A 55,638-nucleotide genomic window follows, 5' to 3' on the forward strand; every position below is an offset into this window, starting at 1 on the left:
GCACCCACCGGGTCCGACGCGGCTCCTCTCGCCGCCGTCGGCGCGGTGGTCCTCCTCCTCGGCGTACTGCTGCTGCGCAGGGCACGGCGGTCGACACCCGCACGGCACGACAGCTGAGCCCGGCCACCACTCCACCTTGAGCAACGCCTCGCCGAGCAGATCGCCCGACTCCCCGTCGGCGGCACCGACCCCCTTGACGTCGACCGCTGCCCTGACCAAGGTGGGTCTGCCTGCCGACACCGCGGTGTAGCGGCGCCCTGGGTGCAGGGACTGCGGCGTCGACCGCTTGAATACCGTCATGGACTCCCCCTTCTGGGCCGAACTGCCGGCCGCTGACCGTTCCGCTGTCGATGACCTGGTTCGCTCGGATCATCGACTCGCGGCGGTCAAGCGCCTGCGCGAGGCGTTCCCGGACGACTCCAGGCCGGGCCTGTACGAAGCGCTCGACGTGGTCGTGGAGCGCTACCGGGAGCTGGGACAGCGTTTCGAGCGCTACCCGACCCCGCCGCTGAGCCTGCAGACCCTGACGCAGAAAGTGGAAGCCCTGCCCGGTCGGCCGGCGGCCATCGAGGCACTCTGGGACGGCGACACCGACGGGTGGTACGTGTACCTGATGGCGCTGACGGACGACCCGGCTGCCGAACACCCGCTCGCGAGCATCCGGCACGGCAGCGACATGCGGCTGTTCAACGGCACGGTCCCTCCATGGCCCGAAGCACAGGAGGCAACGACGGTCGGCCGCGCCCTGGCCGAACACTTCACCGTACCGTTCCACTTCACCAGCCCTGACGAACCCGACCTCGACGCACCCCGCTGGAGGACCACTCTGTGATCACTCCGCCCCGCTCGACACCACGACGGCCGCACACGCGGCCCCCGCCCGGCCGGCGGCGCGGAATCCGGCGGCGCACGCGGGGCGGTTCGTGGGCCGCCGCCAGGCAGCGGCAGCCCACGAACCGTTTCTGCTCCGGAGTCAGGACGGCAGCGTCCAGTGCTGGTTCACGCCGCCGTCGCAGTCCCAGATGTCGACCTTCGTGCCGTTGGTGGTGCTGAATCCCGGGTCGTCGAGGCAGCGACCGCTGCTCGGATTGACCAGCCCGCCGTTCTGCACCTGCCACTGCTGGTTGGCCTGGCCGTTGCAGGTCCAGAGGCCGACCAGGGTGCCGTTGGCCGTCCCGGCGCCGGTCACGTCCAGGCAGAGGCCGTTGACCTGCAGCGTTCCATTCACGGGGGTCCACTGCGAGCCGGAGCTGCTGCAGTCCCAGATGACAGCCGCGGCACCCGCGGTGGAGGAGCCGGTGTAGTCGTCCAGGCACTTGCCGGCGATACCGGAAGTGATCTGGCCCTTGACGGGGGGCGGGGTCCCGGTGCCGGCGACGATCGACAGGTTGTCGAACTGGTCGGTCCGGTAGCCCTGGATGCCCAGGCCGGCCTGACCGGTCGCGAAGGACGTGTCGGTCACCGTACCGACGGTGTTGCCGTCCACCGAAGCGCTGATCTGCGAATCCTGGAACTTGAAGGACAGGTTGTGCCACTTGTTGGTACCCAGCGCCGTGGTGGTGCCGGTCGCCAGCGTGTGGTTGGACCCGTCGGTGAGCATCTTCTCGATCCACCACTGCCCGGTGTCCCTGATCCGGAAGTAGTAGGCGTTCATGTGCGACTGCGGACGCTGCTGGGTGTTGGCCCGGCCGATCAGCTCGGTGGTACCCGGGGCACTCAGCATGGCGTCCGCGCTGACGGTGTAGTTGAACCAGCTCGGGTCGCCCACCAGCGAGTAGGAGTCGGAGTCGTCCTGCCACTCGATGGGCTTGACCGGCGCCATCTGCTGCAGGCACTGGCCGGACCGGCCGGCCGTGCAGGGCTGGACCTCGTAGGAACCCTGCATGTCGGCGAAGTACTTCGCCTCCGTCCCGCTGGCGTCGTTGTCGAAGTTGTCGCTGTAGGGCAGTGCGAGCGAGTGCGCGGCCGGTGCGGTCGCGGTGCCCTTGCCCTGGCCGGTCGTGGTGGTGACCGTGTAGACGTAGCCCGGCTGCATGGTCAGCGAGTACGAGCCGTTGTTCGGGGTGATGTCCTGGCTGTGGACGAAGCTGGTCGCCACGCTCGGGTTGTTGACGTTGGTCGACCACACGTGCACGGTGCCCGTGGAGAGACCGCCCCTGACGGTGAAGTTGGCGGTCTGGGCCGCGCCGGCTGTGGTGGTCTCCAGGATCGTGGAGTAGTCGGAGCCGGTGTTCGACTTCACCGTGACATAGCTGCCGTTGGACTCGGATCCGCCGAGATAGCCGGAGGCGGAGTCGATGAACTTCCAGCCGGGCTGGGTGAACTGGGTGACCTGCGCGGTGGCCCAGGTGCTGGCACCGATGCTGTAGTTCCCGGACCAGGGAGAGCCGGCCGTGGCCAGACCCACCGTGGAGTACGGCAGGTTCGGGTAGATCGCGGCGATCAGCGGCCAGTTGAAGTAACTGGTCATCTTCGCGTCGATGTAGCCCCGGGTGATGGCCCGGATCAGGGCGGGAGCCCCGGTGTTCATGTCCTGCGAGCCGTTCTCGCTGTCCCACAGCGGCTTGCCGTTGGCCTGCGCGACGGCCGTACTGGAGCAGGAGTCCGCGTTGCCTCCGTCACCGCCGTTGCAGGAGTAGTGCGCCCCGATGATCGAGACTGCGTTGTTGAACGCGGAGTTCGACTTCATGTCGTCCGCCGTGCTCCAGCCGCTGTCGTCGGCCACGATCTGCACGCCGGAGTAGCCGGCCGCGTTCAGTGCGGAGCGCAGCTGGATGTACCAGTTGACGTCGTGGCCGCGCTCGTTCCAGCCACCCAGGTACTTGATGTTCAGGTTGTGCGACTTGGCGCAGCCGAGCCACGAGATCAGGTAGTTGATCGTGTCGGTGGACCAGAAGCCGTTGTTGATCCACCCAGGAGCGGCCCAGGCCAGGCCGTAGAACCCGATGTTGGGGTTGCGCTGCTGCGCCTGCTGGGCCAACCAGAACTCGTAGCCCGCATTGCAGTTGATCACACCGCGACTGTGCTCGATGGACGGTTCGGAGCCGTCCGTGGAGTTGGCGTCGCCGCCGATCTCCAGTTTCAGCAACTGCAGGTTCGCCCCGTAGCCGGGCTTGAACATGTAGTCCAGGATCTGGGACTGCTGGGCCGCCGGGTAGTCGGTCAGCAGACGGGAGTTGCCCCCGCCGCCGCTGATCGCCCCGATGCCGTCGAAGGTACGACCGCCCTGGCTGCCGTCCACGGAGATCGTGGTGGTGGAGGCTGCCTGGGCCGGGCTCACGCTCACCGCGAGCAGCGCGGCGAGCAGGGCGAGTATCCACAGGGGTACAAGCCTTTTGGTTTGGTGCATGGTTGACGCCTTCCGGGTGGGAGGTGGGTGACAGTGCGGTCTTCGGGTCGGGTCAGGTGTGGAGGGTCCATTGTTGGTTGGTGCCGTTGTTGCAGTCCCAGATCTCGAGTTGGGTGCCGTCGGTGGTGGAGGCGTTGGGGATGTCGAGGCAGCGTCCGGAGTTGGGGTTGACCAGGGCTTTGGTCGTGGTGTTGTAGGTCCATTTCTGGTTGGCGCCGCCGTTGCAGTCCCACAGGCCGATCAGGGTGCCGTTGGCGGTGCTGTTGGGGATGTCCAGGCATTTGCCGAGGATCTGCAGGCTGCCGTCGGCGGCCACCGTCACCTGCTGCGCTGCCGAGCCGTTGCACGACCAGGACTGGATCCTGTTGCCGTTGGTGGTGGAGGCGGTGTTGTCGTCGATGCACTTGCCCGCGATGCCCGACAGCACCGGACCCGTCGAACCCGAGGCCGGGCCGGGCGGCTTGGCGCCGCCGTCGCCGTTGTAGGACGGCGGCGCGGAGCTGGCCCCGGTTGCCCAGTTGGTGTCGGCGGCGGTGCCCAGGGTCAGGTTGAGTGTGCCGCCGTTGGTGGCGAAGGTCGCCGGCAGATAGGCGTTGTTCCAGGCGGCGCCGTTGAGCGTGGCGCTCTGGATGTAGGGGGCGTTGTCCGCGGCCTGAGGGGCGTTGACACTGATGGTGCTGCCGTTGCCCAGCGTGACTGTCACATTGGTGAACAGCGGGCTGCCCAGGGCCAGGTCGGAGGTGCCGGGGGTCTCCGGGTAGACGCCCATGGCCGACCAGACGTACCAGGCGCTCATCGTGCCGAGGTCGTCGTTGCCCACGCTCCAGTTGGCCGCGTTGTCCGGCCAGAGCTGGTCCTGGACCTGGCGGACGATCTTCTGGGTCTTCCAGGGCTGGCCGACGTAGTCGTACTCCCAGGGCAGTTCGATGGAAGGCTCGTTGCCGAGGTCGGCGTGCGAGCCGCCGGAGCCGTGGAAGTCGGACAGCACGCTGTCCAGATAGGCCGCCATCTTGGCGTTGCCGCCCATGGCGTCGGCGAGTCCGCGGATGTTGTGCGGGACCGCGCCGGTGTACTGCCAGGAGGTGCCCTCGACGAACTGGTCACTGCTGGTCGGATCGAATCCGGTGCGCCAGCTGCCGTTCGCCAGCTTGGGCTGCATGAACCCGGAGGAGGTGTTGAAGACGTTCTTCCAGTCCTGCGCGCGGTTGGCGAACTGCGACTGGGTGGTGGTGTCGCCCAGGGCGCCGGCGAAGGCGGAGGTGGCGAAGTCCTGCGCGCTGTACTCGAGCAGGGTGGCCACCGAGCCGTAGAAGTCCTTGGGGTAGGTGCCGTCGGACGGCAGGAACCCGTACTTCGTCTGCAGGTCCAAGCCCATGCGGATGGGGTTGGTGGTGGTGCCCTCCTTGATCATGTCCGCTTTGGCCGTGGCGGTGTCGAAGGCACGCGCGCCGAAGGCGTAGTAGTCGGCGAGGATCGCTGGACCCGGGTCGCCGTTCATCACCTGGGTCTCGGCGGAGTTGAGCGACCACTTGGGGAAGAAGCCGGCCTGCGCGTAGTCGTTGACCAGCGACTGCGCGCTGTCACTGGCCTGCTGCGGAGCTACCAGCGCCTCCAGTTGCGCCTGGGTGCGGTAGATGTCCCAGCCGGAGTACGTGCCGTACTGGGCCTTCTGCGCCCCGGAAACGGTATGCACCTGCTTGTCGAATCCGATGTACCTGCCGTCGGAGTCGCTGAGCAGGTTCGGGTGCAGCAGCGCGTGGTAGAGCGAGGTGTAGAACACCTTCTGCTGGTCGCTGGTGCCTCCGGTGACCGCGACCTTGCCCAGCACGCTGTTCCAGGCGTTGTGGGCCGCGGTGCGGGTGCCGTTGAAGTCCCAACCGGCGTTCTCGGCAACCCGGTTGGCCGTGGCCCCGGCGATCGAGACGTACGAAAGGCCCACCTTGGCCTGCACCACCTGGTTGGCGGTGGTGTTGAAGGTGATCGAGTCGCCGCCGGTGAAGCTGCCGGTGCCGGTGATGGGCTGGTCGAAGACCATGTCGAAGTACGCGGTGTAGGACGGTGCGGCCGCGCAGAACAGTCCGGCGTCCACCGATCCGCTCACCTCGGTGCTGCTGACTTTGGTGAAGTGGAGGTTGGTGGCCTTGTCGGCGTTCAGCTTGAACAGCAGGTTCGCCTGCGTGGTGGCAGGGAAGGTGAAGCGCGCCATCCCGGACCGGGCGGTGGTGGTCAGCTCGGTGGTGACGCCGTTGCCGAGCTTGACCGCGTACGAGCCCGCGCTGACGGTCTCATTGCTGTGCGAGAAGCTGTCGGTCGCGTTGCCGTCGATACCGCCAGTGGTGGGCAGCACCGGGATGTCGCCCATCGCTCCGCAGCCCGGTCCGGACAGGTGGTTGAGGCTGAAACCGGTGACAACGTTGTCAGAGTAGGCGTAGTCGCCCCCCGGTGGTCGGGACGGGGTGTCGGGGCTCCAGGACACCATCCCGAACGGCATGTCGGCGCCGGGAAAGGTGTTGCCCTGGTTCGAGGTCCCCAGCAGGGGGTTGACCAGGGAGGCCGGATCGGACACCGCGGCGGCGGTTGCCGCATGGGCGGATGTGGTGGATACGGCGGGTACGGCGAGTCCGAGGACCAGCAGACAGACCGTCAGGGGGAGGCGCCATCGGTTCATTTGCTCCAGCTCCAGGGTGCGGACGGCAGTGCCGTCGGGCCGAGGGGGATCCCGCACAGTGAAGAGGACGTGTGCAACAGCTGTCAACGAAACCGACCAGAATAGCCAACATGGGTGCACAGACATCAAACAATGCGCGTCGCAGATTCGCGGAAAGGGGGGCAATGAGGCGGTATGGTCAGTCAGTTGACGGCCCAGTGGTCCGACCATGTGCGCGGAGCATTGACGTGCAGGTTACCTCTGGCTAGCTTCGGAGAGCGCTCTCGCCCTCCGGCGATGAAGCACATCCAACATGTTCGAACATGCGAAGAGGGCTGACATGCGATCCCTCTGACAACGTTGCCATACCCCAATCACGCACCGCCGGCCGCGGGGTGACCGCGAACCACCGGAAACGGAGCAGATCATGAACATAGGCATCCTGAGGAAATGGGCCGCACGGGTGTCGGTCGCCGTGCTGGGGCTGGCACTGCTGGCCCCGAACGTCGGCAGCGCCCAGGCTGCCCAGACCCCGGCGGCCAGTAGCATCGCCGTCCTGATGCAGTCGTACAACGCGAACAGCGGCCGGATCGACGCCGGCGGCTGGTGGACCTCCGCAGTGTCGCTGAGCACGGTGATGACCTACCACCAGGCCACCGGCGACTCGCAGTACGACTACGCCATCTCCGGTGCGTACGCCAAGAACAGCAGCTTCACCAACGACTACATCGACGACACCGGCTGGTGGGCCCTGGTCTGGATCCAGGCCTACGACATCACCGGCAACACCGACTACCTGAACATGGCCAGGACGACCACCAACTACATGCACAACTACTGGGACTCCACCTGTGGCGGCGGCGTCTACTGGAGCACCGCCAAGCAGTACAAGGCCTCGATCGCCAACGAGCTCTTCCTTGCCGCGACCGCCGGCCTGCACAACCGCATCCCCGGCGACACCACCTACGGCGGCTGGGCGACCGCCGAATGGAACTGGTTCAAGAACTCGGGCCTCATCAGCGGCAACCTGGTCCGCGACGGTCTCAACGTTCCCACCTGCACATTCAGCACGGCGAACTACTCCTACAACCAGGGAGTGATCCTCCAAGGCCTGATCGAGCAGTCCCGGGCCACCGGCGACACCTCACTGCTGACCACCGCGAACTCCATCGCCGCCGCAGCGGTCGCCCGCTTCAACCACAACGGCGTGCTCTACGACGGCTGCGAGCCCAACTGCACGGGTGACGGATCGGCGTTCAAGGGCATCTTCGCCCGCTACCTGCGGGCCCTGGCCACCGCCACGGGGACCGCCCAGTACGACACGTTCCTCGCCACGACGGCCAACTCGATCCTGGCCACCGATACCAACAGCTCCGGACAGCAGGGCAACTCCTTCGTCGGTCCGTTCTCGCTGTGGACACCCACCACCCAGGCGAGCGCGGCCGAGGCCCTGGTCGCCGCCCTCGGCAGCACTACTGTGCCCAGCTCCACCGGTGTCCTGCGCGGACAGGAGTCATCGCGGTGCGTGGACGTCCCCAATGCGACCCAGACCAACGGCACCCAGGTCGCACTGTGGGACTGCAACGGCGGCGCCAACCAGTCCTGGACGTCCGACGCGTCCGGGCGCCTGACCGTCTACGGCAACAAGTGCCTGGACGTCCGCTCGGCGGGGACCGCGGACGGCACCCCGGTGCAGATCTACGACTGCAACGGCACCGGCGCACAGCTGTGGACTCTTCGTTCTGACGGTACCGTCGTCAACACCGGCTCCGGGAAGTGCCTGGATGCCACGGGCCACGGCACCGCCAACGGCACCCTGCTGGAGATCTGGACCTGCAACGGGGGAACCAACCAGAAATGGGGCAGGTCTTGAGCCGCATCGTCCGCGGACAGGGCAGCCCGAGGATGCCTCAGGGGCGGGGCGGGGTGGCGGTGTCGAGGAAGAACGCGTCGATGCTCTGGACGGCCTGGATGAAGTCGTCCAGGTTGACGGGCTTGGTCACGTAGGCGTTGGCGTGCTCCTGGTAGGCGCGGGTGACGTCGTCGGGGGCGGCGGAGGTGGTCAGGACGACGACCGGGACGGTGGACAGGGCCTCGTCGTTCTTCAGGACGGTGAGCAGTTCGCGGCCGTTCATCCGGGGCATGTTCAGGTCCAGCACCATCAGGTCGGGCCGGGTGTTGGCCGGGTCGCGCAGATGGGCGAGGGCGGCGATGCCGTCGCCCGCCCGCTGAATGGTGCGCGCCACACCGTGGTCGAGCAGTGCCTCCTCGATGAGCATGGCGTCGGCGTCGTCGTCCTCGACCAGCAGAACGGTGTAGGAGCGCAGGGGGGTGCTCATTTCGGGGTCTCCTGGTGTGGGGGTGGGTCGGGGACGGGCGAAGACCAGGCCCGGCCAGCGCTTGCGGGCTCCCTGGCGGGTGATGTTCCAGGCTTCCCCGAGCTGGGCGTAGTTGGCCCCGGCGGCGGCGGCCTCCTGGGCGGCCAGGCGAATCTGGACGTCCAGCGCGGCTTGGACCTGCCGCAGCGAGGCCAGGCGCGCCAACGGCCCGTCTGCCGGTGTACCGGTGTGCTCGGGCAGAGCCAGCAGCAGATCGCGCACCAGGGCCTCCAGACCGGGGAGGGTGCGCTCGAGCAGTCCCGCCCCGGCGTCGGGACGCTGATGCGTGCTGGGAGTGGCCATGTACACACCCTACCCCTGCGACAACCATGGTTGTCGCACTCGGGTAGGCTTTCGCCGCCCCGGACACGGAACCGGGCACCCCCGACTCGTGGCGCGCGCCACAGGACGCCCTGGAGGACGCCGTGCCCGTACCCGAGCAGGCCGCCGAGCCGCGACCAACCGCAGGCGAGGCCGCGTACTCCACCGGGCCGGCCCGCTCGGGGCCGCTGGGCCAGGGCCGGTGGAGCACGCGGCAGTGGCTGACCGCCGGGGTCTCCGCGGCCCTGGTGGTCCTGGTCGTGCTGTCGGGCCTGGCGGTGGCGTTCTTCCGGCACTCGGCCGCGGTCAGCAACCAGCTCGTGGACCGCAGCAGTCCGGCGCTGATCCAGGCCGTGCGCCTGGAGGCGGCCCTGGTCAACCAGGAGACCGGAACCCGCGGCTACGCCCTGACCGGGCAGGCCGAATTCCTGGAGCCCTACACCCAGGGGCTGTCCCAGCAGGCCGCCGCCACCACCGCCCTGCACGCCCTGACCACGGGAGACCGCACCGACGCGGCAGACCTGGACCTGGTGCTGGCCCGCGCCGCCCGCTGGCAGCGCGACACCGCCCGCCCCATCGCCGCCCGACCCCCCGGCACCCCCGTGCCTTCCGGGCTGGCCGGAGCCGAGCAGGGCAAAGCGGAATTCGACTCCCTGCGCGCCGCGCTGACCACCCAGCAGACCCACCTCCAACAGGCCCGCAACGCCTCCCGCGCCGACCTGACGACGGCACGCCGTTTGCGGAACTGGCTCTTCTCCACCATCGCCGCCGTCATCATCGCCCTGGCGGTGCTGGTCTTCGTCGGCCTGCGCCGCGGCGTCAACGCACCCCTGGAACGCCTCACCGCCCAGGTACGGACCGTGGCCGGCGGCGACTTCACCCACCCCATCACCGCCAGCGGACCGGCCGACCTGCGCCGCCTGGCCCAGGACGTGGAGGCCATGCGCGAACGCCTGGCCCACGAACTCGCCACCTCGCAGACCGCCCGCGACGCCGTGGACGCCTACGCCGCCGACCTCGCCCGCTCCAACGCCGAACTCGAGCAGTTCGCCTACGTCGCCTCCCACGACCTGCAGGAGCCCCTGCGCAAAGTCGCCTCCTTCTGCCAACTGCTGCAGCGCCGCTACGCCGCCCAACTGGACGAGCGCGCCGACCAGTACATCTCCTACGCCGTCGACGGCGCCAACCGCATGCAGACCCTGATCAACGACCTCCTCGCCTTCTCACGGGTCGGCCGCGTCCACGACCAGTACGCCCCGGTCGACCTGGAACAGGTCTGGGACCAGACCCTCGACGCCCTGAGCGTGAGCACCACCGAGACCGGCACCGAACTCCGGCACGACCCACTCCCCCAGGTCTCCGGCGACCGAACCCAGCTCGGGCTGCTCCTGCAGAACCTCATCAGCAACGCCGTCAAATTCCGCGCCCCCGACCGGGCACCGCGCATCCGCCTGACGGTCGAACCCGACGGGGCGATGTGGCGGTTCGCGTTCACCGACAACGGCATCGGCATCGACCCCGAATTCGCCGACCGCGTCTTCATCATCTTCCAACGCCTGCACACCCGCGACGCCTACCCCGGCAACGGCATCGGCCTGGCCATGTGCAAGAAGATCGTCGAATTCCACGGCGGCACCATCACCGTCGACCCCCACCACACCGACGGCACCCGCATCCTGTTCACCCTCCCCCAGACCCCGCCCCCACCTCACACCCCGGCCCAGGCAGAGGAGTCATGATCCGGGCCGCGCGGGACCGGCCGCGAGCGTGCCGCAGGTCATCACTTGTTACGGTACGTGCGCGTAGCGTCTACGATCCGTAGTCCAGCTGGAGCGCTACTCACGAGGTCAGGGTCGCGGGGTGTCGTCGCGTTCGACGATCACCTCCTGGTGGAAGGCGTGGTGGACGCTCTCGCGTTCGATCAGCCCCGGCAGTGTCGCGAAGCGGCGGGCCGCCTCGTTCCGGAAGTGGGCGAGGGGGTCGCCGCCGGTGAGTGTGCTGAGGTTGGTGTCGGCCATGAGGTCTTCGGAGGCGTCCAGGTACTCGCCCCAGATCTTGTTGTATGCCCAAAGAATGCAGCGGTGCTCGAACACCCGCATGACTTCCGGGCTGAGTTCGGCCTCGCGCTCGTCATAGGCCCGCTGGGCGTCCGCCTGAAGGCGCGTGAGGAGACCGTCGTACCGCAGGTCGTCCAGTTCCGTGGGAGTGAGGCTGATCGGGTAGATGTCGGCCAGCGCGCGGTGCAGCCGCAGGGAGTCCCCACCGGCTGCCGGGTACGCGGCGGTCTCCCGGGCCACGACCCCGTCGACAGCGGCTCGCATCCATGCGGAGTGATCACGTACGTCGAAGACCGCCTTGCGCTGACGGTAGATCTGGTCGCACTGCTCTCCGAGGACATCGTCATAACGCACCTTCGAGCACAGTCTCTCCACGTCCTGCTCGGTGCGACCGTTGAGCGCACGCTCGAACGCATAGGCCACCGCGCGCGTGGTGTCGCTCGGGTCAAGGGCGAACTTCGCCAGCGCCCACTGGTTCTTGTGGCCGAACAACCGGTCCAGCGATTCGTCCTCCAGCGAGGTGAAGACGGCGGATCCGCCCGGATCGCCCCTGCGCCCCGCCCTGCCACGCATCTGCAGCTCATCGCGCCTGGCCCCGAAGACGTCCAGGGCGAGGACATGGAGGCCGCCACTGCGGACGACCGCCTCGCGCTCGGCCGGGTCCCCGCCGCCGAGCGGGATGTCGACGCCGCGTCCGACCATCCGCGTCACCACGGTGACCGCTCCGGCCCGTCCGGCCTTCGCGATGACGTCCGCCTCCTCGGCGTGGTTCTTCGCGCTCAGGGACCGGTGCGCGACGCCCTTGGCGGTCAGCGCCGCCGAGACCTCCTCGGTCTGCGCGATCGACACGGTCCCGAGCAGCACGGGCTGCCCCGCCGCGCTGCGCACGGCCGTCTCGTCGATTGCGGCGCTGAGCCTGGCCGATGCCGTCGGGTAGACACGCGGTGGCTGGTCGACCCGCCGCAGCGGACGCCCGAGCGGTATGCGCACCACTTCCAGCCCGTAGATGTCCTGGTAGGCCCGTGTCTCGGTGGCGACGCCGCCGATCGCGCTGAGCCGCTGGTAGCCGCGCAGGAAGCGGTGCATGGTGACCTCGCCGAGGTAATGGCCGTCGGCAGGCACGACCACCCCCTCCTTCGCCGCGATCGCCTGCGTCAGTCCGCCCGGGAAGGAGCCACGGGTCATCGGGCGGCCGGTGCGCCTGGTGATGACCTCGATCGCGCCGGTGTCGGTGACCAGGTAGTCACGGTCACGCCGGTAGACCTCTTTGGCCTTCAGCACGGCGTCGAGCACCCGCAGCAGCTGGGCGTCAGCCGTCCGGTAGAGGTCGCCCACACCGAGCAGATCCTCGACCCGCTCGGTGCCGGCGTCGGTCAGCACCACGGTGCGGCGGTCCGTGTCCACGGTGTAGTGCCGACCGGAGCGGAGGCGCCCGACCAGCGTCGTCAGGCTTCCGTACAGCGGATCGGGCTTGCGGCCGCTCCGGCGGATCATCGGATTCTCGCGGGCCTCATCGATCAGGATCAGATCGCCCTCATCGACGATCGCCAGACGGCGGCCTCGCTGCACGACCCCGTCAGGGTCCCAGGCGCGATTGTCGCGCAGGTAGTCGTAGGCCATCTCCGACGGCGTCCCGTAGGTGACGTCAGCGGCGTAGGCAGCGCGCCTGGACCGCGGGGTTGATTCCTTCGCACCACCGCTCACGATCAGCCCGCAGGCCAACCCCAGCGCGCGATAGAGCGGCCCCATCGCGGTCGCGTCCCGCTCGGCGAGGTAGTCGTTGGCGGTCATCACGTGCACGCCCTCACCGGTCAGCGCTCCCAGGTAGGCCGACAGCACGACAGCAAGGGTCTTCCCCTCGCCGGTACGCATCTCCACCATCGCGCCGAACTGCAGCGCCGCACCACCGAGGACCTGTGCGTCGTCCAGGCGCTGCCCGAGGACGCGACGGGCACCCTCACGCACCAGGGCCGCCGCCTCGGGCAGCAGCACCGACAGGTCGGTCCCGGCCGTGTGACGTCGTCGCAGCTCGTCCGAGAAATCCCGCAGCCCCTCGTCCGAGCGGGCCTGCATGGCGTCCTCCAGCGCGTTCGCCGCGTGCAACACCTCCGAGCAGCGCTTGAACGTCCGACCCTCACGGCTCCCGCCGCCCCGACGCCACCAGCCCTCTGCAGCCATCATTCCCCCCTCACCCAGAACCCTGACCGTCAAGGTAGTAGGTCAAGCCCAGCGCCGTGCACTCATCCCTACCCTCGTCCGGCTCCCCCGCATCCGGCCCGGGCGAGGGTGAATCGGCGAACGGCGGGTACGGGCGCATGCATCAGCGCGAGGAGGGTGTCATAGGATTTCTCGGATGTCTGACCACCTGGGTGAAGGATGTGCGTGCTGTGGCGGTTGTGGGAACGACTGACCGTCTCGTGCGGTTGCTGTCGGTCAGCGAGGAGGAGCTGGCCTCGGCCTGGGTGGCCGAGGTCTCGTCCACCCTGGGCGGCCGGGTCAGCAGGGTGGAGGTCGAGCGCGACCTGCGAGAGCTCTACGCCGCCCTCCTCGCGGCTCTCGGCCAGGACGGCCCGGACGCGCACGGTGAAGGGTTCAGTGAGGTCCGGGCGCTGCTGACGGAGCTCTCCCGCGCCCGGGCGCGGCAGGGCTTCAGCCCCACCGAGACCGCGATCAGTGTGTTCGCACTCAAGAAGGTCCTGGAGCCGGCGCTGGCCGGCGGCGAGGCCCAGGACCTGCGGGCCTACCTGGAACTGTCCGGGCTGCTGGACGCGCTCGGCCTGTTCACCGTCGAGGTCTACACCCGCACCCGCGAAGAGCTGATCGGCGCCCAGGCCGAGCAACTGCTGGAGCTGTCCACCCCGGTGGTCAAGCTCTGGGACGGGATCGTCGGGGTTCCGCTGGTCGGCACCCTGGACTCGGCGCGCACCATGGTGGTGATGGAGAAGCTGCTGCAGACGCTGGTCGAAACCGGTTCCGAGCAGGCCGTCATCGACATCACCGGCGTGCCCGCCGTGGACACCGAGGTCGCCCAGCACCTGCTGAAGACCGTGGTCGCAGCGCGCCTGATGGGTGCCGAATGCACCATTTCCGGCATCCGCCCGCAGATCGCGCAGACCATCGTGGCGCTGGGCATCGACTTCGGCGAGATCGTCACCAAGGCGACCCTGGCCGACGCCCTGCGCCACGCCCTGCGCCGTTCGGGCACCACCTTGACCACCGCCCCGGTCGCGGGGCAGAACTGATGAGCGAGCGAGTACCGGTCCTGCGGATCGGCCAGGTCCTGCTGGTCTCGATCCAGACCGACCTGGACGACCAGGCCGTGCTGAACCTGCAGGACGACCTCGCCGCCCAGGTGGTCGAGACCGGAGCGCACGGGGTGGTCATCGACATCACCGCGGTCGAGATCGTGGACTCCTTCGTCGGCCGGATGCTGGCCACCATCGCCTCCATCACCCGCATGCTCGACGCGAACACCGTCGTGGTGGGCATGCGCCCCGCGGTCGCCATCACCCTGGTCGAGCTGGGCCTGTCCTTGGGCGGCGTGCGCACCGCCCTGACCCTGGAGAAGGGCCTGCACATGCTGAGCCGCGACGTTCACGCGCCCCGGTCCGCGCTCTCGTGAGCGACCCCGCGGCGGTGGTGGAGATCACCGCGAACGACGGCGTGGTCCAGGCCCGCCAGAAGGTGCGCGCCCTGGCCCAGGAGTGCCGGCTCTCCCTGGTGGATCAGACGAAACTGATCACCGCCGCCAGCGAACTGGCCCGCAACACCCTGGTCTACGGCGGCGGCGGGACGATGACCGCCACCGTGGTGACGCAGGGTGCCCGACGCGGAGTACGCGCGGTCTTCGCCGACCAGGGCCCCGGGATCCCCGACATCGACCTGGCCCTGACCGACGGCTGGACCTCGGGCACCGGGATGGGACTGGGCCTGTCGGGCTCCCGCCGCCTGGTCGACGACTTCGTCCTGGACAGCGCCCCCGGCCGGGGCACCACCGTCACCATCACCAAGTGGACCAGATGACCCCCACCACGGACCCGAGCCGCGACGCCGAGGACGGACGACCGCAGCCCCCGAATCACAGCGAGTCGCTGCTGGCCCTGGACATCCGCTCCGAACGGGACGTCTTCGCCCTGCGCAGCCAGGCCAAGGCCGCCGCCGCGGCCGCCGGGCTGGACGCGCGGGACCAGGTACGCCTGGCTGCCGCACTCAGCGAACTGGGCCGCGACCTGCTGCGACCGGCCCCGATGACCACCACCTTCGCCCTGGACCGCGACAGCGCCCCCGCCCTGCGGGTCGACATCACCTGGAACGACGAACGGGTCCCTGAACCGGAGTCCCTGGCCGCTGTCACCCGCCTGCTTCCCGGCACCCGCTACCAGCCGGCCCCGATCGGCCGGGCCGGCGCCCAGCTGAAGATCAGCTGCCGGCTGCCCGGCTGGCCGAGCGGCGGCGCGGACGCGATCCGCACCGCCCTGCTGGCCGAGGATTCCGGCACCAGCGCGATCCAGGACCTGCAGGCCCAGACCCGGGACCTGATCGCGGCCCTGGAGGAGTCCCACGCCCAACGCGACCAGCTCGAAGCCCTCAACCGGGAGCTGCAGGAGACCAACGAGGGCGTCATCGCCATGTACACCGAGCTCAGCGCCGAACTCGAGGAGACCAACCGCGGCGTGGTGGCCCTCTACGGCGAGGAGCACACACTCGCCCTGACCCTGCAGCGCACCTTCCTGCCCGCGAGCCTGCCCTCCACCCCGGGCGTGGAACTGGCCGTCAGATACCTGGCCTCCACCTCCCAGGCGGAGATCGGCGGTGACTTCTACGAAGCCGTCCACACCGCCGGCGGCCTGCTCCTGGCGGTCGGCGACGTCGTCGGCCACTCCCTGCAGGCCGCCGTCGTCATGGGCGAACTGCGCCACGCCCTGCGCGCCTACGCGGCCGAGGACAGCCCCCCGCACGTGCTGCTGGAGAAGCTGGACCGCCTCCTGGCCCAGCACCAACCGGGCTGGACGGCCACCGTCTGCATCGTCCTGGTCGACCAGGGCACCGGAACGATTCAGGTCGCCAACGCGGGACACCTGCCGCCCCTGCTCATCGACGCGGACGGCCACGCCACCTACCTGCGCGAGCACGGCCCCCTGCTGGGCATGACCCTGCCGCAGCGCCCGGCGACCACCTATCCCCTGATCCCCGGCAGCCGCCTGCTGATGGTCACCGACGGCCTCATCGAGACCCGCACCAGCGACCTCTCCGAGCGCCTCGACGCCCTGCGCCGCAGTGCCGCCGCCGGCCCCGGCGAACCCGAAGCCCTCTGCGACTCGCTGCTGGAGACCTTCGGCAGCCCGCAGGACGACGACATCATCGTCTTCGCCGCCAGGTTCGACCCGCAGCCGTAGAAGCACGTCGTGGTCGACATCGCCGACATCCGCCGGGCTCAGGCCGGCGGAGCATCCAGCGCGGCAGCGACGGATGGGTGGGTGGGGATGACCGCGTCGACCCCGGTCATCTCCAGCACTCCCTGGACCCGGGGCGTGACGGCGGCAAGGACCAGCGAGCCCTGCTGCTCACGCACCCGAGCCAGGGTGCGGATGAGGGCGTTGATGCCGGAGGAGTCGCAGAAGCCGACTGCGGCCATGTCCAGGACCAGGTGGCGCGCTCCGTCCTGGACCAGATCGGCCAGGGCCTGCTCAAGCAGACCCGTGGTGTCGTAGTCCATCGCGCCACTGACCTGGGCCACAGCCCGCGCGCCGTCGCGCTGAACAGTGAGGGACAGTTCTGCAGTCATCGGGGGAGCGCTCCCACAGGTCAGTTCAAACGGGGCTGGTCGGCGTCGGCCGCATCCGGTCGGCACGCTGCCCCAAGGATTCCGGATGACCGGCCCGGGAGCCAGTGGGCTGACCGGCCAGTAGGGACGCGTTCCGGCCACCATAGTCGCTCCCGTGTTCGAGAATCGAAGCGGGTTCACAGGGCAGACGAACGAACCGGCAACCATACGACGGCGACTGATCAACGGGGCACCAGCAATGGACCAGCATCCCCCACCTGTCCACACCACCCTCCGCCTGGACGGCACAGCGGGCAGTACCACCGCGGCGCGCCTGCACACCGAGGAGTTCCTGGCCCGACTGCGTCCCTCCCTGCCTCCGCTCACCACCCAGGACGCCGTCCTGGCCGTCAGCGAACTGGTGGCCAACGCGGTCCGCCACGCACCGGGCCCCTGCGCCCTGGACCTGCTGCACCACGGCCACCTCCTGGTGATCGCCGTCACCGACACCAGCGCCGTCGTACCCGCCACCCGGGAACCCGACCTGGTCAATGGGACCGGCGGCTTCGGGATGCACCTGCTGGCACGTCTGGCCGCCGAAACAACGGTGCGCGCACAGAGCGACGGCAAGACCATCACCGTCACCCTCCACATCCCCGCCTGACGGGGCGGGGCGGGCCGCCGACCGGACAGCTTGTAAGGTCACAAGCCTGGTTCCCCTCCACGAACGGGAACCGGATCCGCGGTGCTGCTGTCCCCATCCGGGGGTGTACCGCCCCGCCCCGGACACCAGAGCCCGGGGCCCACACCCCGGCACCGACAGGGAGCCCATGAGCGGCACCACGGCAGACCACTCCCACGGCGACCGCCTGGACCTCACAGCCGCCGCCGGCGCCGTAGGACGGGGGCGTGACTTCGCCGAGCAGATCCTGCTGCGCCTCGGCTGGCTGCCGACCGGTGAACCCACCGCCCGAAGGACCGCCGACGACGTCCTGCTGCTGGTCTCGGAGCTGGTGACCAACGCCTGCCGCCACGGCGCCGCCCCCTACCGCCTGCTCCTGCGCGCCACTGGGGACGGACTGCGGATCGAGATGACCGACGCAGGCAGCCACCTGCCCGTCGTGGGCCCGGACCAGCCGGCGGTCCCCGGCGGGTTCGGCATGCGCCTGATCGCCGCCCTCGCCGACACCTGGGGCGTCATCGAACACCCGCACGGCAAAACCGTCTGGCTCGAAGTCACCCGCTGAAACCGGGAAAGACGGTGGCCTCACACGGCCAATTCCGGGCAGTTATTGGCACAAATAGGAAAGTGAACGAACGATTCAATTCAACGCCCCTCGCCTTTCGCCCGCACCAGTGACGAGCGGTTCCTTTCTCCCTACCGTGTTCTGCGGGGAGGGCACTCCACGGTGCCCGCTTCCCTCCCGACGAAGGTGGGGACACACATGCACCGACGCTTACGATTTCCTTCCTCCGCCGTACCGCGACGGCCGCTCGCCCGAAGAGCGGCCGTCGCCGCGTCCGCGGCACTGTTCGTGATAGCCGCCGGATCGCTGCAACCCGTCCTGGCCGCCGGCGCTCCCGCCGGCACGACGACGTCCGCCGCCGGCTCCACGCTGCTGAAGACCGCGCAGAACGCCACCAGCCCCGGCCAGTTCCCGGTCCAGCACGGCGATACCGTCAACTGGGCGGTCGGCTACCACAATTCGTCCACCGCCGATCCGACCCCGGTGACCGTCACCGACCCGATCACCGGCGCGGGAGCCGCGCAGACCTACGTGCCCGGTTCGCTGCGCGTGCCGCCCGGTTGGACGCCCGCCTGGTCCACCGACGGCAGCAGCTTCACCGGTGCCGACCAGGGCGCCGCGACCACCGCCGTCCGGGCCACCGGGCCGGCCACGACCGGGGCCGGCACCGCCGTGAGCAGCGACCTGCTGCCGCCGGTGCAGGCCGCCACCCGCGCCACCGGCGGCGACGGCTTCACCCCGATCCTCTACCGGACCGCGTCCGGTGACGTCGAGGCCTGGAACATCTACCACCACACCGGCCCCGCGAACCCGATCGTGGTCTGCAACGACCTGTCCTCGGGCCAGCCGTGCCCCGGCGGCCCCTGGCCGCGCCCGCTCAACACCGCGCCGGGCCCGCTCGGCACCGGCAACACCGGGAACATCTACACGCCGCTGTCCCCGCAGTACGTCCTGGACCCGGGCCGACCCGGCGTCGTCTACTACCCGGCGACGACCGCCACCGCCGTCGGCGCGGGCTGCCTGGACATGGGCACCCGCGCCAACTGCGGCTTCGTCCCCCTGGAAACCAGCGGGGCCGGCCCCTCCAGCGCCAACGGCCTCGCGGGGCTGGTCGGCTACGACGGCAAGGCGTACGGGACCGCGAGCACCGGGCAGGTACTGTGCCTGGAAATCGCCAGCCAGGCACCCTGTCCGGGACAGCCGTTCGCCGCGATCGTGCCGCCCAACCACGACCTGCCGGGCCACACCTACGCCCTCTACCAGGGCGGTATGACGGTCGCCGACGGACGCGTCTACGCCTCCTCCTCTCCGACCACCTCCGGATCGTCAGCAGCGGGCGCCACCGCGCTCGGCTGCTTCGACCCGGCCACCGGTGCGGTCTGCGCCGGCTGGACCACACCGCACCCGGCCGGCCCGAACGCCGGCGCGTACACCTACGGCGCGTTCACCTCGTTCGACACGGCCGGCCATCCGAACGGCGTGTGCACCACCAACGCCACCGGCGGCGCACCCTCCACCAGCTGCTACACACTGGACGGCGGCGCCCTGGCCGCGCCCGCCACCGGACTCGACGCGCTGCCGGCCGGCGCCCTGGTGTTCGCCCCCGAGGTCGTCGACTCCGGCGGCGACAACCGCAGCTACTTCGGTGTATGGGGCGGGCCGCTGCCCGGCGACACCGTCTGCTACAGCTGGACGCACGCCGAGCCCTGCGCCGGCTTCCCCGCGGTGGCGGGCCACCCCACCGTCAGCAACGGCGCCACCCGCGACTACGGCTACGCCTACGACTCCACAACCCGCTGCCTGATCGGCCTGGGCGATGCCGGAGTGCTGTTCTCCCTGGACCCGGCGACCGGCGCCTCGCCGTGCCTGCACAGTGGTGCCGCGGTCACCCTCAAACCCACGAACTTCTACTGCGACGGCGGCACCGGTCACGTCGCCGGGTACACCGAGGCCCGGCTGACCGGCCTGGACCTCGGACACACCGATCCCACCGGTACGACCGTCTCGGTCACCGACCCCGGCGGCACCGTACTCGCCACCCCGCCGCTCTCCCCGACCGGCACGGTCGACCTGTCCGGCATCTCGGCCGCCGACCATCCCTCGATCACCGTGACCGTGCAGCTGAGCCTGACCGGCACCAGCGACTTCACCGCCACCAACCATCCCGCGCTGACCGCCTCCTTCCAGGGCGACGACCCGCAGGTCTGCCTGCGCACCGTCGTCACCGCGAACTGCGCGACCACCCACGTCGACGACACCGCCACCGGCACCGACGGCACCGGCGCGCTGACCTCCAACCCCGTCTCCGTCGCTGTCGCCCCCGGCGCGCAGTGCCACCCGGACATCACCGTCAACAAGGAGATCTGCACGGTCGCCTCGCCGCACGCCTGCGGTCCCGGCGGCGCGGGTCCATGGGCCAAGTCCAGCCCCGTCGGTCTGCTGCAGCTGCTCGGCACGGCCTACTGGCGGATCACCCTCACCAACACCGGGCCGGTGGACGCCTCCGGCGTCACCGTCAACGACGCGGTCACCACCGCCTGTTCACGGGCGGCCGGCACCTTCACGCTGGCGGCGGGTGCGAGCAGGCAGGTCTACTGCAGCTCCTTCCTGCTGGCGCTGCCGGTGAAGAACACCGCCACCGCCACCTACTACCCGGCCGGTGCCCCGAGCGGCACCCCGTCGACCACCTCTCCCCCGTCCTCCGCGGTGGCCTGCTCCCTGCTGTGCATCCTGGCCGCCCCCGACCCGTCCTGACCGCGCCCTGACCTCATGACACCCGGGGCCGGCCTCCGCGCGGACAGCCGGAGGCCGGCCCCGGGCGGGATCGGGTCGTCACACGAGCCGGCTGCTGCCGACAGGGTCAGCGGGGCACGCCGCCCAAGGTGCGGCGCCAGCGGGCCTCGGCAAAGGAGTACAGACCGAACGCGATCAGGCCCAGGGCAACCAGGATCAGTACCAGAGGGCCGAAGGACGTCTGGGCGAAGGAGCGCAGGGTGGCGTCCAGCCCCTTGGCCTCACCCGGCGTGTCGGACAGCCCGGCTCTCAGGGCGAAGAACCCGGCGGCGGCCAGGATCACACCGCGGGCGATGTGACCGGCCTGGCCCAGGCGCAGCACGAGGTCCCGGGTGCGGTAGGTCATCCACCCGGTGCGCAGCCGCTCGGCGAAGCGCTTGCTCACGGCGTGGACGACCATGGCGATGCCGACGACGATGGCGACCAGCGACAGGACGACCATCAGGGCCCGCCCGTCGTCGGAGCGCAGCAGGCGGGCGCTGACATCGTAGGCACTGGCATCGGAGGTGGTGGGGGTACGTCCGTGGGCGAGGAACTGGTAGATGCTCCAGGCGCCGATGGCGTAGATGACGGCACGGACCGCATCCAGGAGACGATGCCCGCCGCTCTCCGCCGAACCGGCTGCGCGCACCGCGCGCCAGAGGGCCAGGCCGACGAAGCCGATGAACAGCAGCCAGAGCAACAGGACACCGAAGGGCTCGCCGGCGATCGCGACCAGGGCGCCCGCACGGTCCAGGTCATGGCGTCCGTAGCCGAGGCCCACCAGGAGCGCCAGGGCGCCGATCACGAGGTAGACCACACCGCGCGCGATGAATCCGGCCCGGGCCAAACCGCTGATCGCGCCGGCCCCGGCCACCCGTCGCGCACCCCAACTACCCCTCGTCCCGGTGCCCCTGGAACCCTCGCGAGAGCCACGGCTCCGCGGATAGCGAGAGGTGCGGCGGGTGCGGGTACGGCGTCTGCCTGAGAGCGTCCAGTCCATGTGTGCCTCCTGTCGCTCCGGCTGCCCCGGTCCGCTGACGGGAAACCGCACCTTCGCGGTCGGCCGGACTTCACCCGCCACCGCGCCCACGGCCGGGTCCGAGTGGGGATGTTGTGGCAGGGCGGGGGTACGTACACCCGCATGGATGACGAGGTTCAGCTGATCGGTGACAGTACCTGGGACTTCTGTCTGACCGGGGCCGACCAACTCGTACGGTGGCACGAGGAACACCAGCAGGGGGCCGCCGTGTGGTGGGCTCAGCAGCGGTCGCTGGTGGTGGTGTTCATGGCCTCGGCGATTCACAGCCGGGCATCGTTGTCCGCGCTGAAGGGTTCCCAAGTGGCATCGGTCGCGCTGGGTGACGCGTACGGGGCCGGGGTCCTGGGAACGGTGCGGTCATTCGCCCTGGCCGCGATCGAAGGCGCCCCGGCCCGCCAGGGACTGGGAGCACAGGAGCGGCGTGCGCTCCTGGACTGCTTCGGCACCCATGCCTTCGACTCGCTCCAGCAGGCGGTCCAAGAGGTGCTGCTGCACCATCTCGGGGCCAGCCGGACAGCGGACCCGAGTCTCGGGGACCGGAGCGCAGCGGTGACCGCCTGAGCGTCGGAGTGGAACGGCCCTCCGGGGTCAGGACCGCGGATCGCCGATGCCGTCCGGGACGGGAGGGCGGAAGGTGAAGACCTGGTCCAGCCCGACGATGCGGAAGACCCTCATGAGCTCGGAACTCACCCCGGCGAGCACCAGGGAGGACCCCGCGGCTTGGACGCGCTGGTAGGCGGTGACGAACGCGGTGATGCCGGTGGAGTCGCAGTAGCGGAGGTCCGAGAGGTCGATCACCCACTCGGTGGCGGGAGCCACCGGTGCCTCTTCCAGCGCACGCGTGAAATGCGCCGAGGTGGAGAAGTCGAGCTCGCCCACCAGGGTCAGCACGACGTCGCCGTTGGGGCGGTTCTGGCGGCTGACATCGAGGGTTGGGTCGGTCACCGTTTCTCCAAGGCAGGCAGGATGGTGGCGGGCAGCGGAACGGGCAGGGCGGGGCCGTCATCCTTCATCGTTGCCCCCCCGGTGGCCGGACCCAGTATGTTCGCTGCTGGGACGGCCCCCTATCGTACGGTCTTGACCGCCCCGCCCCTGCCGGTGGGTCGGTGGAGCGGCCTTTCTGGGAGTGGCACGAGCGAGAGGATCTCAGTGACGCGGTCGGAGGAAACCGGTTACCAGCCCCCGGCGGAGGACAGTGCCGGCGTCTTCGCTGCCGATCCCCGCGTCGGTCGGGACCTCGCCGCGGTGGACTGGCGGTCGACCCCCCTCGGCCCGCCGTCGCACTGGCCGCAGAGCCTGCGGACGGCCGTGAGCATCCTGCTGTCGTCCAGGTTCCCGATGTGGATGGCCTGGGGCCCGGAGCTCACCTTCATCTGCAACGACGCCTACCGCCGGGACACCCTGGGCGGGAAGTACCCCTGGGCGCTGGGCCGCCCGGCCAGTGAGGTCTGGGCCGAGATCTGGGACGACATCGGACCGCGGATCGCGGCTGTGCTGGGCACCGGACAGGCGACCTGGGACGAAGCGCTGCTGCTGTTCCTGGAGCGGTCGGGATACCCGGAGGAGACCTATCACACCTTCTCCTACAGCCCGCTGCGCGACGACACCGGTGCGGCGGTGGGCATGCTCTGCGTGGTCAGCGAGGAGACCCAGCAGGTCATCGGTGAGCGCCGGATGGCGACCCTGCGCGACCTCGGTTCCGATCTCAGCATCGTGCGGACCGAGCGGGAGACGATGGAGATCGCCGGGCGGCAGCTGGAACGCAACCTGCGGGATCTCCCGTTCACCATGACGTACCTGTTCCAGGACGACGGCTCCGCCCGGCTGGCGGCAGCGACCGGGATCTCCGCCGGACACCGCGCCGCCCCGCTGTCCCTGCCGTCCGAGGACCAGGAAGCGATGTGGCCGGTGGGTGCGCCGGGTCGAGGAGAAGCGCTGCTGGTCGAACTCGACGACGCACGGTTCGCCGGTCTGCCGACCGGGCAGTGGCCGCAGGAGCCCAAGCAAGCCCTGCTGGTGCCGCTCCTGCAGCCGGGGAGTGCGCCGTACGGCTTCATGGTGACCGCGCTGAACCGGTACCGGCCCCTGGACGAGGGGTACCGCGGCTTCATCGAGCTGGTCGCCGGACATGTCGCGGCCGAGATCGCGAGCGCTCGCAGCTACCAGGCCCAGCAGCGTCGGGCGGAGGAACTGGCTGACCTGGACCGCGCCAAGACGACCTTCTTCTCCAACATCAGCCACGAGTTCCGCACCCCGCTGACGCTGATCATGGGCCCGGTCCAGGAGCTGCGTGCCCGGCTGGGCGACACGGACGAGGTGGCACGCGAGGAACTCGAGGTCATCCATCGCAACGGACTGAGGCTGAGCAAGCTGGTCAACACGCTGCTGGACTTCTCCCGCATCGAAGCCGGCCGGATGCAGGCGCGGTACGAGCCCGTCGACCTCGCCGAGACCACCGCCGAACTCGCCAGCGTCTTCCGGTCGGCCGTCGCCCGGGCAGGCCTTTCCCTGGTCGTGGAGTGCCCTCCGCTGGAAGAACCCGTCTACCTCGACCCCGGTCTGTGGGAGAAGGTGGTCCTCAACCTCCTCAGCAACGCACTGAAATTCACCTTCGAGGGCTCCATCCAGGTCTCGGTGCGCGCGGAGCCCGCCCATGCCGTCGTCACCGTGACCGACACCGGTATCGGTGTGTCCGCCGAGGAGCTTCCCAGGCTGTTCGAACGCTTCCACCGCATCGAGAACGCCCGCTCCCGCTCCAACGAGGGAAGCGGCATCGGGCTGGCGCTGGTGCAGGAACTCGTCGGCATGCACGGCGGAACGATCACCGCCGCCAGTACCCGGGGCGTGGGCACCGCCTTCACCATCCGCCTGCCGTTCGGATCCGCACACCTGCCGGCCCAGGCACTGGCCCCCGCCACGGACCCGGTCGCCGATCCCACCGCGGTGTCCGAGGCCGCCTCCCCCTACCTGCAGGAAGCCCTGCGCTGGCTGCCCGGCGACCAGGACGCAGCGGGCGCTGCCGAGGCCGTAACGGCCCCGGCCCGGGAGGGGGAGGCTCCCGTACCCGTACCGGCGGGGGGCGCCGCGCCGCGGGTACTGGTCGCCGACGACAACGCCGACATGCGCGACTACCTCACCCGCATCCTCGCCGGCGCCGGCTACCGGGTGCGCGCCGTCGACGACGGGCAGGAGGCACTGGAAGCCGTCCGGGCCGCCACCCCGGACCTGGTCGTCAGCGATGTGATGATGCCCCGTCTGGACGGCCTGTCGCTGGTGGCGGCGCTGCGCGCCGACACCCGGACCGCCTCGGTCCCCGTCCTGCTGCTGTCCGCCCGTGCCGGGCAGGAGGCCGCCATCGAGGGGCTCCAGGCCGGGGCCGACGACTACCTGGTCAAGCCGTTCATCGCGGCCGAACTGCTCGCGCGTGTGAAGGCGAGCATCGAGCTGGCGCGGTTGCGCAACCACCATGCCCGCTGGCGCACCGCACTGGTGGACTCGCTCCAGGAGGCCTTCTTCATCTGCGACGAGGACGGCGCGGTCATCGAGATCAACGCCGCGTTCACCGACATCCTCGGATACGGCTCCGACGGGCTGCCCTACGCGCCGGTCCACCCGTGGTGGCCGGACGCCGTCACTGCTCCCGAAGCACACCAGCAGTTCGCCGACGCCTTCGCGGCCCTGCTCGGCCGAACCGGGGGAAGCCACACGGTTCCGGTCACCCACCGCGACGGGCACCGGTTGTGGATCAGCGTCACCTTCAACCAGGTCCGGGACCCCGAATCCGAGCGACACGTGATCGTCGGCGCGTTCCGGGACGTCACGGCCGAGCACTATGCCATCCAACGCGACAGCGCCCTGGCCGCCCTGAGCACGTGCCTGTCCCGGGCAACCAGCCTGAGCGGCGCCCTGACCGGTGCGCTGACCACCCTGCAGACCCTGTGGGGCGCCGGCCACGTCCTGGCCGCCGTCTTCGGCCAGGCCGACGAGCCGCTGGTGACCGCCACCGCCGGAGGGCCGACCTGGCACCAACTCCCTTCCGAGCGGCGCCGGTTCCTCACCGAACTGCGCCACCGGTCCCTGCTCACACCGGCAGCGGACCACGCCGGTGCCGGAATACTGCTGGAACACCCGGACGGCCCGATGGCCCTGTGGATCGACCTGGGTGACCACCGACCCTTCACCAGCGATGACCAGTTGCTGCTCTCGCTGCTGGCCGGCCATCTCTCACAGGGCCTGATCCGGGCCCACCAGATCGACCAGGAGCGCGAGACCTCCATCGCCCTCCAGCGCGCCATCCTCGGCCCCTCCCGCCTTCCCGACGGCTTCGCGGTCCGCTACGAACCAGCCACCACTCCGTTGGAAGTGGGTGGCGACTGGTACGACACCGTCCCCCTGCCGGACGGCCGGATCGGGATCGTGGTCGGCGACTGCGTCGGCCGCGGCCTGAAGGCCGCCAGCGTCATGGGCCAACTGCGCAGCGCCTGTCGTGCCGTGCTGCTGCAGGACGCGAGTCCCGCGCGGGCCCTCATGGCGCTGGACCACTTCGCCGCCGGCGTTCCCGGCGCGCTGTGCACCACCGTCTTCTGCGGCGTCCTCGACTCCCGTACCGGACGCCTGACCTACAGCAGTGCCGGACACCCCCCGGGCATTCTCGCCCTTCCCGACGGAACCACCAGTCTCCTGGAGGAGGGACGGTCCCTCCCCCTGGCCGTACGCCCCGGCAGGCCGCGCCCCGAGGGGGAATGCACCATCCCCGCACGCGCCACCCTGCTGCTGTACACCGACGGCCTGGTGGAGCGCCGCCGCCACTCGCTCGACTCAGGCATAGGCCAGGCCAGTGCCGCCGTCCACGAGGGCCGGCACGCACCTGTCGACGACCTCGCCACCCAGATCATGGCCCGCCTGTCGCCCACCGACGGCTACGACGACGATGTCGCCCTCCTGCTGTACCGCCATCCCGCACCGCTTGAGGTGGCGTTCCCCGCTGAGGCCTCCCAACTCGCCACCGTGCGAACGACGCTGCGCGGATGGCTGGACCAGTGCCAGATCCCCCCGCAGACCATGCAGAGCGTCCTGGTGGCAGCCGGCGAAGCCTGTGCGAACGCCATCGAACACGGCCACCGCCACAGCCCGGGCGACAGCGTCCGACTGCGTGCTGAAGCCTTCGTCGACAATCTCCGCCTCACTATTGTCGACTCGGGGCGTTGGAAGACCCCCCGGCCCGAGGAGAACGCCCACCGCGGCCGCGGCCTGACCCTGATGCGCGCCATGATGCAACAGGTGATCGTTACTCCAGGACCGGCCGGTACCACCGTCGACATGTCTACGAGGATTTCCTGATGACCGCACCGCTGATCCTCACCCCCGGCCACCGACCGGACGGCACCGCGCTCCTGACGGTCGCCGGTGAGATCGACATGGGCAACACCGCAGACCTCGCCGCCGCACTGGACGGCACGCCGGGCCCCATGGTTCTCGACCTGACCGCCGTCGACTACCTCGACAGCGCCGGACTGAGCGTCCTGTTCGCGCACGCCGATCGCCTTGAGCTGATCGCCCCGCCCCTGCTGATGCCCGTCCTTCATGTCTCCGGGCTCGCCGATCTGACGTCCGTCCACCCCGCCGAGCCGGGCGAACGGACCGGCTGAAGTCGCGGCGTCCACCAGTCACGCCGGGGGCCCGCACAGCGGATGCTGTGCGGGCCCCCGGCGTGACTGTGCGGGTGCGGTCAAACGCCGCGCGTGCCGTTGTCGTAGTAGGTGCCGACCTGCTGGTGGTAGTCGGCGTCGCCGGTGTGCTGGTCCTTGTCGAACTCCGGCGAGTTCTTGATCTCGTCCTTGGTCCGGCCGACTTGCACGGTCTGGTTGGCGGTGTCGACCGAGGTGATGGTCCCGGCCGGGAGCAGGACGTGCTTGCCGAAGATCCACGGACCGGTGTCGACCACGATGTACTGGGCGTCGACGTCCTCGGAGTGCTTGTCGACCTTGCCGATGTGGCCGTCGGTCGCCTCGACCTTGTAGCCGGCCAGGTCCGTGCCGGCCTGGTAGCCGGAGTTCGCCTGGTAGCCCCATACGTCGTTCGCCACGAAAACACCCTTCGCCGGTGGGCGGAAACACCCGAAATCTTGTGGAGCGACAGGATTGCTGCTCCGCTGAACCTCCTGTCCCGGCCTGGCCGCCTCATGCGCCCCCGCCTGACTTCGCCTCGGGTCGGCCGCATCTGACGGACCTCGACGGAACTGCCCTGCCCGGGAGCAGCATGGGCCGTGCCCGACCGGGAAGACGGTGGTCCGTACCCTGCGGATTGTGGCGACACCGATCGTCACCGTGATGAGGAGTGATCATGGCGCTGCCCCAGCTGACGGATACGGACCGCACCGAAGCGCTGGCCAGAGCGCTCGCGGTACGGCGCGAGCGCAGTGAGGTCCGGTCCAGGCTCAAGGACGGCCGGGTCACCCTGGCCGAGGTGCTGGGCAGCGAGGGGGACATGATCGGCAGGATCCGGGTGCGCCAGCTGCTCGAATCACTGCCCGGCGTCGGCACGGCCCGCGCCGCGCAGGCCCTGGCCGAGCTGCACATCGCTGACAACCGCCGGGTCCAGGGCCTGGGCACCCGGCAGCGTGAGCAGCTTCTGGAGCGCTTCCCCTCCTGACGGTCCCGACGACCACGCCCTGAGCCGGGGTTCACGCCCGGTGGGCCCCGTATCATCGATCGGTACCTGTGTCTGGTGAGTCGGAGGCGGCAAGGCGTGTTCTCGGTAGAGGTCCGGCCGACCGGAGTGGCGTGGGTGCTGGAGCTGCGGGGCGAGCTGGACTTCGAGAGCGCCGCGCAGTTGCGGGAGGCTGCTGACGTGCTCTTCGAGGCGGAGCAGCCGGCACTGCTGGTGGTCGACTGTGCGGCTCTCGGGTTCTGCGACTCGTCGGGCATCAACGTGCTGATCAGGATCTACCAGCGTTTGTCCGAGCGCGGTGGCGTGCTGCGGTTGGCGGCGGTACCGGGGTCGGTGACGCGGGTGTTCGCGTTGACCGGTCTGAACCAGGTGATGGCGGTCTACGAAACGGCCGATGAGGCACTGTCCGTCCAGGACGGTGCGCGTGCACTCCGCGGCCCGGACACCTCGGCCGGACCGTTGGACGACGAGAAGGCAGTCGGATGACCCACGCCCCGGAGCAGCGCTCCGCGCCCTTGAGTGCCGCGACTGCGGACCGTGGCCAGGAGCACGACCTACGGGCCCTGTTCGGCCGGTCCACCGCGGTGTTCGCCTCCCTTGCCGGGCCGGCCCACATGCTGGAGTCGGCGAACGCGGCGTTCTTCGACGCGACCGGTGTGGACCCGGTACGGGCCGGGACGCCGATCGGGCAGCTGTTGCCCGAGCTCGCCGAACAGGGCTTCCTCACCCTGCTGAACCGGGTCTACCGCACCGGCGAGCGCCACCCCGGGCACGATGCGCGCATCGTGCTGGGCACCGGGCCGGGCGCGCGGGAGGCGTTCTTCGACTTCACCTACGAACCGCGCCTGGATGTCGGCGGCAACGTCACCGGGGTGCGGATCCTGGGGGTGGAGACCACCCAGGTCAAACAAGCCCGGCAGCTGACGGCCGAGCACCGGGCCCTGCTGGAGCAGATCGCCCGCCAGGCCCCCCTGGAACAGGTCCTGGACGGCATGGCCCGCACCATCGAAGACCTCGCACCGGAGGAAGTCCTGGTCTCGGTGCTACTGGCGGATGCCGACGGCCTGCACCTGCGCCACGGCGCCGCTCCCAGCCTGCCGGACTTCTACAACCAGGCCATCGACGGCATCGCCACCGGCGAAGCAGTCGGGTCCTGCGGGACGGCCGCCCACCGGCGCCAACCGGTGATCGTGACCGACATCGCCACCGACCCGTTCTGGGACGACTTCCGCGCCCTCGCCGACCGGGCAGGAGTGGCGGCCTGCTGGTCGACCCCGATCCTGGCCCGTGACGGCGCCGTGCTGGGCACCTTCGCGATGTACCACCGCGCCCCCCGCACCCCCCAGGACTCGGACCTGGCCCTGGCCCGGGTGTTCGCCGACACCGCCGCCCTGGCGATCGAGCGCCACCACGCCGAACAGGCCCGCCGGGAAGCCGAAAGGCGTGAGCAGGCGGCCCGCGCCGACCTGGCGTTCCTGCTGGAAGCCAGCACCCGGCTGACCTCGGACCTGGACTACACCCAGGCCCTGCAAGGCCTGGCCTCCTCCTGCACACCGCTGCTGGCACCGCTGTGCACGGTCGACGTGGTCGAGGCCGGAAGGGTGCGGCGCATCGCCGCCGCAGCACCCACCGGCCGGGAGGAGCGGCTGCTGGCCTCGCACAGTCCGGTCTACGACGCGGCCGACGACGCGGTGGCCCGGGTGCTGGCCTCCGGGGTCACCGAGGTCGCCCGTCGCACCCCTACCGGGCCCGGGCCCTGGCAGGAACTCCAGGCCACCGGCTACCTCTGCGTGCCGCTGCTGGACCGCGGCACCGCCTTCGGCGCCCTGACCCTGCTGACCACCGGCGAGCAGGTCTTCGACGGCCACGTGGTGGCCCTGGCCGAGGAACTCGCCCGCCGCGCGGCCTCAGCGGCTCTGAACGCACGCCAGTACACCGAGCGCGTGGCCCTGGCCCGCGACCTGCAGGCCGGTCTGCTGCTGCCCGAGGTACCCGCGGTCCCCGGGGCGCAGTTGGCCACCTACTACTACCCGGCGGGCGAGGGCCTGGAGATCAGCGGCGACTTCTACGACGTGTTCCCCCTGGGCGACGGGACCTGGGCGTTCCTGCTCGGCGACGTCTGCGGACGCGGGGCCAAGGCCGCCACCACCACCGCCCTGGTCCGCCACACCGCCCGTGCCGTCGCCCCGCTCCTGCCCGGCCCCGAAGCGGTCGTGCGCGCGGTCAACAAGGCCCTGCTGGACCGGCCCGACAGCCACGGGAACGCCTTCGTCACCCTGGTCTACGGCCACCTCACCTCCACCGCGGCCGGCCTGGACATCACCCTGGTCCGCGCCGGGCACACCCTTCCGGTCCACATCGACACCCGGCACACCGCCCGCTACCTCGACAGCGACGGCACCCTGCTGGGCATCACCGGCAACCCGTACCTGACCACGCGTCACCTGTGCCTGGAACCCGCCGAGTCCCTGGTCCTGTACACCGACGGCATCACCGAGGCCCACAGCCGCGGCGGCGAACAGTTCGGCGAGACGCGCCTGCTCCAGGCGCTGACCGACCAGGCCCACGGGTACGACCCGGCCGCGATCATCGCCGGCCTCACCGACGCGGCGCACGCGTTCACCGGTACCGACGCCATCAACGACGACCAGGCCGTACTCGTCCTGACCGCTCGGCCACGGGTCTTCTAGCGGACCAGGTTCCGCTGCGACGGCGCAGGCATGTGCGAAGCAGGTCAGGAGTCGGCGACCTGGTGCGCCGCTGCTGCTTCATGACGGTCGCCCTGGCAGGTGTCCGCCAGCGCCTCCTCGAAGAGCATGCTCAGGCCGGTGATGCGCAGGACGCTCAGTTGGTGGTCGTCGATGCCGACCTGGTGCAGGCGCACCTGGTCGGCATCGACGCAGCGTTTGATCCAGATGAGGGCCGACAGCGCGGAGGAGTCCCAGTCGTCCACCCCGGTGCAGTCGAGCGTCAGGCACTGCGGCACCGGCTCCGTGGCAAGTACCTGGTCGGCGGCTTCGCGCAGGTCCGGTGCGGTCTCGTAGTCGCAGGGGCCGTCCAGTCGCAGGACGGTGTGCCCGGGCGCGCGGTGGACGGTGATCGTCAGGGGCTCGGAGGCGGTCATGCATTGTCCTCGGTCGTGCGGAGTCGGGTCGAGGCGGGTGCGGTGCCTCATCCGGTGTACCTGCCCCGTCCGTGGCCGTTCACCATGCTCAGGTGGGATCCGCGCCGGGGAGCGCCGATGGCCAGCAGGGCGATGTCGTCGTGCTCGCCGCCGCCCAGCCACTGCGAGGTGCGCAGGGCGACGTGCTCCACCACGGCCTCCACCGGCATCGCGGTGCACTCGGCCAGGGTGCGGCGCAGGCGGTGGTCGCCGAACATCTCACGGCCGGTGGGGCCGCCGCGGGCCTCGGTGACGCCGTCGGAGTACAACAGGCAGGCCTCCCCCGGCTGCAGGAGGGTGGTCCACGTGGTGGAGGTGGTGTCGGGTACCGCGCCGATCAGGGTGCCGCGGGTTTCGGCCGCTTCGACGGTGCCGTCCACCCGGATGATCATCGGGATCGGGTGGCCGGCGGAGGTCAGCCGCAGTCGCAGGCGTCCGTTCTCCACCGGTAGGACCCCGGCCAGGACCAGGGTCACGAACTGGGTGTCGTGTTCGTCCAGCAGGGTGGCGTTCAGCAGCTGCAGCAGTTCACCGTGGTCCGGCTGGAGGCGGCGCAGTGCGGCGAGGGTGTTGCGGATCTTGCCCGTCAGGATCGCCGCCCCCGTGCCCTTGCCGCAGACGTCGCCCAGCATCACCAGGGTCTCCCCCGCGCCGGCCGCGGCCTCGTCGCCGGTGCCGGTGGCGCGCAGTGGCGGGTGGACGTCGTAGAAGTCGCCGCCGATCAGGTCCACCGACCGCGCCGGACGGTAGGAGCTGGAGAGGTCGATGCCCTCCAGCCGGGTGATCGGTGGCGGGATCAGGGCACGCTGCAGGATGCTGGTGGTCTCGGTGCGCTCCGCGTACAGCACGGCGGCCGAGATCGCGGACCCGGCGCGGGCTGCGAAGATCCGCGCGAACAGCTCCTCGTCCTCGTCGAATCCAGCCTGCCCGGTGCGCCGCAGCAGGATCAGCGCCCCGGCGGGGACCCCGTTTCCGGGAAGCGGGGTCACCACCAGCGAGCCCAGGTCGCCGAAACCGTCGGGTACCAGCCAGTCCGGTGCCAGGTCCGGCGAGATCCACCGGGAGGGGACCGGGGGGAACCCGGCCAAGGCCTCGCTTAGTCCGGGAACCTGATCGATGTCCACGGTCAGGGAGAGCCGCTCGGCCTTCCCCCCGCGTACCATCCGGGTCACCGCGACCCGCCGACCGCGGTCCGGGGTGACCAGCACGGCGGCGTCCGCCAGCTTCGTGGCGGCCAACTCCGCGGTCACCAGCAGGCAGCGGCGCTGGTTCAGCGAGGCCAGGAGCTTGGAGGAGGCGTCCACCAGGAAGCGGGTGCGGGCGCGCTCGTCGCTCAGCCGCTGGACCGCGGCTCGCTCCGCGGTCACGTCGGTGAGCAGCCAGCCGGTGCAGTCCCCCGGCAGTTGCTGCGCGGTGGCGCGGAACACCCGGTCCCTCACCGCGCCGTCCACTGCCGCCAGCCCCTGCTCCTGTGCTCGGACCAGCCAGGGCGCGACCGTGCGGGCGGTGAAGGAGTCGCTGTCGCCCAGCGCCGGGAAGAGCGCGCGGGCGCCCTGGTTGTGCAGCCGCACACGCGGCTCCGCGCCCGCCACCACCAGCACCGGAGCCACCGAGTCCACCAGAGCGCGCAGCACCGGAACCCCGACGGCCCCCACTGACAGGTCCGGGGGGGCGATCACGGCGGTGGGCGGTGTGTGCTCAGCGGCAGGGGAATGTGTCATGGAGGACCACGGGTCCAGCCACCCGCGATGAGCAGGGGCTGGGCTGACTCACTTCTGTCTCTCGGCAGTTGACAACATCTGCTGTCACCTCCATACGCTGCCGCGCCGCGCCGGAAATGGCAAGCCCGGACCAGCGGCTCCCGTCACCGCACATGCCGGGCCGGCCCACCATTGGCGCTGGTCCCGCGGTCGTTCCCGGACTGACGGCGCTTCACCTGTCGTACGCAGGTCCTATTCGGAGCCCTGCCCTGCCGGTCGTGACCCATTCCCAACCCTCGAAAAGACCGGGAGAACGCGAAGGTGCCGCTCCCCGAATTTCGAGAGCGGCACCTTCGGCGACTGCGGACGGAGAATCAGGCCCTTCGGCCACTGACCGCACGAAAGGCGACCAGGATGATGATCGCGCCGATGATCGCGGTCACCCAGGTGGAGACGTCGAAGAAGCCGTCCAGCGGGTGGATGTGGAAGAGAGCCGAGGCAAGGAAACCGCCGAGCATCGCACCTACGACACCGAGGATCAGGTCGACCAGGAGGCCGCCCGGGTCACGGCCCGGGAGCAGCGCCTTGGCGATCATGCCGGCCAGCAAACCCAGAACAATCCACGCGACAATTCCCACGGCCTGCTCCTCAAAAGAGATCCGCACCGTTCCGGGCCATTCCCGTACGGTGTCGAAACCGCTCCTGCCCGCCTCTCGGACCCGGAAACACGGGGATTTCCCGACGGTTTCCGCAGCACATCCGGCGAACGCCGGACCGCTGAATGTGCGGCAGTTCTGCGGACTGCGGCCCAGGGGTGCGAGTCGTTTTCTTTTCCGCCGGCCGTGGGGCGGCTGTGAGGGGTGATGCGGGGTACGCGGGGGTCATGGCTGAAGCACTGGTAGAAGAGGATCCCCAGCGGATCCGCGCCGATGACATGGCGGCGATCATCGCCGCTCTGGACGGCATCGCCGTCACCGCCCAACCCGCACCGTCCACCACCACCGACCCGTCCCGGCACTGGACACTGACCTTGACCTGGCTGCAGAAGGGCCCGGTGTCCAGTGACACCCAGGCCGCCCTGCCCCAGGTCCTGACCCGCATCCGCGAGCACTTCACCGCCCAGGACCGGACACCGCCGCACTGCCTGCAACTGCTCGACCAGGACGGCACACCACTGGTGGAAGTCACTCCTGGCAGCTGCATCTGACCCCCTGCTGGGCCCGCCTGCTTCGGCGGGCCCAGCACTCGAGCTGGTTGCGGAGACCTCGGTTCCCCGTTACAGGAAGCGACGCAGCGGGGTGACCGCGAGTTCGCGCAGGCGTTGGCTGGTGGGGCGGTGGCTCCAGCGTGCGGGGTCGATGGGCTCGCTGCGTTCGAGGTCCTGGTCGTAGTGGTCGTCCAGGGTGGCGGTGAAGCCTTCGTCGAGGACGGCGAGCATGATCTCCTCGTCGTGGTCCAGAGAGCGGCGGTTGAAGTTGGTGGAGCCGACCAGGGAGGCCACCTGATCCACGGTGATGATCTTGGCATGCATCATGGTGGGCTGGTACTGGCGGATGTCGACGCCCGCGGCCAGAAGGGCCGCGTAGTGGTGCTGTCCGGCGAGCTGACAGGCGCGTTGGTCGGTGTGCGGTCCTGGCAGGAGGATCTGGACCTGTACGCCGCGTCGGGCCGTGTCGCAGAGCAGTTCGATGAAGTAGTCGTCGGGGGCAAAGTAGGCGGTGGCCAGGCGGAACCGGTGCTGGGCAGTGGTGAGCATGACCCGGATCAGGGTCTGCATGTCCTGCCAGCCGATACTCGCCGAGCCGCGCACCACCTGGACGACGGCCTCGCCGCGGGGCGTGTGCTCGATGAAGCGGTCGCGGTCGTCGAAGAGCACGTCGTGGCATTCGGCCCAGTTCTGGGCGAAGGCGGCGGCGATGCCGTCCACGGCTGGGCCGCGGACCTGGACATGGGTGTCGCGCCAGTGCCCGGGATCCTGGGCGTCGCCGGACCACTCCTCGGCGATGCCGACGCCGCCGGTGAACGCCGTGGTCTCGTCCACGATCAGTGCCTTGCGGTGGCAGCGGTGGTTCTGCTTGAACGGGGACAGCAGCAGCGGCTTGCGGAACCAGGCGACCTGGACCCCGGCCGCGTCCATGGCGTTCAGCAGGTGCGGCTCGATGCGGCTGGCTCCGAAGCCGTCCAGCAGCAGCCGGACCCGGATACCGGCTGCCGCCCGCTCGGCCAGGGCGGCGGCGAACTCGCGGGCGATCTCTCCGCGCCAGTACACGAACGTCATCATGTCGACGGTGTGCTCGGCGGCCCGGACCTGCTCCAGCATCGCGGGGAAGATCTCGTCCCCGTTGCGCAGCACCCGCAGCTCATTGCCTTCGGTGGCGGCGACACCGATCAGCCGCTCCAGGCGGCGGCGAATGCGCTGTTTGCGTGCCGCCGCCTCGGACCCACCCGTGTCCTGAGCGGTGGAAACGGGCGCCGGAGTGCTGGCGATCATGTACTGGGTCTCCCAGCGAAGCAACGGGGCGGATGAGGGCCGGTTTCGCCCCCTTTACTCCTGAACCAGCAGCTGCTGGCGGAGACGACTCAGGATGCGGGAGAGCAGGCGCGAGACATGCATCTGGGAGAGGCCGAGGACGGCGCCGATCTCGGACTGGGTCATCTCGGCGCCGAAGCGCATGGATACGATCGCCTTGTCGCGCTCGCCCAGCTGGGCCATCAGCGGCTTCAGCGACTCCAGGTCGACGACCAGGTCCATGCCGGGGTCGACCTCGCCCAGGCGGGCGGTGAACGCGGATCCCTCGCCGCTGTCCTCGTCGCCCGGTGAGCCGGCGTCGATGGAGCTGACGGTGTAGCCGTTGGCGGCGACGAGTCCCTCGCGGACCTCGTCCTCGGTGAGCTCCAGGTGGGCGGCGAGCTCGGCCGGGGTCGGCGGACGGCCGACGGTGAAGGCGAGCTCGTCGGTGGCCTTGGCCAGGGTGAGCCGCAGTTCCTGCAGCCGGCGCGGGACGTGGACGGCCCAGCTGGTGTCGCGGAAGAAGCGCTTGATCTCGCCGATCACGGTCGGCATGGCGAAGGTCGGGAACTCGACCTCCTGGCCGAGGTCGAACCGGTCGATGGCCTTGATCAGGCCGATCGTGCCGACCTGGACGATGTCCTCCATCGGCTCGCTGCGGGTGCGGAAGCGGCGGGCGGCGAACTTGACCAGGGTCAGGTTCAGCTCGATCAGGGTGTTGCGCACGTACTGGTACTCGTGCGTCCCCTCCTCCAGCTCCGCCAGCCGGGCGAACAGCACCTTCGACATCGCCCGCGCGTCGGGCCCGCTGGCGTTCCGCGGATCCGAAAGGTCCAGCTCGGGGAACAGCACCGCTTCGTCGCGCGGCTGCACGTCCGGCCCGGTGACCGGGCGGGCGGCCGTCTCGGTGCTGGTCGCCACTGTGGTGTGCTGGAGGCTGGACGGCATCGGGGGATCCCCTTCGGAGCGAGCTGTTCAGGTGTGCGGGCACGAGCCCGCGCCCGTCCTGTACCCCGGATGGCCCAGTCCATGGCGGGCATCATCGGAATTGTTCCACACGGGTATTCCGTGCGTACGCCCCCGGGGTCCTCGGCATCTCACCGTCGTCGTGTGCGTCGGCATCGTGACCAGCAAGTTCCGGAAGTACCGGAACCGTTGAGCATCCCCCTGGCTGTCTCGGGCAGTAGTCGGGCATGCTCTTCCTCGCCACCGCCCCGTCCACGTCCTACGGCAGCGGTCTCGCCGTGACCCTCGCAGCCGTCATCGGCCTCGCACTGGTGATCGCCCTCGGCGCCCGCCACGGCTGAGTTCCCACGCGCTGGCCACAGCACCCGACCACCCCGTTCAGGCCTGACCCGCCTTGGACAGATCACCCGGCAGACCCGCGATCCGCGCCGCAGTCTGCAGGCACCCAGAACACCTCGTCGGGATGCTTCTCGCCGAACTCCTGCGCCCCGCGCCTCCCAACGCGCTTCCGGTCAATTGCCGCCACTTCTCAAGCAATCGGGCCCGGAAGATCGCCGTGGGCCCCGATCCGGCCGCACCGTGCCCGGACACGACGATGCGCCGCCCCGACGAGGGACGGCGCATCGCACATACGACGGAGTCGGTCAGCAGCTCACCAGCGGTACCAGCGGCCGCGGGACCCGCCGGTTCCGGCACCCCGGAACACAAAGCCCAGCGCCCACACGACCAGCACGATGATGGCGATCCACCACAGAATATGAACTGCGAAACCCGCACCGCCCAGGATCAGGGCCAGCAGCAGAACCAAAAGAAGTGCACCCATAGTTGTCATCCTCCTTGAGCCGCGTCTGCCCTCACCCGAACAGCCCAAACAAGGCTCCTCACTGCCCCGGTACCGACGAGCGATTCGCACCTGAGACGGCGTCAGGGGGAATCGTTGCGAACAGCTGCCGACAGGCCGCCCTACTTCTCCTTGGTCATTCCCAGGATCTGGGCCAGTCGTTGCGCCTTGTTGCCGGCCAGTTCGAGCTTCGGCTCGGGGGTCCCGAACAGGTAGGCCAGCACGCTGTCCCGCAGTGCCTGGTACTGGCGGTAGTCCCGCTTGTCGAACAGCGCCGGGTTGTCCAGGTCGGCCGGCACGTGGTACGGCCGCATGATCAGCGGCGTGCCACCCTGGGGCTGCTGCTGCACCGGGGCGGCGGACGCCTTGGTTCCGGAGCCCTGTGCCCCGGAACCCTGCGTCCCCGATCCCTGACCGATGAACAGGCCCGGGTGTCCGACGCCGAACTCGATGCAGTGCAGCGTCGCCGATCTCCCGTGGAAGGTGGCGGTCGCCTCGTCCGCGCTGAACTCGACCGTCGTGCTGTTCTCCAGGGTGAAGGTGTACTTCACCCTGTTCGAGTTGACGACCAGCTGGATCGCCACGCCCGAGGGGTCGAAACCGGGCAGGGCGTCGTCAAGCACCCGGGCGAACGCGTTGTCGACCGACTTGTCGGCCAGGAAGCGCTCCAGCCGGGGCTGCTGGACGGGGTCGATCAGGTGCACCTGGGACGCCAGCCTGATCCGCTCCTTTCCGGTCCCGCCGAGCGCCACCATACGGCCCTTGACCGCGAACAGGTACACCCCGGCCTTGTCCTTCTTGGGGACCTCGCGCCGGCGCAGCACCACTCCGCGGGTGAGCAGCGGGAGCCCCGGAGTGTCGAAGTAGGAGTCCTTCGAAACGCGCGGCACCACCTGCCCGCTCTCCTTGTCGAGGTCGTCGCACTCCAGGTCGGCGATACCGAGTTTGGACCACAGGCCGGGGGTGTGCAGCAGCTCGGTCAGCTTGCCCAGCACGTGCTGGTACTGGCCGGGTTCGACCAGGAACTCGGACTCGGCCTCCAGGGTGGTGGCCATCTCCTTGCCCGGCTGCAGCAGGTCCTGGTGGGACACGTAGACGGGGCGGGAGGCGCGCAGGACCTCGCTCAGGTTCCAATCCGTGTTGCGGACCACCTCCGAGGCCTTGCGGTCCTCCTGAGTGATCGGCCGCATGGCGATCTGACCCGAGCCGTCCTTGAGCTTGTTGCCGCCGCTGGTGTGGTTCACGCCGTTGGTTCCGGAGGCGAGCCGTTCGTACCAACGGGCTTCGACACCCAACTGCGGGAAGGCCGTGCACACGGTGTGGCGTAAGTCTCCGGAGGTCGGCAGGCCCAGCAGCCTGGCCAGCTGCGCCCAGGTGTAGAAGGCGTCGAACTGGATCCGGTTCTCGTTGACCGGCGGAGTCACCACCAGCGTGGTCTCCAGTTGGGTGTCCTCGGTCGGCTTGCCCGGGATCAGCAGGGGCTTGGTGAGCACGATCTCGATCAGGTCGTACGGCACTGCGACCTTGTCGAGTACGCCCTCGACCAGCACATTGACGTACAGGCCGCGCTCGTCCTGCTGGTAGTCGCCGATGGTCAGCCGCGCCTGGGTGGTGAATTTGAGGTCGGTGACGGTAGTGAGGCCGAGGATCTGCGGGTGGTCGGCGACGTTGGGCCCGAAGAGGCGGGTCCTGTCCTCGAGTTGGATCGCCCGCAGCCCGCCGGGCGTGTGGTGGATCTTCTGGTCGCTGACGCCCGGGTGGTCGGAGTCGGTGGCGATGGCATGACTGGTGGCCGGGGCCACCAGTCGCCCGCCGGGCAGCGGCTGGGCCTGCTGCTCAGGCTGAGGCACACTGACCGGCGCGGTGACGTCGGGCTGGACGACGGTGCAGAACTTGGCCGACTGCCAGTCCGCCTTCTGCTTGTCGACCAGGTACTGCAGCACGTTGGCCGCACCGCTGTAGCGGTGGTCCAGGACCGTCTTGGTACTGCCGTTCTGAAGCCGTACCTGGGTACCGATGGGCAGCGGAACCATCTGGTTCTGGACGCCGGGGTTCGGTGCTGTGGTCATGGTTGGGAAGTGCCTTCCGCGTCGGTTCGAACAAGCGACCCCGGCCCATCGGGATCCGGCGCGTACGCGGAAACCGGTGACGGCGGGTTGAACGCCCCTAACCATTCGTCACCGAAAGGGCGTTGGTCAAGGCATCCGACGCACCCTTTTGTCCCGTTGAACCCAGGTTGATCCGTCGCTGATCCGGTGTTGATCCGCAAACCGTCGACGCGAGTGCAGCCTGCAGCGGGACGGCGACGGTGTCAGCCGTCGGCCCCCGAGCGCGTCCGCGCAATAGGACCTGGCCAGAACGCATGTTTCATATGAGACCATCGGCCATCGCAGGGAGGGAATCCCTCTATTCCGGAGGACGTTCGAGCATGGGTCGTGGGGACAACGAGGAGGGCATGAACACGCCTTCCGGGGGTGACGAGAACGCGGACTGGCTGCTGAAGGGTGGCACGGCGGCCGATGCCGAGCACGACGACAAGCACGAAGACCCGCACGACGCGCATGACGCGCATGACGACGAGACTGAGCCGGCGCCTGCACCGGCGTCTGCGAAGTCCGGTCGCCGTCGTCGGAGGCTGAGCCGCAAGGGCAAGATCCTCTGGGGCGTGGCCTGGGTGATGCTGTTCCTGCTGGTCGGCAGCGCAGGGACCGGCCTCTGGGTCTACTCCCATCTCAAGGGCAACATAGCCACGGTCGACATCGACCACGCCCTCGGTCCTGACCGTCCCGCCCCACTGGCCGCCGGTGGGGAGGACATCCTGCTGCTCGGCTCCGACTCCCGAGCCGGCGCCAACGGCACCTTGATCGGGGACAACACGGCCGACACCCCCGGCGCCCGCTCGGACACGGCGATGGTGGTGCACATATCCGCCGGACGAACCGACGCCGTAGTGGTGAGCATTCCACGCGACACCCTGGTACCCCGGCCCGCCTGCACCACCGCCCAGGGCACGAACATCCGGGCCGCGAAGCAGGTCATGTTCAACTCGATCTTCTCGGTCGGCGGCCCCACCTGCACGGTCAAGGCCGTGGAGGCACTCACCGGGCTGCGCATGGACCACTTCGTCCAGATCGACTTCGCCGGGTTCAAGAACCTGGTGGACGCCCTCGGCGGGGTGGACATCACCGTCGATCAGGCCATCGACGACCCGTACACGCATCTGCACATACCCGCGGGCACCAGCACGCTGCACGGCACCCAGGCCCTGGAGTTCGTGCGCACCCGCTACAGCGTGGGCGACGGCAGCGACCTCGGCCGCATCCAGCTCCAGCAGCGGTTCATGCTCGCGGTGCTGACCAAGGTCCAGCAGGAGAAGTCACTCAGCGACCCGATCAAGCTCTACCGAATCGCGGACGCCGCGACCAAGTCGCTGACCACCGATTCCGACCTGGGCTCCCTTCCCGGACTGCTGAAATTCGCCGGCAGCATCAAAGGACTCGACAGCAGCAATCTGCAGATGATCCAGCTGCCAGTGGTCTACGACCGCGCCGATCCCAACCGGGTACTCCCCGACACGGCAACGGACCGCGCGCTGTGGACGGCCCTGCGGGCAGGGCAGCCGGTCCCCGACAGTGCGACGGACTCCCCCGCCCACGGCACCGTGCCCTGACCGTCGGCCGCCATCGGGTGTTGGGCGTTGGGCGGTGGGCGTCCATGGCCCAGGGGTTCAGCGGAAGAGCTCCGTCTGGACCGCGTCGGGCTGCTCGATCAGCGCGGTGAGGCTGGTCGGCAGCTCGTCCTGCCAGGCGAGTGCACCGCTCTCGCGGACCCGGGTCATGCTGCCGGGACAGAGCGAGAGTGAACGCGGCGCGGTCTTGTGGTCGCGAACGGCGACCATGCCGAGCACGGTCGTGGGAACGCCACCGTAGACGCCGTCACAGACGGGGCACTGAATGCGTGGGAGCCTGGCCATCAGACGATGCTACTGCGATGGCCGCCTCTCCCCCGGCCGGCCGGTCACGTGGCTTCGGCGAAATGGCACACGTCGGGGTGGTCCGCCCGGGCCACCATGCGGTCATCGTCGTCGATCGTCGTCGTCTGCCCCACGCCCAGCGGCGTCCCGGCCGACGTGGGCTTCGGCCCGGACGCGGAGCTTCCATGTGCGGGGCGGGGTGGGGTGGGTGGAGCGCCTCTGCTGGTCGACGAGCGCCGCGGCGGCGGCGTGTTGGGCGTCCGGACCGGCTGTCATGCCAGGTCGGTCGATGTTCCAGATCAGGCCGGACGAAACCGGAGCGCGGACCAGACCTCGTCGATGGCGATCTGGCGGACTGGGCGGACACCCTTGTCGGCGAGTTCCTCGCACAAGCGGTCACGGTTGAGATCGGTACCCAACTGACCCGCCTTCGGGTACGCGATCCAAGCCAGCTTGTCGAGTCGAGCCCCCTCGATGGCCGCGGCGGCGGCGTCGGCGCTGAGATCCGCGCGGCTGCGTACGAAGGCCACGATCGCATCCGCCTGCTCCGGCGCGTCAATCCTCGTCGCATTCTGCACGACGATCTGCGGCACCCCACCGCCACTGGCCACAATCGCAAGCAGTTGGCCGGGCTTGATCTGCAACTTCGCACCGAGCTCCATCGGACCACGATATAGCCCCGCCGGGCAGTGACCGGTCGACCCGGCGGTCTACCCGGCGCCAACAGTGCACCGTTTGCAGGGCCTCTTGCCCATCCGCATCGCGTAAGCCTCCGTCACCCACCGCGGTGGATGCAGGATCCGGCCCAGCGACTCACTGTTGCTGACCGCCCGATGCCGCCCCGCACAGTCCTCAGCCCAGTGGAAACGCGACCCCTTGGCACTGATCAGAACCAGACGCTCACTCACACTCAAGGTGTCCCTCCCCGAACAGCACTCCGACAGCCCTCCGACAGCACTCCACGCGGACTACGAACATCTGCCCAGATACATGTAGAAGACACCTATCCCCGAAGGCCGCAAGCGGCACCGTGGACCAGGGAGCAGCACCGCCAACCCGACCGAGCCGCCCCCTGCAATCAAATGTCTACAACGGAGTAGACAATAAGGGGTATGGCATGGAGCGTACGCATCCCGCACCGCCCCCTCAGCGCACGGACCACGGCAGCCCTCGTGTCGGCTGCCCTGTTCACCGCGTTGACGGTCGCCGTGCTCACCCGCAGCGGCACACCGTTCGGTCTCGACACCGCCGTGCACCGCTGGGCACTGGCCCATCGCACCAGCACCTGGACCACCCTGGGGGTCGACCTGGCGGCCACCGGCACAGGAGGCCCCGCCTACGCGCTGGCCGCGCTGGCCGGAGCCGTGGCAACCTCCAGTCGGCTCTGGTGGTGGCGGGGCGCACTGGTCGGGGTGTGCGCCCTGGCGCTGGCGGAGGCACTACGGCTCCTGCTCGCCACGGCGATCGGACGCGCCCGCCCGCCCCACGCGGACTGGGCGGCCAAGGCCTCCGGCCACGCCTTCCCCTCCGGGCACGCCACCACCTCGGCGCTGATCGCGATCGCCCTGGCAGCCGCCCTGCTGACCCACCTGCACTCCCCCGCAGCCCGCGGCCCCGCCGTCGTCCTGCCGGCCCTGTGGGCCGTGTCCGTCGGCCTCGACCGCGTCTACCTCGGGGTGCACTGGCCCACCGACGTCCTCGCCGGCTGGCTGCTGGCCGCGACCCTCGCCACCCTGCTGCTCCCGCCCCTGGGCAGGTTGCTGCACGCCCTCAGCCAATCCCCCGTCAGCTGGCCCGCGCAAACGCGTCGGCGGACCGGTCCAGGCATGCGAATGGCCCCCGCCCGCCCAGCAGGGACCATTGCGCAGACCGGGTCTTGGGGCACCGGCCGAGTGTCCCGCAAACCACCGCTGGAGAGCAGGACACTATCCATCAAGCCCCAACCGCAGCTGGTGCGCCAGCGGGGCGGGCCGTTCGGGCGGCTGCGGTCGACGGGCCGTCAGCCCTTGCTCCTCGTACTCCTCGTACTCCTCCGGATCAGGTCGGCCGCACTGTCAGCGGCTGACTATAGGGTTCCGGTCGTCCGCCTGCGTCCTCCTCCCTCTGCCAAGGAGCCAACCCATGCCGAGTGAGCCCAGCATCGTGCACCGTCCGGAACAGCACTACGTCGGGATCAGCGAGACCATCACGATGGAGACGTTCGACGTGGTCGCCGACCGGATCCCGCACCTCTTCGCCTGGCTCGACGCCCGCGGGCTCACCGCGGTCGGAGCCCCGTTCATCAAGCTCAACGTCATCGACATGGAGCGGGAACTGCAGGTCGAAGCCGGAGTGCCGATCGCCGCCGCCACGGCGCCGGACCGCGAGGTCCACTGCGGTGTGCTGCCCGCCGGACGCTACCTGGCGCTGACCTCCACCGGTTCACCTGACCAGCACATTGCCGCCATCGCCGGACTGTTCGACTGGGCACAGGGCCAAGGACTGACATTCGACAAGTCCGACACCGACGCCGGGTCGGTCTGGGGGTGCCGGCTCCAAGTACTCATGACCGACCCGTCCCAGGAACCCGATGTTGCCAAGCACGAGATCGAGAACCTGTTCCTGCTCGCCACAGACTGACCGCAATCGCCGCTGTGATCGTTGTGATCGCTGCTCCGATCCGACATACAGGGGTGTGCGACTGGCGGCAACCTGGATGACCCGTATCCGGGCATCGGCCTCCAGGCGGGCTCCGGGCCTCCGCGGCGGTGACGGCCGCGGCGGCTGGGCCAACAGCGACCGGCAGAGCCCCACTGGCGGCCGGTGAACGCGTCTTGTGCGTCCTTTGCGTCCTTTGCGTCCTTTGCGTCCTGCGGCTGCGTGAGCCCGCGTGGCTGACGAACATCCTGGCCGCCGACACGTTCGTGACTCGCCCATGATGAACAGGTCCCAAACGGGTGTCGGCGTTCCGCTGGGCGGTCGCCCTGCGGCGGCTGCTCAGCGTGGTGCCGGCGTGCTCGCGGTCGCCACGATCTCGGCGACCACGTCTGCCAGCGGGGTGGGAGCCACACCGAGCAGCCTGCGGGTCTCCGTGCTGTCCAGGACGGCCGGCCGCCGGACCATGTAGAGCATCTCCGCGACCTCCGCGACCATCGGGTCGGCCGCTGCCAGGGCCGCGAACTGTTCATCCGTCATCGCGGCCAGGGAGGGCTTCGTGCCCGCGGCCTCGGCGAGGATCTCGGTGAGCCGGCGCAGCGAGGCGTCGCTGGTGCTGGGCACGTGCCAGGCGCGCCCCCAGGACGTCTCGCTCTCGCCTGCCGCGACGGCCGCGCGAGCGGTGTCGAGCGTGTACGTCCACGAGTGGGGTGCGTCCAGGTCGGCCGGGAAGAACGTCGCGTCCTGCCCGGCGAGGACTGCCGGCTGCACGGTGAGGGAGTAGTACGAGACCGCTCCGGGGCCGAGGAAATCGTGTGCGCGCACTTCGGTGGCGCGTACCCGCCCTGCCTCGTTCGCCGCCTTGGCGTCCTGCCACATGCGGGCGCGTACCCGGCCCTTGGCGGTGGTGGCCACCAGCGGCAGGTCCTCGGTCATCGGGCCGTCGACAGGGCCGTAGCCGTAGACGTTGCCGACCATCACGTAGTCGGCCCCGGTCTGCTCGGCGGCTGCCAGCAGGGACCCGGCCAGCGGAGGCCACAGGGCGGGCCAGCGGTCGTAGGGCGGCATCGCGCAGTTGTACAGGGTCTGCGCGCCGCGGGCGATCTCGGTCAGCGCGGCGGCGTCGGTGGCGTCGGCGCCGACCGCCTCCACGCCCGGGTGGTCGGGTCCCCTCCCCCGGCGGCTGACCAGCCGGACCCGGTGACCGGCCTCGGCCAGCAGCAGCGCGGTGGGGATGCCAGTGGCTCCGGCACCGACAACGACCTTCAGTGGCATGGGTTCTCCTCGTGTCGCGCATGGACGGCGGCCTGGTGGCCGGGTGGCCTGCCGCTCTGCTGGCCTGCCGCTCTGCTCCTCCATCGTCGGGCGCGCCCGCGCCGTACAGTAGTGGCCTGAATGCCACGATGCCCAAGGATCTGGACATGCACCGCATTGCCGTCATCGCCGTGCCGCCCGTGACCGCCTTCGATCTCGCCATCCCGGAACTGGTCTTCTCCGTCGTGGAGGTCGACGGCGCCCCGGCGTACGACGTGGTGGTCTGCACCGCCGAGCCCGGCGTGCTGGCGACCACCGGCAGCGTTCGAGTGGTCGTCGACCACGGACTCGACGCCCTTCGCGACGCCGACACGGTGATCGTCACGGGATCGGGCCGACGCGACGACTTCGCCCCCGAGGTGCTCGACGCCCTGAGACAGGCGGCCGGCGCCGGGCGGCGGGTCGCGTCGATCTGCACCGGCGCCTTCGCGCTGGCGTCGGCCGGCGTGCTCGACGGACGGCCCGCGACCACCTACTGGCCCTACAGCGAGGAGTTCACCCGGCGGTTCCCGCGCGTCGACGTCCGCGCCGGTGTGCTCTACACCGACGACGGTGACGTATTCACCTCGGCGGGCGTCGCGGCCGGCCTGGACCTGTGCCTGTACTTGGTCCGCCTCGACCACGGCGCGACGGTCGCCAACCACGTGGCCCGGCTCGCCGTCGTGGCGCCGGTGCGGCACGGCGGGCAGCGGCAGTACATCGAGTCGCCCGCACCGCCGGAACGCGGCACCGGGCTCGCCGAGACCCGGGCGTGGGCGCTGGAGCGACTCGGTGACGAACTGACCCTCAAGGACCTGGCCGCGCACGCCAACACCAGCGTCCGCAACCTGACCCGGCGGTTCCGGGCCGAGACCGGACTGAGCCCCCTGCAGTGGCTGCTCCAACAGCGCGTCGACCGGGCCAGGGAACTGCTGGAGTCCACCACGCTGCCGGTGGAGCGGGTCGCCCGGCTCAGCGGGCTCGGCTCGGCCGAGTCACTGCGGCAGCACTTCGGCAGAAAGGTCGGCGTCTCCCCGACCGCCTACCGCAGCGGCTTCGCCCACGCCGTGACCCCGCCATCCACCTGAGGTGCACGAGCATCGCGGATCGCCGGGGTCCTTCGGGCGTACTATGAGGAAGCATGACGATCATGAAGCGAGCGCTCGGGAGTACCGGGGAGGATGTGACCATCCTCAGCTACGGCGCCATGGAGCTGAGGGGCGTGCCGCGCGGCCCGGAGATGACGGACGACGACGCCGGCCGTCTGCTGAACGCGGTCCTGGACGGTGGCATCAACCTGATCGACACCTCGCCCGACTACGGCCGCAGCGAGGAACTGATCGGCACTCACCTCGGCCGACGCAGGGACGAGTTCTTCCTCTCCTCCAAGTGCGGCTGCCCGTTCGAGACGCCGACCGACGCGCCGCCGCCCTACCCACACGACTTCAGTCCCGGGAACGTCCGCGCCAACGTCGAGCGGTCGCTGCGGCGGCTGCGCACCGACCGCCTCGACCTGGTCCAGGTGCACATGTCGCCGAGCGAGGCGACGCTCCGGGAGGACCGCACGGTCGAGACGCTCAAGGATCTCCAGGCCGAAGGCAAGATCCGCTTCATCGGCATGTCGGGCATCCTGCCGAACCTGCCCGATCACCTCGCGATGGATGTCTTCGACGTCTTCCAGATCCCGTACTCGGCGGTCCAGCGCGATCACGAGGCGCTCATCACCCGGGCCGCCGACGCGGGCGCGGGCACGTTGATCCGGGGCGGCGCGGCGCGCGGCGCCGCGGCGGAGGACAAGAACTGGCGCAGCGGGCCGCTGAGCCAGACTCCCGGCGTCGCCCAGCAGAACTGGGAGACCTCCGGCATCGCCGACCTCCTGAGCGAGGCCGGCATGAGCAACATGGAGTTCGTCCTGCGCTTCACGCTCAGCCACCCCGGCCTGTCGACCACGATCGTCGGCACCGCCAATCCGGCCCACCTGGCCGGCAACATCGCCGTCGCCCAGAAGGGGCCGTTGCCCGACGACCTCTACGAAGAGGCCAAGAAGCGACTCCCCCTTCCGTAGGACCTGCTCACTGCTGCCCCGGCCGATCCGCCGGGGCAGCAGTGAGGGTGGCGCTGGGCAGGCCGACCTACGAATCCTTCACCTGGTTGTAGATCTCCTTGCCGGCCGCGTCGTAGGCATGGAGGTACGGGGTCGGCCCGGCGACGAACGAGCCGTGGCCGGAGGAGCCGGCACCGGACGTAGCGGGGGCGGAGGAACCGGACGTGCCGGTGGTCATGTCCGACGCGTAGAAGAACGCACCGCCCGCCATGGTCGCCGGGTACTCCGTCGGGTTGGAGCCGTAGCTGACGGTGATCTTGGCGACATGGGACGTGTAGTGCCCGGCGCCCAGCGAGAGGTACTGCCCCTGGCCGGCCGGCTCACCGATGGAGTCGAAGAACTCGACGGTGTGACCCGCGTTCCACAGGCGGTTGTTGATGAAGGTCGGTGGGGAGTCCTGGCTGGTGCCCCGGTCGCCCTTCGTCTCGCACTGCACGTACTGGGCCGCGGAGTTGACGGCGATGACCGCGCCGTCCCAGTCGCGCGAGGCGACGGGGGTGCGGACGGCGATCACCGCGTGGTACTTCGAGGCGTCCGAGCCCAGGCAGGAGGCCAGGATCTTGGCGACGGTCCCGGCGTCGATCGGGGTCGTCCTCCCGCTGGTGAACGTCCACGAGACCGGTGCGGAGGTCACCGGGCCCGCAGACACCGAGCCGCCTCCGGCCGACCCGGCGCCCCGGGTCGCACCGGTGCTCGGCGTCACGCTGCGACTCGGCGACGCGGTGGCGCCGCCGGTCGGGATTCCAGTGCCGAGGGCGGTGGTGTCGAGCACCGGCTTGGCGGTCGTGTGCCCGCCGAAAGCGGTCACAGCCACGACGCTCACCACAGCGACAGCAGCGGCGACGCCAAGCGGCAGTCCCCAACTGCGGCGCAGCGACGCGGGCTTGTCCTCGGGATCGATCTTCATGAGCAGTTCCTCTCGGATCCGCCGATGGTTCGGCAGATCACGATCGGGGGGAGCCGCGGGAATGCCCTGCATGTCATTCATCGTGCGACCTCCTCCACATTGACGGGATTCTTCGAACTGAATGACGCCGGTACCGCCGTACGTCCGCCGACGAGGTCGGCCTTCAATCTCCGCCGCGACCGGTGCAGCCTGGATTTCACGGTTCCGACCGCCACCCCCAGCGCCGCCGCGGCCGCCTGCTGATCGAGGCCCGACCACACGCAGAGTTCGACGACCTCGCGTTCATGGCGCGGGAGCCGCGCCAGCGCCCTGTGGATCTCCGACATCCGACGTTCGTCGTCGACCAAGCCGGCGACGCGGTCCGCATGGTCGCCCACCGCCTCGTTGTGCGAGACGAGCCGGTGCAGCAATGCCTCCGCCCGCCGCAGCCTCCGCCTGGTGTTGGACACCAGGCCGTCGGCTATGCCCAGTAGCCACGGCAGGGCCGAGTCTCGGTCCAACACCGTCTCCGAGCGCCGGCGCCAGGCATGCATGAACACGGTCGACGTGAGGTCCTCGGCCTCGGACCAGTCGGCCGTCCGCCGGAACAGGTGGTTGTAGACGGTCTTCGCATGCCGGTCGAAGATCCGACCGAAGGCCTCCCGGTCGCCGTCGACGGCCAGCGACCACAACTCCCGGTCGGACATCCGTCCGGCCAGCGCGGCAGGCCCAGCGTCGTTCAGTTCCATGCTCTAGATGTGTCCGACACCCGACTGAAGGTTCCCACTGAGCTCCCCCGCTTTCCCGAACACCCTCACTCTCCTGCTTCCCGACGCCGACGATCGAGGCCTGCGCCGCGCCATCACGGATGGTGTCAGGTCGGGGCGTGCAACCGGAACGTCGAGCAGCGCTTCGAAGTCGGCGGTGCCGACCACGCGCACACGTTCCACCGACGTGCTCGGCTTCGGCCCGGACGGCCCGGACCCCGACCAGCTGGGCGCAATCCTCGCCGCCGAACCACGCGGGGACTTCAAGAACGAGTTTCTGCGCACCTACGTCGACGGGCTCAAGGATCGCCTCGATACGACGAACGGGACCGTAAACTCCGACGTACCCGAACACTTTATCCCCGGGTTCCGGCGCACGACTACCGTTGAGCGCATCCTCCGGTCGCCCTGGCCGAGCTGACCGATCATCACACGAGACCCGCCCCTGAGAGGATCCGAGCAATGCAGGCAATCACCGTACGGGACCGTGACGCGGGCGTCGGCGGCCTCACCCTGACCGACATGCCCTATCCCCACGCCAGCGAGAACGACGTCATCGTGCGCGTGCACGCCGCAGGGTTCACCCCCGGAGAGCTCGACTGGCCGGCGACGTGGTCCGATCGTTCCGGCCGCGACCGGACACCCAGCATCCCCGGACACGAGCTGTCCGGCACCGTGGTCGAGTTCGGCTACGGAACCACCGGCCTCACCGTAGGCCAGCGGGTGTTCGGACTGACCGACTGGACCCGCAACGGATCCCTGGCCGAATACACCGCGGTGGAGGCCCGCAACCTCGCTCCCCTCGCGGCTGACATCGACCACACCGCGGCTGCCGCGCTGCCCATCTCCGGGCTGACCGCATGGCAGGGACTGTTCGACCACGCCCAGCTCACGACCGGCCAGACCGTCCTCATCCATGGCGCCGCGGGCGGCGTCGGCTCGATCGCCGTCCAACTCGCCCGGGAGGTGGGCGCTCGGGTGATCGGCACCGGCCGAGCCGATGACCGCGCGGTCGCGCTCGGCCTCGGCGTGCACACCTTCCTCGACCTGGACGCCGACGATCTGCGACACGCCGACCAGGTGGACGTGGTGTTCGACGTCATCGGCGGCGACATCCTCGAACGCTCGACCGCGCTGGTCCGTCCGGGGGGCACCCTCGTCACTATCGCCATGCCGCCCACCGTGCAGCCCAAGGACGCGCGAGCCGTCTTCTTCGTCGTCGAACCCGACCGCGCCCGGCTGACCGATCTGGCCCAGCGCCTGCGCGACGGCCGGCTCAAGCCCCTCGTCGGCGCCGTACGCCCGCTCTCCGAGACGCCCTCCGCCTTCGGCCGCCGCCACCGCACACCCGGCAAGACCATCATCCAGGTCGTGGCCGAGGAGGGGGCGTCGGCTGCCTGACCGGTCCTTCCAGGTCCAGCACGATCTCCAGCCGCTGTGTGCTGCCAGGGCATCGATGATCTCCGGCCAGAGTGCACGGGGGCGGTCGTGCCCCATGGCGGGGATCAGCAGCAGCTCCGCACCGACTTCGACTCGCTCTGGGGCGCCTCCGGGGCCGCGGTCGGCGCTGCCTGGGGAGATGATCCGGCGCTCGCCCGGGAGTTCTACCTGAGCCACCACCAAGGGCTGGCGGCCTTCTACCGGACGGCAGCCCGGGCCGGGCAAGCGGTCATCAAGGCGTTCTGGTTCTGACGGGCCCGCCGACGACTCACCGGACACCGCCCGACGCGGTCCGGTGCGGCGCCGCATAAATCCATGGGGGATTCATGTGGCGCTGTACTAGTGTTCGCAGCCATGACCTTGAAGACAAACGATCATCGCGCCTGGGTCGCGCCCTACCTGGCCAGGCTCGGCGTCGACGACCCGCAGTCCCTCGGCGCTCCGTCGCTCGACACCCTGCGCAGGCTGCACCGCGCACACGTCGAGCTCATCGCCTTCGAGAACGTCGACATCCAGCTCGGGCGCCCGCAGGGCATCGATCCGGCCGAGTCCATAGCCCGCATCCTGGCCGGCCGGGGCGGCTACTGCTTCAACCTGAACAACGCCTTCTGCGAGCTGCTGACCGTCCTCGGCTACGACGTCACCATGCATCGCGGCCAGATAAACGGCTCCGTCGCGACCGCCAAGGCGACCGCCGACGAATACGCCACGCACATGGCCCTCACCGTCGTGATCGACGGCGAACGCTGGTCGGTCGACGTCGGCCTGGCCAACTCGCACCACGAGCCCATCCCGCTTCGGGAGGGCGTCCACGTCCAGGGTCCCTTCCGCTTCGAGCTGCGGCCGCTGCCGGAGATCGGCCCGGACGCCTGGCGGTTCTGCACCGATCCGGCGCAGACGACCTTCCACAGCATGGACTTCACCCTGGCACCGGCCACGTGGGAGGACTTCAGGAGCTGCCACACCGAGTTGTCGACGTCGCCGCAGTCCCCCTACGTCATGTGGTTCGAGCTCTTCCGCCGCGACGCGGGCGGCGCCGAGTTCGTGCTGGATGACGAGTTCACGCGCGACGAGGGGGCCGGACGGCGCACGACACGGCTCCTCGAGTCCGCCGAGGAGCTGTTCAAGCTCGCAACGGACGTGTTCCACCTGGACCTATCGGCCGTCGACGACGCCGACCGCGCTGCCCTGTGGGACCGCATCCAGCGCGCGGGAGCGGAGTGGCGGGCGAAGCAGAAGTCGGCCGAGAACTAGGCCGTGTGGCATGAACGGCGCCAGGAGGGGGCAGGCCGGACAACCGGTCGGAGTCTGTGCGGCGCTTCACTGGACCGGCAGGACGCAGACCGGGCTGGTGGACGTCAGTGGGGTTCCGGTCGCGGTCAGGGCGCCGGTGGTGGTGTTGCGCCGGAACACGGTGACGGTGTTGGAGTTCTGGTTGGCGGAGAAGAGCAGCGTGGCCGTCGGGTCCAGGCTGATGTGCCGGGGGTAGGCCCCGCCCGCGGGCACCGCGTCGAGCAGGGTGAGGGTGGCGCCCGCGCTGCCGACCGCGAACCTGGCCACGCTGTCGTGGCCGCGGTTGGAGACGTAGACGAAGGCCCCGTCGGGCGAGACGACGACCTCGGCCGGGTAGTTGCGCGGGGTGGTGGGCGCCCCGGACGGGACGGTCGGCTGCGGCCGGCCGGGGGTGAGCGCGCCGGTGCTCGGGTTGTAGCGGCAGACGATGACCGAGTTGCCCAACTCGTTTGCCAGGTAGGCGTACTGGCCGGACGGGTGGAAGGCCAGGTGCCGCGGCCCGGTGCCCGGAGCGACCTTCGCCTGCGAGACCGGGGTCAGCTTTCCGGTGGTGGTGTTGAGGGTGTAGCTGTAGACCGAGTCGGTACCCAGGTCGACGGCCAGCACATAGGCGCCCTGGGGGTCGCTGATGACCATGTGGGCATGCGGCCCGTCCTGCCGGTCGGGGTCGGGGCCGGATCCGGTGTGCTTGACCAGGTCGCTGCGCGCCTTGAGGCTGCCGTCGGCGGCGATGGGGTGCACGGCGATGCTGCCGGAGTCGTAGTTCGCGCTCAGCAGGTGCCGTCCGGCCGGGTGGACCGACACATGGCAAGGACCGGAGCCGCCGGTGCTCTGGGATCCCAGCGAGGTCAGATGCCCGGGCGAGACCACGGAGATCGCGGTGACCGCCCCCTTGGTCTGCTCGTCCACGGCGTAGAGGTGGGAGCCGGACAGGGCCAGGAAGGAGGGGTTGGCCACGCCCGCCAGGGTTCCGGTCGCCGTCGGCCTGCCCGTCGCCGGGTCGTAGGTGGCCAGGCCCACGCCCTGGGCGGAGCTGGTGGTGTATCCGCCGATGTACAGGGGGTGCTGGGTGGTGGCCTTGGTGGTGTTGACGGCCCCGCCAGCGGCCCCGCCAGAGGCTGCGGCTTCGGTTGCGGCTCCGGGCTCGGCAGCCGGGGCCGCGCCGCGGGTCGTCGCGGCATCGGCCGGACCGGAGAAGGCGGCGACCAGCGGGAGGGCCGTGAGCCCCGCCCCGACGGCCAGCACCGAGCGCCGCCGGACGACCCGTGCGCCCACCGGACGTGCGGAGGCCGCGCTGGCGGGCGGTGCGGGAAGGTCCAGGTCATCGATGGCCATGGCGGCGCACCTCCGTGTTTGACGTGGTGGAGTCAAGCACACCTTGGCCTAGACCAATGCCGGAGGGCAAGGCTTCTCCAGCATTTGGTTAATTACCTTGCCCATAAAGGGAAGCCGAGCCACCGGGAGAGAACAGGACGCCAGGAGCTGTCCGGAGTGGACCGGAACCGCGCGGGATCAGGGGGGCTACAGGGTGCTGACGAGGCCGCCGTCGATGACGAAGTCGGCGCCGGTGATGTTCGCGGCACGTCCGCTCGCCAGGAACAGGACGAGGTCGGCGACCTCTTCGGGACGGGTGAAGCGGCCCGTGGGCGCGTCGGCAGCGGCCCGCTCGGCGATGTCCGCCGCAGTGCCGCCCGCGGCGCGGGCCACCGTCGCGGCGACGCCCTCGTCGGCCAGCCACAGCGCGGTGGTGACCGGCCCCGGGCTGACGGTGTTGACCCGGACCCGCTGTGGACCGACCTGCTTGGACAGCGCCTTGCAGAAGTTGGACAGAGCGGCCTTCGCGGCGCCGTAATCGATGACCAGGGGGTCGGGCAGGAACGCGTTGACCGAGGAGACGGTGACGATGCTCCCCCCGTCGTTCTGCAGCAGGTGTGGGAGGGCGGCGCGGGTGGTGCGCACGGCGGCCAGGAAGTTGACGGACAGGGTCCAAGTCCAGTCGTCGTCCGTCACGGCCAGGAATCCGTCGACCCGGGGTCGCACCCCGCCGACGTTGTTGACGAGGATGTCCACGCCGCCGAATGCCGTGACGGCGGACTCGACGAGCCTGCTGGGGCCGTCCCGTTCGGTCAGGTCCACCTCGACCGGGAGCAGGTTGCCGCCCTCGGCCAGGGCAGCCAGCTCGGCGGTGATCTCGCGGGCACCGGCGGCGACGCGCACCCCGGCGTCCAGCAGGCCACGGGTGACGGCCAGGCCGATTCCCCGGCTGGCGCCGGTGACGACAGCGGTCCGGCCGGACAGCAGGAGGTCCATGTCGATTCCTTCAGGAGCGGAGTGGGGGAGGGAAGGAGTGAGGACGAACCGGTCTAGAGGGCCTGGTTGCGCAGCCAGGCCAGGGCCGTGTCGGCGACCTCGCGCCAGCCGCTGTCGATGGTCAGGGAGTGGCCGCGGTCGGGGAAGTCAACGATGTCGGTGACCGCCTCGGAGTGCCGGTACTGCTTGAGGGTGGCGCGGACCACGGCCTCCGGCACGGTGTGGTCCTGGCCGCCGGCCATCAGCAGCAGGGGGCCGCGCCCCTGGTTGTCGGTGGCGACCTTGGCCGGCGAGTGCGGATTGAAGTTGGCGGACGCCGCCTCGAACAAGGGCTTGCCGGGCGCGGGGATGGTCCACTTCTCGTAGAGCTCCAGCGACTCCTCCGCGGTCAGGGCGTTGCCGAACGCGAAGCGGAACTGATCGGGCGTCAGCGACACCGCCCGGTGCTTGTTCCCGGGGTTCTTGAACACCGGAAGCGTGGCGCGCAGCGCTGACAGCGGCACCGGGAGCACACCCTTGATCTGCGCGGCGTCGATCGCGACGGCCGCGGCGGCCAGGTCCTGCCCGAGCAGCTTCTGCGCGATCATGCCGCCGAAGGAGTGGCCGATCAGGATCGGCTTGGCGTCCAATCCGGCGATGATCGCCGCGAAGTGGTCGACGACATCGTCGATGCCGTGGTCGGCGATGCTCTCGGGACGGTCGCGCGCCTCCTGCACGGTCTCGGGGTCGCCGGGCCAGCCCGGAGCGGAGGGCGCATAGCCCGCGTCCCGGAACAGGTCGGACCAGGGCTCCCACGATGTGGCGTGCAGCCACAGTCCATGGATGAAAATCACCGGGGTCGGAGTCGTCATGACGGCCTCTCAGCTCAGCGGGCGGGCGGTCCGCCGGGACAGCGCCGGTGGAACATCTGATGCTCGCAGAAATTCCTATGCGATTCCGAACGTAGCCGCATGGAAACGCGCAGATCCGCACGACACGAATCATCTGAGCTCACACCGCGTCTGCCGCCCGAGCGGCCGATCAGACTGGCCCTGCCTCCGTCGTGGTCATCGCCGCGGGTCGGCGAGGTATCCGCAGTCGTGGAGGGCTCGTCCCAGGACCACGCCCGCCGCGTTGTCCGCGGCCATCTGGTTGGACGCCTCCAAGGTGCAGGCGAATGTGTGCGTGGACGGCTCGGAGTCGGGAGTGAAGGTCTGCGCTTTTGCATCGACTCTGGCACCGTGGGTCGCCAAGGCGTCCTCGATCTGCTTGATCTCCTGGTCCGTCAGGCGTTCGGGGAATGCGAAACTGCTCTTTCCGGTCAGGTCAGCCATGGGGTGGGACCGCCTCTCTCTTGTGGCACTTCACTGTCATGCGGATTGCGGTCTCAGGTGCGCGGCGTCCGCCTACCCGGGTGAGGGGCCGTCATGGGCGGAAATAATCTGGTCGACACCGCACATGGACAGCAGCCGCTTGACCGGATCCGACGGGGACAGCAGAGTCAGCGATCCTCCCGCGCCCTTGGCCTGACGCA

The 55,638-nt window shown here is 69.9% G+C and carries 52 protein-coding genes (2 of these 52 running past the window's edge); 27 read left to right on the forward strand and 25 right to left on the reverse strand.

Translation table 11 applies throughout. The features are described from left to right. Window positions 1-117 carry the 3' end of a hypothetical protein gene (locus ACEZDG_RS04335; RefSeq protein ID WP_380502463.1) on the forward strand. The gene continues 1,092 nt to the left of window position 1, outside the view, so the window shows 117 of its 1,209 coding nt (coding positions 1,093-1,209); the start codon falls outside the window, past its left edge; it ends in the stop codon at window positions 115-117. 181 nt (window positions 118-298) lie between these two features. Beyond that, the gene (locus tag ACEZDG_RS04340; protein ID WP_380502465.1) at window positions 299-832 is read left to right on the forward strand and encodes a hypothetical protein; all 534 of its coding nucleotides are present in this window, start codon (window positions 299-301) and stop codon (window positions 830-832) included. A 141-nt stretch (window positions 833-973) separates the two neighbouring features. Here ACEZDG_RS04340 and ACEZDG_RS04345 read toward each other — a convergent pair whose 3' ends face one another. Next, entirely contained in the window at window positions 974-3,349 is a 2,376-nt protein-coding gene (locus ACEZDG_RS04345) for a ricin-type beta-trefoil lectin domain protein (protein ID WP_380502468.1), read from the reverse strand. Between the two features lie 52 nt (window positions 3,350-3,401). Further along, entirely contained in the window at window positions 3,402-6,017 is a 2,616-nt protein-coding gene (locus tag ACEZDG_RS04350) for a lectin (RefSeq protein WP_380502471.1), read from the reverse strand. A 406-nt stretch (window positions 6,018-6,423) separates the two neighbouring features. Here ACEZDG_RS04350 and ACEZDG_RS04355 point away from each other — a divergent pair, with 406 nt between their 5' ends. Continuing rightward, window positions 6,424-7,869: a glycoside hydrolase family 76 protein gene (locus tag ACEZDG_RS04355; RefSeq protein WP_380502474.1), complete on the forward strand. Its 1,446-nt coding sequence runs from the start codon at window positions 6,424-6,426 to the stop codon at window positions 7,867-7,869. 37 nt (window positions 7,870-7,906) lie between these two features. Here ACEZDG_RS04355 and ACEZDG_RS04360 read toward each other — a convergent pair whose 3' ends face one another. After that, window positions 7,907-8,677: a response regulator gene (locus ACEZDG_RS04360; protein WP_380502477.1), complete on the reverse strand. Its 771-nt coding sequence runs from the start codon at window positions 8,675-8,677 to the stop codon at window positions 7,907-7,909. Window positions 8,678-8,799: 122 nt separating this feature from the next. Here ACEZDG_RS04360 and ACEZDG_RS04365 point away from each other — a divergent pair, with 122 nt between their 5' ends. Next, window positions 8,800-10,434 (forward strand): ATP-binding protein, encoded by a 1,635-nt coding sequence (locus ACEZDG_RS04365; RefSeq protein WP_380502480.1) that lies wholly within the window; start codon window positions 8,800-8,802, stop codon window positions 10,432-10,434. A gap of 108 nt (window positions 10,435-10,542) precedes the next feature. Here the strand turns inward: ACEZDG_RS04365 and ACEZDG_RS04370 are convergent, their stop codons facing one another. Next, complete coding sequence (locus ACEZDG_RS04370) at window positions 10,543-12,933, reverse strand: preprotein translocase subunit SecA (RefSeq protein WP_380502484.1); 2,391 nt, start codon at window positions 12,931-12,933, stop codon at window positions 10,543-10,545. A gap of 242 nt (window positions 12,934-13,175) precedes the next feature. On the opposite strand from ACEZDG_RS04370, the gene ACEZDG_RS04375 reads away from it, so the two are divergent. Genes ACEZDG_RS04375 through ACEZDG_RS04390 form a run of 4 tightly spaced genes read left to right on the forward strand, consistent with a single transcriptional unit; the run spans window position 13,176 to window position 16,148 of the window. Continuing rightward, window positions 13,176-13,994, forward strand: a complete 819-nt coding sequence (locus ACEZDG_RS04375) for an STAS domain-containing protein (RefSeq protein WP_449341728.1) — start codon at window positions 13,176-13,178, stop codon at window positions 13,992-13,994. Next, window positions 13,994-14,374: an STAS domain-containing protein gene (locus tag ACEZDG_RS04380; protein ID WP_380502490.1), complete on the forward strand. Its 381-nt coding sequence runs from the start codon at window positions 13,994-13,996 to the stop codon at window positions 14,372-14,374. Before ACEZDG_RS04375 ends, ACEZDG_RS04380 begins: the two co-directional genes overlap by 1 nt. After that, window positions 14,371-14,775, forward strand: coding sequence for an anti-sigma regulatory factor (locus tag ACEZDG_RS04385; protein WP_380502493.1), 405 nt, complete (start codon window positions 14,371-14,373; stop codon window positions 14,773-14,775). Before ACEZDG_RS04380 ends, ACEZDG_RS04385 begins: the two co-directional genes overlap by 4 nt. After that, window positions 14,772-16,148, forward strand: a complete 1,377-nt coding sequence (locus ACEZDG_RS04390) for a PP2C family protein-serine/threonine phosphatase (protein WP_380503822.1) — start codon at window positions 14,772-14,774, stop codon at window positions 16,146-16,148. Before ACEZDG_RS04385 ends, ACEZDG_RS04390 begins: the two co-directional genes overlap by 4 nt. A 38-nt stretch (window positions 16,149-16,186) precedes the next feature. Here ACEZDG_RS04390 and ACEZDG_RS04395 read toward each other — a convergent pair whose 3' ends face one another. Next, window positions 16,187-16,537, reverse strand: coding sequence for an STAS domain-containing protein (locus ACEZDG_RS04395; protein WP_380502496.1), 351 nt, complete (start codon window positions 16,535-16,537; stop codon window positions 16,187-16,189). A 238-nt stretch (window positions 16,538-16,775) separates the two neighbouring features. Here ACEZDG_RS04395 and ACEZDG_RS04400 point away from each other — a divergent pair, with 238 nt between their 5' ends. The 3 genes from ACEZDG_RS04400 (at window position 16,776) to ACEZDG_RS04410 (ending at window position 20,517) form a co-directional block, all read left to right on the forward strand. Further along, window positions 16,776-17,180, forward strand: a complete 405-nt coding sequence (locus ACEZDG_RS04400; RefSeq protein WP_380502499.1) for an ATP-binding protein — start codon at window positions 16,776-16,778, stop codon at window positions 17,178-17,180. Window positions 17,181-17,346: 166 nt separating this feature from the next. After that, the gene (locus ACEZDG_RS04405) at window positions 17,347-17,763 is read left to right on the forward strand and encodes an ATP-binding protein (protein ID WP_380502502.1); all 417 of its coding nucleotides are present in this window, start codon (window positions 17,347-17,349) and stop codon (window positions 17,761-17,763) included. 288 nt (window positions 17,764-18,051) lie between these two features. Beyond that, on the forward strand, window positions 18,052-20,517 hold the full coding sequence (locus tag ACEZDG_RS04410; RefSeq protein WP_380502505.1) for a DUF7617 domain-containing protein: 2,466 nt from the start codon (window positions 18,052-18,054) through the stop codon (window positions 20,515-20,517). A 106-nt stretch (window positions 20,518-20,623) separates the two neighbouring features. On the opposite strand, the gene ACEZDG_RS04415 is transcribed toward ACEZDG_RS04410, so the two are convergent. Then, complete coding sequence (locus ACEZDG_RS04415; protein ID WP_380502507.1) at window positions 20,624-21,412, reverse strand: DUF1206 domain-containing protein; 789 nt, start codon at window positions 21,410-21,412, stop codon at window positions 20,624-20,626. Between the two features lie 267 nt (window positions 21,413-21,679). Here ACEZDG_RS04415 and ACEZDG_RS04420 point away from each other — a divergent pair, with 267 nt between their 5' ends. Further along, window positions 21,680-22,138 (forward strand): hypothetical protein, encoded by a 459-nt coding sequence (locus ACEZDG_RS04420; protein WP_380502510.1) that lies wholly within the window; start codon window positions 21,680-21,682, stop codon window positions 22,136-22,138. Between the two features lie 27 nt (window positions 22,139-22,165). Here the strand turns inward: ACEZDG_RS04420 and ACEZDG_RS04425 are convergent, their stop codons facing one another. After that, window positions 22,166-22,522, reverse strand: a complete 357-nt coding sequence (locus ACEZDG_RS04425; protein ID WP_380502513.1) for an STAS domain-containing protein — start codon at window positions 22,520-22,522, stop codon at window positions 22,166-22,168. Between the two features lie 393 nt (window positions 22,523-22,915). On the opposite strand from ACEZDG_RS04425, the gene ACEZDG_RS04430 reads away from it, so the two are divergent. Together ACEZDG_RS04430 and ACEZDG_RS04435 are read left to right on the forward strand one after the other, a co-directional pair. Further along, window positions 22,916-26,917, forward strand: a complete 4,002-nt coding sequence (locus ACEZDG_RS04430) for a SpoIIE family protein phosphatase (protein ID WP_380503825.1) — start codon at window positions 22,916-22,918, stop codon at window positions 26,915-26,917. Further along, on the forward strand, window positions 26,917-27,225 hold the full coding sequence (locus ACEZDG_RS04435) for an STAS domain-containing protein (RefSeq protein WP_380502515.1): 309 nt from the start codon (window positions 26,917-26,919) through the stop codon (window positions 27,223-27,225). Before ACEZDG_RS04430 ends, ACEZDG_RS04435 begins: the two co-directional genes overlap by 1 nt. 80 nt (window positions 27,226-27,305) lie before the next feature. On the opposite strand, the gene ACEZDG_RS04440 is transcribed toward ACEZDG_RS04435, so the two are convergent. Further along, window positions 27,306-27,662: a PRC-barrel domain-containing protein gene (locus ACEZDG_RS04440; protein WP_380502518.1), complete on the reverse strand. Its 357-nt coding sequence runs from the start codon at window positions 27,660-27,662 to the stop codon at window positions 27,306-27,308. A gap of 257 nt (window positions 27,663-27,919) precedes the next feature. Between ACEZDG_RS04440 and mihF the strand changes: the two genes are divergently transcribed. The 3 genes from mihF (at window position 27,920) to ACEZDG_RS04455 (ending at window position 30,936) form a co-directional block, all read left to right on the forward strand. Further along, complete coding sequence (gene mihF / locus ACEZDG_RS04445) at window positions 27,920-28,228, forward strand: integration host factor, actinobacterial type (RefSeq protein ID WP_380502521.1); 309 nt, start codon at window positions 27,920-27,922, stop codon at window positions 28,226-28,228. 96 nt (window positions 28,229-28,324) lie between these two features. Next, a complete protein-coding gene (locus ACEZDG_RS04450) occupies window positions 28,325-28,732 on the forward strand; it encodes an STAS domain-containing protein (protein WP_380502524.1) in 408 nt (135 codons plus the stop codon). Next, entirely contained in the window at window positions 28,729-30,936 is a 2,208-nt protein-coding gene (locus tag ACEZDG_RS04455) for a SpoIIE family protein phosphatase (RefSeq protein WP_380502527.1), read from the forward strand. The genes ACEZDG_RS04450 and ACEZDG_RS04455 overlap by 4 nt, the downstream gene beginning before the upstream one ends. Before the next feature lie 44 nt (window positions 30,937-30,980). On the opposite strand, the gene ACEZDG_RS04460 is transcribed toward ACEZDG_RS04455, so the two are convergent. The 3 genes from ACEZDG_RS04460 to ACEZDG_RS04470 form a co-directional block, all read right to left on the reverse strand. Further along, window positions 30,981-31,370, reverse strand: coding sequence for an STAS domain-containing protein (locus ACEZDG_RS04460; RefSeq protein WP_380502530.1), 390 nt, complete (start codon window positions 31,368-31,370; stop codon window positions 30,981-30,983). A 47-nt stretch (window positions 31,371-31,417) separates the two neighbouring features. Further along, on the reverse strand, window positions 31,418-33,130 hold the full coding sequence (locus ACEZDG_RS04465; protein WP_380502533.1) for a PP2C family protein-serine/threonine phosphatase: 1,713 nt from the start codon (window positions 33,128-33,130) through the stop codon (window positions 31,418-31,420). 353 nt (window positions 33,131-33,483) lie between these two features. Continuing rightward, the gene (locus tag ACEZDG_RS04470; RefSeq protein ID WP_380502536.1) at window positions 33,484-33,747 is read right to left on the reverse strand and encodes a GlsB/YeaQ/YmgE family stress response membrane protein; all 264 of its coding nucleotides are present in this window, start codon (window positions 33,745-33,747) and stop codon (window positions 33,484-33,486) included. A gap of 245 nt (window positions 33,748-33,992) precedes the next feature. Here ACEZDG_RS04470 and ACEZDG_RS04475 point away from each other — a divergent pair, with 245 nt between their 5' ends. Next, the gene (locus ACEZDG_RS04475) at window positions 33,993-34,316 is read left to right on the forward strand and encodes a hypothetical protein (protein WP_380502539.1); all 324 of its coding nucleotides are present in this window, start codon (window positions 33,993-33,995) and stop codon (window positions 34,314-34,316) included. A gap of 69 nt (window positions 34,317-34,385) precedes the next feature. Here the strand turns inward: ACEZDG_RS04475 and ACEZDG_RS04480 are convergent, their stop codons facing one another. The 4 genes from ACEZDG_RS04480 to ACEZDG_RS04495 form a co-directional block, all read right to left on the reverse strand. Continuing rightward, window positions 34,386-35,600 (reverse strand): phospholipase D-like domain-containing protein, encoded by a 1,215-nt coding sequence (locus tag ACEZDG_RS04480; protein WP_380502542.1) that lies wholly within the window; start codon window positions 35,598-35,600, stop codon window positions 34,386-34,388. 54 nt (window positions 35,601-35,654) lie between these two features. Beyond that, on the reverse strand, window positions 35,655-36,566 hold the full coding sequence (locus tag ACEZDG_RS04485; RefSeq protein ID WP_380502545.1) for an RNA polymerase sigma factor SigF: 912 nt from the start codon (window positions 36,564-36,566) through the stop codon (window positions 35,655-35,657). Window positions 36,567-37,236: 670 nt separating this feature from the next. After that, window positions 37,237-37,407, reverse strand: coding sequence for a hydrophobic protein (locus ACEZDG_RS04490; protein WP_380502548.1), 171 nt, complete (start codon window positions 37,405-37,407; stop codon window positions 37,237-37,239). Between the two features lie 140 nt (window positions 37,408-37,547). After that, window positions 37,548-39,494: a hypothetical protein gene (locus tag ACEZDG_RS04495; RefSeq protein ID WP_380502551.1), complete on the reverse strand. Its 1,947-nt coding sequence runs from the start codon at window positions 39,492-39,494 to the stop codon at window positions 37,548-37,550. A 386-nt stretch (window positions 39,495-39,880) separates the two neighbouring features. On the opposite strand from ACEZDG_RS04495, the gene ACEZDG_RS04500 reads away from it, so the two are divergent. Continuing rightward, window positions 39,881-41,095, forward strand: coding sequence for an LCP family protein (locus ACEZDG_RS04500; RefSeq protein WP_380502554.1), 1,215 nt, complete (start codon window positions 39,881-39,883; stop codon window positions 41,093-41,095). Window positions 41,096-41,152: 57 nt separating this feature from the next. On the opposite strand, the gene ACEZDG_RS04505 is transcribed toward ACEZDG_RS04500, so the two are convergent. Both ACEZDG_RS04505 and ACEZDG_RS04510 read right to left on the reverse strand, forming a co-directional pair. Continuing rightward, a complete protein-coding gene (locus tag ACEZDG_RS04505) occupies window positions 41,153-41,398 on the reverse strand; it encodes a hypothetical protein (protein WP_380502557.1) in 246 nt (81 codons plus the stop codon). Window positions 41,399-41,697: 299 nt separating this feature from the next. Beyond that, complete coding sequence (locus ACEZDG_RS04510) at window positions 41,698-42,060, reverse strand: hypothetical protein (protein ID WP_380502560.1); 363 nt, start codon at window positions 42,058-42,060, stop codon at window positions 41,698-41,700. A 450-nt stretch (window positions 42,061-42,510) separates the two neighbouring features. On the opposite strand from ACEZDG_RS04510, the gene ACEZDG_RS04515 reads away from it, so the two are divergent. Together ACEZDG_RS04515 and ACEZDG_RS04520 are read left to right on the forward strand one after the other, a co-directional pair. Then, entirely contained in the window at window positions 42,511-43,530 is a 1,020-nt protein-coding gene (locus tag ACEZDG_RS04515; RefSeq protein WP_380502563.1) for a phosphatase PAP2 family protein, read from the forward strand. Beyond that, window positions 43,520-44,017 (forward strand): GyrI-like domain-containing protein, encoded by a 498-nt coding sequence (locus tag ACEZDG_RS04520; protein WP_380502566.1) that lies wholly within the window; start codon window positions 43,520-43,522, stop codon window positions 44,015-44,017. The genes ACEZDG_RS04515 and ACEZDG_RS04520 overlap by 11 nt, the downstream gene beginning before the upstream one ends. 357 nt (window positions 44,018-44,374) lie before the next feature. Here the strand turns inward: ACEZDG_RS04520 and ACEZDG_RS04525 are convergent, their stop codons facing one another. Further along, window positions 44,375-45,307: an NAD-dependent epimerase/dehydratase family protein gene (locus ACEZDG_RS04525; protein WP_380502569.1), complete on the reverse strand. Its 933-nt coding sequence runs from the start codon at window positions 45,305-45,307 to the stop codon at window positions 44,375-44,377. Between the two features lie 146 nt (window positions 45,308-45,453). Here ACEZDG_RS04525 and ACEZDG_RS04530 point away from each other — a divergent pair, with 146 nt between their 5' ends. Together ACEZDG_RS04530 and ACEZDG_RS04535 are read left to right on the forward strand one after the other, a co-directional pair. Then, complete coding sequence (locus tag ACEZDG_RS04530; RefSeq protein WP_380502572.1) at window positions 45,454-46,413, forward strand: GlxA family transcriptional regulator; 960 nt, start codon at window positions 45,454-45,456, stop codon at window positions 46,411-46,413. Between the two features lie 62 nt (window positions 46,414-46,475). Next, entirely contained in the window at window positions 46,476-47,390 is a 915-nt protein-coding gene (locus ACEZDG_RS04535) for an aldo/keto reductase (protein WP_380502575.1), read from the forward strand. 67 nt (window positions 47,391-47,457) lie between these two features. Here ACEZDG_RS04535 and ACEZDG_RS04540 read toward each other — a convergent pair whose 3' ends face one another. Next, on the reverse strand, window positions 47,458-48,336 hold the full coding sequence (locus ACEZDG_RS04540) for a hypothetical protein (protein WP_380502578.1): 879 nt from the start codon (window positions 48,334-48,336) through the stop codon (window positions 47,458-47,460). Window positions 48,337-48,413: 77 nt separating this feature from the next. Next, a complete protein-coding gene (locus ACEZDG_RS04545) occupies window positions 48,414-49,064 on the reverse strand; it encodes an RNA polymerase sigma factor (protein ID WP_380502581.1) in 651 nt (216 codons plus the stop codon). A gap of 175 nt (window positions 49,065-49,239) precedes the next feature. Here ACEZDG_RS04545 and ACEZDG_RS04550 point away from each other — a divergent pair, with 175 nt between their 5' ends. The 4 genes from ACEZDG_RS04550 (at window position 49,240) to ACEZDG_RS04565 (ending at window position 51,776) form a co-directional block, all read left to right on the forward strand. Further along, complete coding sequence (locus ACEZDG_RS04550) at window positions 49,240-49,503, forward strand: hypothetical protein (protein ID WP_380502584.1); 264 nt, start codon at window positions 49,240-49,242, stop codon at window positions 49,501-49,503. 41 nt (window positions 49,504-49,544) lie between these two features. Continuing rightward, window positions 49,545-50,483 carry an NADP-dependent oxidoreductase gene (locus ACEZDG_RS04555; RefSeq protein WP_380502587.1) on the forward strand — a complete coding sequence of 313 codons (939 nt, stop codon included), beginning with the start codon at window positions 49,545-49,547 and terminating at the stop codon, window positions 50,481-50,483. Window positions 50,484-50,570: 87 nt separating this feature from the next. Then, window positions 50,571-50,774, forward strand: a complete 204-nt coding sequence (locus ACEZDG_RS04560) for a hypothetical protein (RefSeq protein ID WP_380502590.1) — start codon at window positions 50,571-50,573, stop codon at window positions 50,772-50,774. 102 nt (window positions 50,775-50,876) lie between these two features. Beyond that, complete coding sequence (locus ACEZDG_RS04565; RefSeq protein WP_380502593.1) at window positions 50,877-51,776, forward strand: arylamine N-acetyltransferase family protein; 900 nt, start codon at window positions 50,877-50,879, stop codon at window positions 51,774-51,776. Window positions 51,777-51,842: 66 nt separating this feature from the next. Here ACEZDG_RS04565 and ACEZDG_RS04570 read toward each other — a convergent pair whose 3' ends face one another. The 5 genes from ACEZDG_RS04570 to ACEZDG_RS04590 form a co-directional block, all read right to left on the reverse strand. Further along, window positions 51,843-53,150 (reverse strand): lactonase family protein, encoded by a 1,308-nt coding sequence (locus ACEZDG_RS04570; protein WP_380502596.1) that lies wholly within the window; start codon window positions 53,148-53,150, stop codon window positions 51,843-51,845. Window positions 53,151-53,336: 186 nt separating this feature from the next. Then, entirely contained in the window at window positions 53,337-54,125 is a 789-nt protein-coding gene (locus ACEZDG_RS04575) for an SDR family NAD(P)-dependent oxidoreductase (protein WP_380502599.1), read from the reverse strand. Window positions 54,126-54,178: 53 nt separating this feature from the next. Continuing rightward, window positions 54,179-54,976: an alpha/beta hydrolase gene (locus tag ACEZDG_RS04580; protein ID WP_380502602.1), complete on the reverse strand. Its 798-nt coding sequence runs from the start codon at window positions 54,974-54,976 to the stop codon at window positions 54,179-54,181. A 195-nt stretch (window positions 54,977-55,171) separates the two neighbouring features. Continuing rightward, window positions 55,172-55,438, reverse strand: a complete 267-nt coding sequence (locus ACEZDG_RS04585; protein WP_380502604.1) for a hypothetical protein — start codon at window positions 55,436-55,438, stop codon at window positions 55,172-55,174. 72 nt (window positions 55,439-55,510) lie between these two features. Beyond that, a protein-coding gene (locus ACEZDG_RS04590; RefSeq protein WP_380502607.1) for an STAS domain-containing protein crosses the window boundary here: on the reverse strand, window positions 55,511-55,638 show its 3' end. Its footprint extends 208 nt past the window's final position; 128 of the gene's 336 nt are visible here — the last part of the coding sequence; the start codon falls outside the window, past its right edge; the stop codon is at window positions 55,511-55,513.

It is taken from the genome of Streptacidiphilus alkalitolerans, from assembly GCF_042511045.1.
Classification (GTDB): domain Bacteria; phylum Actinomycetota; class Actinomycetes; order Streptomycetales; family Streptomycetaceae; genus Streptacidiphilus; species Streptacidiphilus alkalitolerans.

Excerpts from the sequence above, each read along its gene's own strand:
- ACEZDG_RS04340 (WP_380502465.1), top strand. The coding sequence starts at position 299 with ATGGACTCCCCCTTCTGGGCCGAACTGCCGGCCGCTGACCGTTCCGCT.
- ACEZDG_RS04345 (WP_380502468.1), bottom strand. The coding sequence starts at position 3,349 with ATGCACCAAACCAAAAGGCTTGTACCCCTGTGGATACTCGCCCTGCTC.
- ACEZDG_RS04350 (WP_380502471.1), bottom strand. The coding sequence starts at position 6,017 with ATGAACCGATGGCGCCTCCCCCTGACGGTCTGTCTGCTGGTCCTCGGA.
- ACEZDG_RS04355 (WP_380502474.1), top strand. The coding sequence starts at position 6,424 with ATGAACATAGGCATCCTGAGGAAATGGGCCGCACGGGTGTCGGTCGCC.
- ACEZDG_RS04360 (WP_380502477.1), bottom strand. The coding sequence starts at position 8,677 with ATGGCCACTCCCAGCACGCATCAGCGTCCCGACGCCGGGGCGGGACTG.
- ACEZDG_RS04370 (WP_380502484.1), bottom strand. The coding sequence starts at position 12,933 with ATGATGGCTGCAGAGGGCTGGTGGCGTCGGGGCGGCGGGAGCCGTGAG.
- ACEZDG_RS04380 (WP_380502490.1), top strand. The coding sequence starts at position 13,994 with ATGAGCGAGCGAGTACCGGTCCTGCGGATCGGCCAGGTCCTGCTGGTC.
- ACEZDG_RS04390 (WP_380503822.1), top strand. The coding sequence starts at position 14,772 with ATGACCCCCACCACGGACCCGAGCCGCGACGCCGAGGACGGACGACCG.
- ACEZDG_RS04395 (WP_380502496.1), bottom strand. The coding sequence starts at position 16,537 with ATGACTGCAGAACTGTCCCTCACTGTTCAGCGCGACGGCGCGCGGGCT.
- ACEZDG_RS04400 (WP_380502499.1), top strand. The coding sequence starts at position 16,776 with ATGGACCAGCATCCCCCACCTGTCCACACCACCCTCCGCCTGGACGGC.
- ACEZDG_RS04405 (WP_380502502.1), top strand. The coding sequence starts at position 17,347 with ATGAGCGGCACCACGGCAGACCACTCCCACGGCGACCGCCTGGACCTC.
- ACEZDG_RS04420 (WP_380502510.1), top strand. The coding sequence starts at position 21,680 with ATGGATGACGAGGTTCAGCTGATCGGTGACAGTACCTGGGACTTCTGT.
- ACEZDG_RS04430 (WP_380503825.1), top strand. The coding sequence starts at position 22,916 with ATGTGGATGGCCTGGGGCCCGGAGCTCACCTTCATCTGCAACGACGCC.
- ACEZDG_RS04435 (WP_380502515.1), top strand. The coding sequence starts at position 26,917 with ATGACCGCACCGCTGATCCTCACCCCCGGCCACCGACCGGACGGCACC.
- mihF (WP_380502521.1), top strand. The coding sequence starts at position 27,920 with ATGGCGCTGCCCCAGCTGACGGATACGGACCGCACCGAAGCGCTGGCC.
- ACEZDG_RS04455 (WP_380502527.1), top strand. The coding sequence starts at position 28,729 with ATGACCCACGCCCCGGAGCAGCGCTCCGCGCCCTTGAGTGCCGCGACT.
- ACEZDG_RS04460 (WP_380502530.1), bottom strand. The coding sequence starts at position 31,370 with ATGACCGCCTCCGAGCCCCTGACGATCACCGTCCACCGCGCGCCCGGG.
- ACEZDG_RS04465 (WP_380502533.1), bottom strand. The coding sequence starts at position 33,130 with ATGACACATTCCCCTGCCGCTGAGCACACACCGCCCACCGCCGTGATC.
- ACEZDG_RS04475 (WP_380502539.1), top strand. The coding sequence starts at position 33,993 with ATGGCTGAAGCACTGGTAGAAGAGGATCCCCAGCGGATCCGCGCCGAT.
- ACEZDG_RS04480 (WP_380502542.1), bottom strand. The coding sequence starts at position 35,600 with ATGATCGCCAGCACTCCGGCGCCCGTTTCCACCGCTCAGGACACGGGT.
- ACEZDG_RS04485 (WP_380502545.1), bottom strand. The coding sequence starts at position 36,566 with ATGCCGTCCAGCCTCCAGCACACCACAGTGGCGACCAGCACCGAGACG.
- ACEZDG_RS04490 (WP_380502548.1), bottom strand. The coding sequence starts at position 37,407 with ATGGGTGCACTTCTTTTGGTTCTGCTGCTGGCCCTGATCCTGGGCGGT.
- ACEZDG_RS04495 (WP_380502551.1), bottom strand. The coding sequence starts at position 39,494 with ATGACCACAGCACCGAACCCCGGCGTCCAGAACCAGATGGTTCCGCTG.
- ACEZDG_RS04500 (WP_380502554.1), top strand. The coding sequence starts at position 39,881 with ATGAACACGCCTTCCGGGGGTGACGAGAACGCGGACTGGCTGCTGAAG.
- ACEZDG_RS04505 (WP_380502557.1), bottom strand. The coding sequence starts at position 41,398 with ATGGCCAGGCTCCCACGCATTCAGTGCCCCGTCTGTGACGGCGTCTAC.
- ACEZDG_RS04510 (WP_380502560.1), bottom strand. The coding sequence starts at position 42,060 with ATGGAGCTCGGTGCGAAGTTGCAGATCAAGCCCGGCCAACTGCTTGCG.
- ACEZDG_RS04515 (WP_380502563.1), top strand. The coding sequence starts at position 42,511 with ATGGCATGGAGCGTACGCATCCCGCACCGCCCCCTCAGCGCACGGACC.
- ACEZDG_RS04520 (WP_380502566.1), top strand. The coding sequence starts at position 43,520 with ATGCCGAGTGAGCCCAGCATCGTGCACCGTCCGGAACAGCACTACGTC.
- ACEZDG_RS04525 (WP_380502569.1), bottom strand. The coding sequence starts at position 45,307 with ATGCCACTGAAGGTCGTTGTCGGTGCCGGAGCCACTGGCATCCCCACC.
- ACEZDG_RS04530 (WP_380502572.1), top strand. The coding sequence starts at position 45,454 with ATGCACCGCATTGCCGTCATCGCCGTGCCGCCCGTGACCGCCTTCGAT.
- ACEZDG_RS04535 (WP_380502575.1), top strand. The coding sequence starts at position 46,476 with ATGAAGCGAGCGCTCGGGAGTACCGGGGAGGATGTGACCATCCTCAGC.
- ACEZDG_RS04540 (WP_380502578.1), bottom strand. The coding sequence starts at position 48,336 with ATGAAGATCGATCCCGAGGACAAGCCCGCGTCGCTGCGCCGCAGTTGG.
- ACEZDG_RS04545 (WP_380502581.1), bottom strand. The coding sequence starts at position 49,064 with ATGGAACTGAACGACGCTGGGCCTGCCGCGCTGGCCGGACGGATGTCC.
- ACEZDG_RS04555 (WP_380502587.1), top strand. The coding sequence starts at position 49,545 with ATGCAGGCAATCACCGTACGGGACCGTGACGCGGGCGTCGGCGGCCTC.
- ACEZDG_RS04565 (WP_380502593.1), top strand. The coding sequence starts at position 50,877 with ATGACCTTGAAGACAAACGATCATCGCGCCTGGGTCGCGCCCTACCTG.
- ACEZDG_RS04570 (WP_380502596.1), bottom strand. The coding sequence starts at position 53,150 with ATGGCCATCGATGACCTGGACCTTCCCGCACCGCCCGCCAGCGCGGCC.
- ACEZDG_RS04575 (WP_380502599.1), bottom strand. The coding sequence starts at position 54,125 with ATGGACCTCCTGCTGTCCGGCCGGACCGCTGTCGTCACCGGCGCCAGC.
- ACEZDG_RS04580 (WP_380502602.1), bottom strand. The coding sequence starts at position 54,976 with ATGACGACTCCGACCCCGGTGATTTTCATCCATGGACTGTGGCTGCAC.
- ACEZDG_RS04585 (WP_380502604.1), bottom strand. The coding sequence starts at position 55,438 with ATGGCTGACCTGACCGGAAAGAGCAGTTTCGCATTCCCCGAACGCCTG.